The following is a 54416-nucleotide window of genomic DNA, read 5'->3' on the forward strand; positions in this document are numbered from 1 at the left end:
GGTGCGAAATGTCGAGGATGGCACCCAGCACTTCGGGCGACAGGATGCCGCCGTGCACGGCCAGTGCGGCAGTGAAGAACGTGCCCGTCATGTTCGCGGCGAAGACGATGCCCCAGAGGCGACCGATGTCGAACAGACCCTCCCGCGTGGGTTTGGCCAAAAACGGCAGGATCACCGTGATCGTGTTTTCGGTGAACAGCTGCAGACGGCACAGGATCACCAGAACGAAGCCGAAGGTATATCCCAAGGCCTGCCAAAGCCCGAGGTAGGGATGTTCCGGCCCAAGGGCGGCGCGGATCACACCGACCATCAGCACGGAGGTGCAGATGCCGAGACCAGCGGCCACACCCGACCACCACAGCGAGGTCTTGGGGCGGTGCATCTCCTCCTCGCCTTCGCGCAGGATGATGGAATAGACCGCAAGCGCCGACAGCTTGCTATGGTCGATCACCACCGCGCGCTCGCCTTCGGTCAGGGCGCGTTCGGTCGTGGTCAGCTCGCGCTCGCGGGCCTCGCGTTCTTCGACCTTCGCTTCCACTGCGGCGGCCGCAATCTTTTCTTCTTCCGTGTCGTCTGCCATGCGGCTGTCCCCTTTTCGCTGCGGTATAGTTGGGGCAAGCCCCGTCCGGGTCCAGTCCGCGTCAGGGCCGACGCGCGACCATGTCGATCTCCACCAGGGCACCGACGGCCAGTCCGGTCACCCCGACGCAGGTCCGCGCGGGCAGTTTGCCGGCCGCGAAGAAGCCTTGATACGTCTCATTCATCGCCGCGTAGTCCCGGTCGAATTCCGTCAGATAGACGCGGGCTTGCGCGACGTTCTCCAGTGTCAGATCCATGCCTGCCAGGACCAGTTGCAGATTCTCCATCACCCGAACCGTCTGCGCCGCGACCCCCTCGGGCAGCGCGCGCTCCGGCTCTCCGGGCCAGGTCGGCATCTGGCCGGTCAGAAACACCCAACCGTCGATTTCCGAGCAATGGGAGAAGGTCGCGACCGGCTGCGGGGCCGTGTCGATCATGTGGAAGGTGGGCAGGGGCATGGGGGCTTTCGCTTTCGATCTTTTTGAAATGAAACCTGTCCCGACACCGGGTCAGCAACGCGGATTTACCACAGGAGGTGCTTTCAGACGCATCTTTGGAGTTTCAGTCTGTCTGAAAATCCTGTTCCGAGCGCGCTCGACCTTCCTTGCCTCATTATCGAAAGTCGCCGCTTACTGTTTGGCGTCGAAGCGAAGATTAACCCGTACCGCCACGCGGCGACGCATGCCGGCCAGAGGGCCGGCATGTCTCACGCCTCGCGCTTCAGCCGCGCTTCCAGCACGTCGAAGGGCACGCCCGGCTCGTCCTTGGCGCCCCGGATCACCAGGGAGGTCTTCACGCTGGCCACGTTTTCCGCGGCCGTCAGCGATCCGGTCAGGAACGACTGGAAGGTCGACAGGTCGGGGGCGACGCATTTGAGGATGAAATCCGTCTCGCCGTTGAGCATGTGACACTCGCGGACCAGCGGCCAATCGCGGCACAGATCCTCGAACGCGGTCAGGTCGGATTCCGCCTGCCGGGCCAACGACACCATGGCGAAGACCTGCACTTCGAACCCCAGTTGCCGGGCGTCGACGTCGGCGTGATACCCTTGGATCAGCCCTGCCTCCTCCAGCGCGCGCACGCGGCGCAGGCACGGCGGCGCGCTGATCCCGACGCGGCGCGCAAGCTCCACGTTCGTCATCCGGCCGTCCGCCTGCAACTCCGACAGGATCTGGCGGTCGATGGGATCGAGACGACTGGTGGGCATAATGGGTGATCCTGCATGTTATTTTCGCGTTCGTGTCCCACAAGGGGGCGATGTGCGCAACAATATTTCGAGTTTGCGCAAGAAACGATCGTCCGTGCCCGTGGGGCGGGCGTGATGGAAGGGGTCTTACGCCGTCGCGCCCTGGCCCTTATATCGAATGTTCAGACAAGAGGGGATCCGATCCAATGGCAGATTCGCAACCGGCCTCGCGCCATTCCAAGGTTCTCATCATCGGCTCCGGCCCGGCGGGATATACGGCGGCCGTCTATGCCAGCCGCGCGATGCTGAATCCCGTTCTGGTTCAGGGCATCCAGCCCGGCGGCCAATTGACGATCACCACAGAGGTCGAGAATTGGCCCGGCGACGTCGAAGTCACCGGCCCCGCCCTGATGGAGCGGATGCAGGAGCAGGCAGCCAAGCTGGGAACGGAAATTATCGGCGACCACATCGCCGCGCTGGATCTGTCGAAGCGCCCCTTCACCGCCACCTCCGACTCGGGTGCTGTCTATACTTGCGACGCATTGATCCTTGCGACCGGCGCGCAGGCGAAATGGCTGGGCCTGCCCTCCGAGGAGCATTTCAAGGGTTTCGGCGTTTCTGCCTGCGCGACCTGCGACGGGTTTTTCTATCGCGGCAAGGAGATCGCGGTCGTCGGCGGCGGCAACACGGCTGTGGAGGAGGCGCTGTTCCTCACCAACTTCGCCTCCAAGGTCACGCTCATCCATCGCCGCGACAGTCTGCGCGCCGAGAAGATCCTTCAGGACCGTCTGTTCAAACATCCGAAGGTGGAGATCATCTGGGATCATGAGGTGGACGAGGTTCTGGGCTCCCAAATGCCGCGATCGGTCGAAGGGCTGCGGCTGAAACACCGCGAAACCGGCGAAACGCGCGAAATCGCCGTCCACGGCTTCTTCGTCGCCATCGGCCACGCGCCTGCATCCGAACTGGTGAAGGACACGCTGGAGATGCACAAAGGCGGCTACGTCAAGACCGCCCCCGACAGCACGGCCACGTCCATTCCGGGGGTGTTCGCTGCCGGGGATCTGACCGATCACATCTACCGTCAAGCCGTGACGTCCGCCGGCATGGGCTGCATGGCCGCGCTGGAGGCGGAGAAATTCTTGGCCGAACATGGCCTAGACAGTGAAATCGAGCAAGATCAGACCATGCCCATGGGGTATGGAGCCCCCGCGTCGGCGGCGGCGGAATGATCCGCCTGGCCGTCGCATTGTCAGCGGTGCTGGCGGTTTCGGCCTGCGGCGGAGGCGCGCCGTCAAGCGGAACAAGCCCGTCGACCCTGCGCGCCGTGTCGGGCGGGGCAACCTGCCCGTCGCCGGACCCGGCGCGCGATGGCCCGCTTGTCGACGCGATCCGCACCGGCGATGCGGCGCCGATTTCCGCCGCGCTGGCCCGCGACCCATCGGACGAGCGCGCGACCGCGGCACAGGCGATCGTGTCGGGCCGAGGCACCGCAGACCCCAATCAGGCAGCCTGTTTCGCCCCATATCTGGCCTAACGCGGGCCTCGTCGGACATCTGATTGTTGACCACAGTGCAGGGCGGTGTTGCGCCGAGCGCAGGTTGAAATTCGGCCCGCTATGGGTCTAGACGCGCGGGATTGTCTCATTTGGCCCGAGTCAGGGCGCCACAAGGAAGTTTTATCGATGTCCGTTACCTCGCCCAACCTCGCGCCTATTCCCGAACTCTACGTCAACCACGACAGCGCACAGAAACTGAAGGTCGAAGCCGCCGATCTGCCCAGCTGGGATCTGACGCCTCGCCAGATGTGCGATCTGGAGCTGCTGATGAACGGCGGCTTCAACCCGCTGAAGGGGTTCCTGGGCAAGGCCGACTACGAAGGTGTGGTCGAGGACATGCGCCTGGCCGACGGCACGCTCTGGCCGATGCCGATCACGCTGGACGTGTCCGAGAAGTTCGCAGGCACCCTGGAGGAGGGAAAGGATATTGCCCTGCGTGACGCCGAGGGCGTGATCCTGGCGATTCTGTCGGTTTCCGACATCTATCGCCCCGACAAGAAGAAGGAGGCCGAGAAGGTCTTCGGTGCCGACGACCTGGCGCATCCGGCGGTCAACTACCTGCACAACACCGCGGGTGACATCTATGTCGGTGGCGCGATCACCGGCATCCAGGCCCCGATGCACTATGATTTCCGCGCCCGCCGCGACACGCCCAACGAATTGCGTGCCTATTTCCGCAAACTGGGCTGGCGCCGCATCGTCGCGTTCCAGACGCGCAACCCGCTGCACCGCGCCCACCAGGAACTGACCTTCCGCGCCGCGCGCGAAGCGCAGGCCAACCTGCTGATCCACCCGATCGTGGGCATGACGAAGCCCGGTGATGTCGATCACTTTACCCGCGTGCGCTGTTACGAGGCCGTTCTGGACCAGTATCAGGCCTCGACCACCACGATGTCGCTGCTCAACCTGGCGATGCGCATGGCCGGCCCACGCGAAGCCGTCTGGCACGGCCTGATCCGCCGCAACCACGGCTGCACGCACTTCATCGTCGGTCGCGACCATGCCGGCCCCGGTAGCAATTCGGCGGGCGAGGATTTCTACGGCCCCTACGATGCGCAGGACCTGTTCCGGGAGCATCAGGACGAGATCGGCGTCGAAATGGTCGACTTCAAGCACATGGTCTATGTCGCCGAACGTGCCCAGTACGAGCCCAACGACGAGATCGCGGATCGCGACAACGTCACCATCCTGAACATTTCGGGCACGGAACTTCGCCGCCGTCTGCGCGAAGGTCTGGAAATTCCCGAGTGGTTCTCCTTCCCGCAAGTGGTGGAGGAGCTGCGCCGCACGTCCCCCCCGCGCGACAAACAGGGCTTCACCGTCTTCTTCACCGGCCTGTCCGGGTCGGGCAAGTCGACCATCGCCAATGCGATCATGGTCAAGCTGATGGAAATGGGCGGGCGCCCGGTCACGCTTCTGGATGGCGACGTCGTGCGCAAGCACCTGTCGTCGGAGCTGACGTTCTCCAAGGAACACCGCGACATCAACATCAAGCGCATCGGATATGTCGCGTCCGAGATCACCAAGAACGGCGGCATCGCCATCTGCGCGCCCATCGCGCCCTATACCGCCACGCGTCGGTCGGTGCGCGAAACGATCGAAGCCTATGGTGCCTTTGTCGAGGTCCATGTTGCCACCTCCCTTGAGGAATGCGAGCGACGCGACCGCAAAGGCCTCTATAAGCTGGCGCGCGAGGGCAAGATCCCCGAGTTCACCGGCATTTCCGACCCCTATGAAGCACCCACGCAGGCCGAATTGGTGGTGGATACCGAAGGGTTCGAAGTCGACAACTGCGCGCAACAGGTTCTGCTCAAGCTCGAATCCATGGGTCTGATCTCGGGAGGCTGATCGCGCCTTACATCTCGATCACAGACCCCCGCGTCACATCTGGCGCGGGGGTCTTTTCGTCTGCGGAAGAGTGTCTTGAGACATGGGCCTCTTAAGGATGTGTTCACCTTTGTTGCAGATGCGCAAAGTCTACAATTTGTCATATCGAAGCCGGAACCGAGTTCCAGTCTCGGTGTTGACCCCCTGAAAGCTCCGCGACGGATCATGTCGTATGACACTCAAGGGACCGACCGAATGCTCGACGATTTCATAATTCTGCTGGTGGAGGACGAGGCAATGCTCGCCCTCGATCTCAGCATGAGTCTGGAAGACGAGGGCGCGCAGGTCACCGGACCCTTTGCAAGCGTCGACACCGCCCTGCCGGCCTGTGCCGCCCGGCTCGACGCGGCGATCCTTGATGTCGATCTGTGTGGCGGCAAAAGCTTTCCCATCGCGGACCGTCTTTCGGCCGATGGCGTGCCTTTCGTCTTCCACACCGGCCGCTCAGACCTCGATGTGCTGCGCGACCGTTACGGCGATAACGTCCCGATCCTGGTGAAGCCGGCCCGCGCGGCCGAAGTGATCCACGCGCTGGAGACCATTCTTCCGGCCGCGTGATCGACCAATCCGGATCGCCCGAGCTAAAAAGCCGCTCCAATCAGGGCGGCTTTGGCTTGTCGGACGACGGTGACGATTTTCAGTGTACGCTGACCGGCGTCAGATCGTTTTCGCGCGCCAGGTTGAACGCCAACATGCGATCCCCGACCAGTGCAACCTGTTCGCCGTCGGCCCGGTGCAGCGCATAGAGCTGATCCAGCCCGCCTTCGCGCGCCTCGTCCTGAACGGCACGGGGCAGATCGTCCACCTCGACGCGGCGCACATAGACCAGCGATCCGCCAAGGGCCTCGATATTCGTCATCTGTTCATTCGTGTTCGCGGTCATTTCGGTCGCTCCTTTTCCCTGATCCCGGCGCGTCAACTGATCGCCTTGGTGGGGGTTCCGGCGGTGCCGGATGTGATGCGTATCGTTCTAACAACGTTCTCGGGCGCGGTTCGTTGCACTTCGATGTGCAAAAGACCGTTTTCCAAGTTGGCGCCCGACACCTCCATTCCGTCCGCCAGCACGAAGGCGCGCTGGAACTGACGCGATGCGATGCCGCGGTGCAGAAACGTCCGGGCGTCACTTTCAGGCTGCGATCGGCCCCGGATCACCAACTGACGATCCTCCAGCGTGATCGACAGATCCTCTTCCGCGAAGCCGGCGACGGCCAGCGTGATGCGCACGCCCGTCTCGGACGTTTGTTCGATGTTGTATGGCGGGTATCCTTCGTTGCCAGTGCGCGCCGTGCGCTCCACCAGCCGCTCCAGCTCATCGAAGCCAAGCAGGAAAGGATGCGTGCCGAAGGTCGGCTTGGTCATGGTTCGGGCCCTTTCACGAAGCGATCCGATAACGTCGACCCGGCCCTGATGCGGCACCGGATATCGATTAATGTGGGGGCGAACCGGCGATCGTGCAAGATGGAGGGCCGTGTCGGGACGGACCGGCGCGAAACATTGGACGAACCCCGCCCCGCGCGGTAACACCCGCTGAAACGAAAGGTCGAGACGTGAACCACGCCCCCGAGGAACTGACGCATGAGGATGTGCTGCGGATGCGGCTGGAAGTCTTGCGCCAGGATCACAGCGACCTCGACGCCGCCATACGCGCGCTGGAAGACAGCACCGCGACCGACCTTCTGGTCGTAAAACGCCTGAAAAAGCAAAAGCTGAACCTCAAGGACCGCATCGCGCGGATCGAGGATGAGCTGACCCCCGACATAATCGCCTGAGGCCGACATGACATCTTCCCCGACCGTGGGCATCATCATGGGCTCCACGTCCGACTGGCCGACGATGAAGCTGGCCGCCGACATCCTGGAGGAGCTTGGCGTGTCCTATGAGGCCCGCATCGTCTCGGCCCATCGCACGCCCGACCGGCTTTGGGAGTATGGGACGACGGCCGTCGACCGCGGCCTGAAGGTCATCATCGCCGGGGCGGGCGGGGCCGCGCATCTGCCCGGCATGATGGCGTCCAAGACCCGCGTTCCCGTGGTGGGCGTCCCGGTGCAGACCAAGGCGTTGTCAGGCGTCGATTCGCTTTATTCCATCGTTCAGATGCCGCGCGGCTTTCCCGTGGCGACCATGGCCATCGGGGCGGCGGGGGCTGCGAATGCGGGGCTCATGGCGGCCGGCATCCTCGCCGTCTCCGACCCGGATCTCGCCGCGCGCCTCGACACCTGGCGCGCCGATCTGGCCGCCTCCATCCCCGAGGTGCCGGAATGACTGACGCCCCGCTGGCCCCCGGTGCCACCATCGGCATCCTCGGCGGTGGTCAGCTGGGTCGGATGCTTTCGGTTGCCGCCAGCCGCCTGGGCTATCGCACCCACATCTATGAGCCTGGGGCCGCGCCGGCGGAACAGGTCGCCATGACCCGCACGCGCGCCAGCTACGAAGACATGGGCGCGCTCAAGGCCTTTGCGGAATCGGTCGACGTCATCACCTACGAATTCGAGAATGTGCCGGCGACGGCCCTCGACCTGCTGGACGCCCTGCGGCCCATTCGCCCCGGCATTCGCGCCCTTGCCGTCAGTCAGGACCGCTTGACCGAGAAAACCTTCCTCGAAGGTCTGGGCCTGCGCGTCGCCCCGTTCCGCGACATCCCCGATGCCGCCAGCCTGACCCGCGCGCTGACTAATCTGGGCACGCCCGCGATCCTCAAGACCCGGCGCATGGGGTATGACGGCAAGGGTCAGATCCGCATCGACGCGGTGGAGGAGGCCCCGACCGCCTATGCGCAGATGCAGGGGGCCGACGCCATTCTGGAGGGGTTCGTCGATTTCCGACGCGAGGTTTCGGTGATCGCCGCGCGCGGCACCACCGGCGAGACGGTGTGCTTCGACCCCGGCGAAAACGTGCACGACGGCGGCATTCTTCGGACGACCACCGTGCCCGCCACGCTTTCGGCGTCGCAGCGTACCGATGCCGCGCTGCTGGCCGGGCAAATCCTCAACGCGCTCGACTACGTCGGTGTTCTGGGGGTGGAGCTTTTCGTGACCGCGGACGGCCTGGTCGTCAACGAAATCGCGCCCCGCGTCCACAACTCCGGCCATTGGACGCAAGGCGGCTGCGCCGTCGACCAGTTCGAGCAGCATATCCGCGCCATCGCCGGCCTGCCGCTGGGCGATGGGCGACGTCATTGCGATGTCGTGATGGAGAATCTGATCGGCGACGACATGACCCGTCTGCCGGACCTGCTGCGCCAGCCCGACACCCAGATCCATCTTTATGGCAAGGACGAGGTGCGCGCCGGTCGCAAGATGGCGCATGTGAACCACATCAAACGCGCCTGACGGAATGCTCACCGCTTATTGGTTTCAGATCGAAGTGACGGATCGACCGTCTAAGTCCAATTGGGGCTTTGGTGTCACCGCATTCGACAGGACTGATGCCGAAGCAATTTTAAGGACCCATGTGTTTGAAGGGGATGTGCCAGCCATAACGCATGTGACCGAGAATATCCGCTTCGAGGACCTCGAACGGGACCATGTCCGACGGAACATGGGGGTGATGGTCGAGCGGGGTGTCTGGTTTCCAAAGGGATACAATCCCGATGGGATAATAAGGTAGGAGTCGTCGTAATCCACGCCCATCGCCGTTGCTAGAAACCTCAAGTCCGATTGCAAAAACTATGACCGAACGACCCCACCGCAACTTCTATGGCCGCACCAAGGGCAAGACGCTCAAGGCGTCGCAACAGGGCTATCTCGACAAGGATCTTCTGGCCCTGTCGCCCGGTGCCGTCGACTGGGATGCGAATCCCGAGCGAACGCCGCTGGATCTTGCGACGCTTTTCGATGGCAAGGATGTCTGGCTGGAAATCGGTTTCGGCGGCGGGGAACATATGGTTCATCAGGCCGCCAGCAACCCGGGCGTCGGCATCATCGGGGCGGAGCCGTACATCAACGGCGTCGCGATGCTGCTGGGTAAGATCCGGCGCGCGGGGGTCGAGAACGTCGCGATCCATCCCGGCGACGCACGCGACCTGTTCGACGTTATCCCGCCCGCCTCCATCTCCAAGGCGTTCCTGCTCTATCCCGATCCCTGGCCCAAGGCGCGCCACCACCGCCGCCGCTTCGTGACCGAGGAGCATCTGGTCCCGCTGGCCCGCTGCCTGAAGCCGGGGGCGGAGTTCCGGGTCGCGACCGACATCCCCGACTACGTCCGTCAAACGATGGAGGAGGTGCCGAAATACGGTTTTACCTGGACCGCCGAAGGCCCGTCGGACTGGCGCGACCCTTGGCAGGACTGGATCCGCACCCGGTACGAGGCCAAGGCAATCCGGGAGGATCGGGCCCCGCATTACATGACGTTCCGGCGGGACTAGGCCGGCACGTCCCACGCCGTTCCCGGTGCAACCGCACGGAAAGTTTCGTCCGAAATACCGCTTTCCGCCAGCGCCTTGCGCAGTTTCGCGGGCGGCTCGTCCCGCGCTTCGTCGGTCAGGCGGAACGTCCCCCAATGCATCGCCAGCGCGTGGCGTGCGCCAAGGGTGCGGAAGCCCGCGACGGCTTCTTCGGGGTTCTGATGCTGGCCTTTCATGAACCAGCGCGGCGCATAGGCCCCGATCGGCAGGATCGCCAGGCGGTAAGGGCCATGCGCGGCCCCCGCATCATAGGGGCGGCCCGCGTCATAGCCCGTGTCCCCGCTGGCATAGATGCGGCCGGCACCCGTTTCCACCGCGAACGAACACCACAGCGCGTGGCGGCGATCGCGCGTGCCGCGCGCGCTCCAATGATGGGCTGGCAAAAGGCGCACGGACAGGTCCGCCACCTTTATCACATCGCCCCAGTCGCCGGCCCGCGCGTCGATGCCCGGCACTTCGTCGCGCAGGATCGTGTCGTTGCCCAGCGGGGTGATGACCGGCATGGCAAAGCGGTCGTGCAGGCGTCGCAGGGTGGCGATGTCCATATGGTCGTAGTGATTGTGCGACAGCAGGACGACGTCGATCGGCGGCAGGTTCGCAAAGGCGATGCCCGGTGCCGTCACGCGGGCGGGCCCGGCAAAGCTGAGCGGGCTGACCCGCTTGGACCAGACCGGATCGATCAGGACATTAACGCCGCCCGCCTGCAACAGGACGGTCGCATGTCCGACCAGCGTCACGCGCAGGTCGGCCACCCGCATGTCCGGGACGACCTGCGTGACCGCGACACCGTCGGGCCAATCGGCCCGGTCCCCGCGCAACTGCCACTTCAACACATCGCCGAAGCCCTTTGGGGGGGTCCCGCCGGGGTTGAAGAACGTCTCCCCGTCGAAATGGTCGCTGACCGGCCCTTGGTAGTATCGGTTGCCCATCGTGACCTCGCGCGTGGCACAAGCCCCGATACCGAGCGTGGCACCGAGGCCCAGAAGAGTTCTGCGTTTCATGCCCGGCAAGATAGGGGCGGGAGGTCACGTTGACAGGGCAGACGGGGATTTGAGGCAACAAGATGCTGCATGGACGCGCCCGGACGGGACGTCTATTCCGCGTGCGAGCCAAGGAGAACGACATGAGCCACGGACCCGCCACGCCCCTGACCGCCCACGCTTCGGGTCCGTTGACCGGGGAGGCGCATGTGCCTGGCGACAAGTCCATCAGTCACCGCAGTCTGATCCTGGGTGCGATGGCCGTGGGCGAGACGCGGGTAACGGGTTTGCTGGAAGGTCAGGACGTTCTGGACACCGGCAAGGCGATGCAGGCGTTCGGCGCGACGATCCGGCAGGACGGCGACACCTGGGTGATCAACGGCGTCGGCGTCGGCGGCCTGATGGAGCCGGAGGATGTGATCGACTGCGGCAACTCGGGCACCGGCGTCCGCCTGTTGATGGGGGCCGCGGCCACCCATGGGTTCGCGGTGACGTACACGGGCGACGCGTCCTTGCGCAAACGCCCCATGGCGCGCGTGACCGATCCGCTGGCGCTGTTCGGGGCGGTGGCGCACGGCCGCTCCAAGGGGCGGTTGCCGATGACCATCGTGGGCGCGGCTGATCCCGTGCCCGCCCGCTATGCAACGCCGGTCGCCAGCGCCCAGATCAAGTCCGCCGTCCTGCTGGCGGGGTTGAACGCGCCGGGCGAGACGGTCGTCATCGAACGCGAGGCGACGCGCGATCATTCGGAGCGGATGCTGCGCGGTTTCGGCGCGGAAATCGAAACGCGGGACACGTCGGAGGGACGCGAGATCACCTTGGTCGGGCACCCCGAACTGAAGCCGCAGGTCATCGCCGTGCCGCGCGACCCATCCTCGGCCGCCTTCCCGGTTTGCGCCGCGCTGATCACGCCGGGATCGGACGTGCTGGTGCCCAACATCGGCCTGAACCCCACCCGCGCCGGCCTGTTCGAAACGCTGCGCGACATGGGGGCCGACCTGACCTATGAAAACGCGCGCGAGGAAGGTGGGGAGCCTGTCGCCGACCTGCGCGCCCGTTTTTCCCCTGACATGCGCGGGATCGAGGTGCCGCCCGCCCGTGCCGCGTCCATGATCGACGAATATCCCGTCCTGTCGGTCGTCGCCGCGAACGCGACAGGCACCACCATCATGCGCGGCGTGGCCGAATTGCGGGTGAAGGAATGCGACCGCATCGACGCGATGGCGACGGGTCTGCGTGCCTGCGGCGTCACCGTGCGCGACGGGGACGACTGGTGGGAAGTGGACGGCCGCGGGCCCGGCGGTATCGAGGGCGGCGCGACGGTCGCGGTGCATCTGGACCACCGGATCGCGATGTCGTTCCTCTGCGCCGGTTTCGCGGCGAAACGTGCGATCACCGTTGACGACGCCGGACCGATCGCCACGTCCTTTCCGATCTTTCGACCCTTGATGGAAGACCTTGGGGCCGAGTTTCGCGCCGAAGACGCATAGGCGGGGTATTCGCGACCTACGCTCACGCAGTCGTTGCTTGTCTTCGAAGCCCGCAGCGTCACGTTTGAGATTGACCGAACGCAAACCGAACCGAGGATCGCATGAAGTTTCAGATCGCCCTTGTCGCAAGTCTTCTGCCCGCTGCGGTCTTCGCCGCCGGAACCGGCACGCCCACGCAGACCCAGACATCGCAGGATTGCACCGGAAGCCAGATCTACGACGCCGAAACCAAGACCTGCGTCGACAGTCGCGACAGCCGTCTGGACGATGCCGACCGGATCGAAGGCGCGCGCGAACTTGCCAGTTTCGGGCGTGCCGAAGATGCGCTGCGCGTTCTTGCCACGCTGAACGACGCCACTACGGCGGACGCCTTGACCACGCGCGGATACGCGACGCGCAAGGCTGGCGATTTCGATGCCGGTGTCGCGCTCTATCACGCCGCGCTGGCCCTCGACCCCGACCATTGGCAGGCGCGCAGCTATCTGGGCCAGGGCCTTCTGGAGCGGGGCGACCGCGCCGCGGCGCAGGCGCAGCTGACACTGATCCGCGCGGGCGGCGCGCGGGGCACTTGGCCCGAGGTATCGTTGGTGCGGGCGCTGGGCGGCAACGCGACCTACTGATCTTAGCGGTGCGAAATGCCAAGGTTGCCCCGCTGGGCGGCCCGACGCAGGGCTGCCAGATAGGATGACACATCGGACGGGCGGCGCAGGTGATGCGTCGCCTTTTCGCCTCCTGCGCTTGCAAACAACCGGGCGCAACGCGCCCGCGCCGTCGCCCGTGTCCGCCAGATGAAGCCGAAGAATTCGGCGCTGAACCGTTCGGGGCAATCCTCGGGCACGTCGGGCCGCACCCGACCCCATGACATGGCCGTCCGCCGCGTCACCCGCCACAGGCGCAGAGCGACCGGCAGGTCTAGCCAGATCAGCGTATCCGCCCGCGCCAGCCGGTCTTCCCATGTCGCGGTATGCCCGCCCTCGAACACCCAGGCAGGCCTGCGGTGCACCGCGTTGCACATCCGGGTCTTCTCGGCCCGGTCGCGTTCGACCCAGCCGGGCATCCAGTGGATCATGTCAATATGCACCACCGGCAGATGCGCGATTTCGCCGACCGCCCGTGCCAGGGTCGATTTGCCTGATCCGGGCTGGCCGATGATCATCACGCGTCGCATGATAGCAGCCTGACATATCCCGAACGGACAATCGACCGGAGGTTCCATGACCGACATTCCCCAGCGCGGCAGCTGTTTGTGCGGTGCGATCCGCTTCACGGTCGACGGCCCGATGCGCCCCGTCATCGCCTGTCACTGCGTCCAGTGCCGCAAGGTTACCGGCAATTTCGTGGCCGCGACATCGGCCCCGCGCGGTGCCGTGGCGATCACGGGCGACGTGACGTGGTTCGCGTCCTCCGATATCGCTCGGCGTGGCTTCTGCGGTACTTGCGGGTCGCAGATGTTCTGGGACGGGCCGGGGGCCAACCTGTCGATCATGGCCGGCGCGCTGGACGGGCCCACTGGACTGTCGCTCAAGGGGCATATCTATTGCGCGGACAAGCCGGATTGGTACCAGATCGCCGACGGCACACCACAGGCGGCCAAGGCCGATCCACAGATGACGACGCAGGTGCCCACATGATATTCACGGTCGCGATCGACGGTCCCGCAGCAGCGGGCAAGGGCACCATCAGCAAGGCGGTCGCGGCGCGGTTCGGGCTGCGTCACCTGGACACCGGGCTGTTGTACCGCGCGGTCGGGGCCAAGACGCTGGACGGGGTCGATCCGGTGGCGGCGGCGCTGGCGCTGACGCCCAAGGATCTGGATGGCGACGCGCTGCGCACGTCCGACATCGCACAGGCGGCCAGCCGCGTTGCCGTCTTGCCCGACGTGCGCGCGGCGCTGACGCAGTTTCAGAAGGGGTTCGCGCGGGCCACCGGCGGCGCGGTGCTGGACGGGCGCGACATCTGCACCGTCATCTGCCCGGAGGCCGAGGTGAAGCTCTACGTCACCGCCTCGGCCGAGGTGCGGGCGGACCGGCGCTTCAAGGAATTGTCTGCCAAGGGCGAAGCGGTCACCTACGACAGCGTTCTGGCGGACGTGCGGGCCCGCGATGCCCGCGACATGGGCCGGGCGGAGGCGCCGCTGGTCGCCGCCGACGACGCCACGGTGATCGACACGTCGCGCATGGATATCGACGCCGCCGTCGCCACCGCCATCGCCGTCGTTCAGGCTGCGATGGACGCCCGCGCCGCCGGCTGACCCCACACTTCACCGAAAGGTGCATGGCACGGCATCGGTTCCGGTTCTATCCTTCGGACGGACCCTTCAGGAGACGCGCCATGCCCCACCGCCCCGATCCCCGCCTCGACTGGATCCGTCTGCCCGCAATGGCTGTGGCGACGGCTATCCTCGTCTTCGCCTTGTCCAATCACGCCCAGGGACAGGAGGCAGAGGCCCCTGCCATTGTCGACATGGACATCGACCGGATGGAGGCGATCGTAAGAGCGCTGGACGCGGGGGCGGAGCGGGCGGATGCGGCCTTTCGGCTGACGGTGGAGGACGTGCCCGTCCTGATCGTGACCGACCCGCGGGCCGACCGGATGCGCGTCATGGTGCCCATCCGCGCCGCCGACGGTCTGACGCCCGAAGACCTGCAGCGCATGATGCAGGCCAATTTCGACAGCGCCCTCGATGCGCGCTATGCCATCGCCGAGGGCCGCGTCTGGGCCGTGTTCATCCATCCGCTGCGCAGCTTGCGCCGCGATCAGCTGATTTCCGGCATCGGGCAGACGGTGAACGCGGCCACGACCTACGGCACGCTGTTTTCGTCCGGGGCCGGCCAGTTCGGGCGCGGCGACAGTCGCGGGGAGCAGCAGAAGCTTTTGGAGCGGTTGCAGGATCGCGGGCAAGACATCTGACGCGCGCAAACCGCTTGAAGGCGCGCGCCGCGCAAGGCAACGTATCCGCATGAGCGATCCCCAAATCACCTGCCCCGATTGCGGCGGCGATATCAAACTGACCGAATCGCTGGCCGGTCCGTTGCTGGAACAGACCCGACGCGACATGGCGGCGGCGCAGGCCGACGCGCTGGCCAAACAAAAAACCCAGATCGAGGCGCAGGCGGCCGAAGCCGCCCGTGCCGCACAGGCCGACAAGCTGAAGCAGATCGAGGAGGAGGCCGCAGCACGCGACGTCGAAGTCGTGGCCCTTCGTGCGAACGACAAGGCACGAGAGGCCAAGCTGGCCGAAGCGCAGGCCGCGCAGGCCCGCGCCGTAAAGCTGCAAGCGGACCTGGCCGAAAAGACCCGCGAGATGGAGCTGACGATCCAGACCAAGGTCGCCGTCGCCACCGAAGCCGCCCGCGCGAAACTGGCGGTGGAAGCCGAAGCGCTGGCCGCCGAACGCGTGCGGACCGCGCAGGAGGCGCAGGCGCTGAAGCTGGCCGAGAAGGACACGCAGATGGAGGCGCTGCGCCGTCAGATCGACATCCTCAACAAGAAGATCGAACAGGGCAGCCAGCAGCGGCAGGGCGAGGCGGCGGAACTCGTGCTGGAGGAACAACTGACGCGCGCCTTCCCGGCCGACCGGGTGGAACCTGTGGCCAAGGGGATCCGGGGTGCCGATTGCCTACTGCGCGTCGATGGCGCGGGGACCGTCATTTGGGAGTCCAAACGCGCCGCCAATTGGTCGCGCGACTGGCTGCCGAAGCTACGCGACGACATGCGCACCGCCGGGGCCGACGTCGCCGTCCTGGTGTCCGAAGTGCGTCCCGAAACTTGCGAAACCTTTGCGATGATCGACGGCGTCTGGGTCGTGGCCCCGCGCTATGCCGTGCCCCTGGCCCATGCGCTGCGCGACGGAATGCTGCGCGTGGCCGAGGCGCGGGGCGCGCGCGACGGTCAGGCGACGAAATCCGAAATGCTCTATGATTATTTGACCGGACCGCAGTTTCGCGGGCGCATCGAAGCCGTGGTGGAGCCGTTCGAGGCGATGCAGGCCGCGCTCGCCAAGGAAAAGAAGCACATGACCGCGCAATGGGCCACGCGCGACAAGCAGTTGGAAAAGGCGATCGGCGCGATGATGGGCATGTACGGCGACGTACGCGGCATCGCCGGTGCCGCCATCGCCGAGATCGACGCGTTCGAGCCTGACCTGTTGGAGAATGACTGATGGGCGCACCCTACGAATACGCCTGCGACGGGCAACGCCTCGTCGGCTACCGCGCGGATCCTGATGCGCCAAACGGTGCCGGCCTTCTGATCGCGCCCGCCTTTTTCGGGCTGCGCGACTTCGAGATGGCGCAGGCGGATCTTTGGGCTGCGCGGGGCTATGCGGTTCTGGCGGTCGACTACTACGGCGACGGCTGGCGCAGCGACGATTCCGCCGCCGCGGCGGTCAGAATGGCGGACGTCGAAGCCGACCGCGCCACCTTTCTCGCTCGGATGCAGGCCGCACTGGACGAGGTGAAGGGCTGGGGCGCGGCCCGTGTCGGGGCCGTCGGATATTGCCTGGGCGGAAAGGCGGTTCTGGACTTGGGACGGTCGGGGCAGGGGGATGCCATCGTCGGAATGCACGCCGTCTTCGACGCGCCGCCGACCCCCACCACCGACATGCCGCCCGTTCTTTTGTGCCATGGCTGGGCCGATCCGCTGGCCACACCCGCACAATTCGGGGTCATGGTGGCGGAGTTGGAGGCGCATTGCGCCGATTGGCACGCGCTGTGTCTGGGGCGCACCGAACACGCGTTCACCAACCCCGGTCGTCCCGCCGGCTATGTCGAACGCTCCGCCCGCCGAAGTTTCGTGGCAGCGGAGGCGTTTCTGGCGGAAAAGCTGCTGTGACGCGTTAGGCCGCGGGCACTTTGTAGTCGGGCAGATCGAAGTTGTTGGGATCCGCCTTATCCGCGCTGTCGAACAGGGACGCGAAGGCCTGCACCGGGGAGGAGGCGGCGAATTTTGCGCCGCTGTTGATCAGCTTCACCTTGAAGCGCGACTGGGCGTAGGCGACGTCGGGCACGCCCGGCGGCAATTTCTGACTGCGCGTGGCGAAGGCCTTGAACTTGCGCTCGTAGGCAAGAAACGCCTCTTCGGGCGCGTCGTTGGTCCCCAGTTCGTTGGCCAGGACATAGGCCCCGATGATGGCGAGCGTCGTGCCCATGCCGGTATAGGGCGTCGGGCAATGCGCCGCGTCGCCCACCAACGCGCAGCGTCCGCGCCACCACGTCGCGGATTTGATCTGATGCAGCGGACTTAGGAAGATGTCGTCGACCCGGTCCAGCGCCTCGGCGATCCGGTCGCTTTCCCATCCCGCTCCGTCCAGACGCGCGCGCAGGCGTTTGCGCTTGTCGTTCGTCGACATGTGTTCGGGATTGCTGTCGGCGCTCAGAAAATTGACCGAAGCGCGCATGGTGCCCTGATTGTCGGGCCGCAGGAACGCGATCACGCCCGTCGGACTGGTGTACCAGCGCCACCAATCGTTGTCGTGGGCCTGACGTGGGATCGTGAAATACGATGACCAGCAACCGAGGTACCTTTCATAATCGTGCTTACCGATCACCATCGGGCGGGTGGCCGAATTCATACCATCGGCGGCAAGGACGACGTCGAAAGTCTCCTTCATGCCGTCGTCGAAGGTAACGTGGACGGCATCCGCAAGGCTTTCGAGGCCCCGGATCGTGGTGCCGTAGCGATAGGTGACCGTTTCGGGTGTCGCCTTGACCAGAATATCGACCAGCTCTCCACGCAGGATCTCGATCTCGCGCGTGATGGCACCTTTCTTTTCGACTGGAAACTTGGCAATCGCGACGTTGTCGGTGTCGACGAACTGCAGGCCTTTCTCGCCCGTGTGGCGGGATTTGATCTCCTCCTCCAGGCCCATCAGGCGGACGATGTCGCGCGCGGCGTCGGTGATGTCTATGGCCTGCCCACCAAGGCGCAGGCTGTCCGCCCGCTCCACGATCGTGACGTCCCACCCGTGCCGGGCCAGCCAGTAAGCCGTCATCGGACCGGCGACGCTGGCCCCCGAAATCAGTGCCTTTTTCGCCATGGTGGGTCTCCGTGGTTTGATCGTTGTCGAACAAACGGCCCCCTCGACGGGCAGGTTCCGTCCGCGACACCGTCGATGCGGCTTTGCAGGGTGGGGCGGGGCGCGACGTGCCGGTGAGCGGTTTCGGTCGTCCCCTTGCCCTTTGGCCGCAATTCGCCTAGACCCCCGCGCGTCACCCGACAGTGCGACGGACAAGCGGCTCAAGCCGCACCCGGCGCGCTTTCCGACCAAACCAAGACCGGCGGAGACAACCGCACGGCCAGTCAAATGCAACCGTTAGGAACTACACGCCATATGGCTACCAATGCATCCATGGAGGAGTTCGAGGCCCTCTTGAACGAAAGCCTCGAAATCGACACGCCGACCGAAGGGTCGGTGGTCAAGGGCAAAGTGCTGGCGATCGAAGCCGGCCAGGCCATCATCGACGTCGGCTACAAGATGGAAGGCCGCGTCGATCTCAAGGAATTCGCGAATCCCGGCGAACAGGCGGAGATCGAGGTCGGCGACGAAGTCGAAGTCTTCCTGCGCAACGTCGAGAACTCCAAGGGCGAAGCCGTCATCTCCCACGAGATGGCCCGCCGCGAAGCCGCCTGGGACCGTCTGGAAGAAGCCTACGGCAAGGAAGAGCGTGTCGAAGGCGCCATCTTCGGTCGCGTCAAGGGTGGCTTCACGGTCGACCTTGGCGGTGCCGTGGCCTTCCTGCCCGGCAGCCAGGTCGACGTGCGCCCCGTGCGCGACGCCGGCCCGCTCATGGGTCTCAAGCAGCCGTTCCAGATCCTCAAGATGGATCGCCGTCGCGGCAACATCGTGGTCTCGCGTCGTGCGATCCTCGAAGAGAGTCGTGCCGAGCAGCGCGCCGAAGTCATCGGCAACCTGGCCGAAGGCCAGACCGTCGACGGCGTCGTCAAGAACATCACCGAATACGGCGCATTCGTCGATCTGGGTGGCGTCGATGGCCTGCTGCACGTCACCGACATGGCCTGGCGCCGCGTCAACGACCCGCGCGAGATCCTGTCGATCGGCGAGACCGTCAAGGTCCAGGTCATCAAGATCAACAAGGAAACCCACCGTATCAGCCTCGGTATGAAGCAGCTGCAGGACGATCCGTGGGATACCGTGATCGCCAAGTACCCGCTCGACAGCAACCACACCGGTCGCGTCACGAACATCACTGACTACGGTGCATTCGTCGAGTTGGAGCCGGGCGTCGAAGGTCTGGTTCACGTCTCGGAAATGTCCTGGACCAAGAAGAACGTGCACCCCGGCAAGATCGTCTCCACCTCGCAGGAAGTGGAAGTCATGGTGCTGGAGATCGACACGGCCAAGCGTCGCGTCTCGCTCGGTCTTAAGCAGACCATGCGCAATCCGTGGGAAGTGTTCGCTGAAACACACCCCGAAGGGACGCAGGTCGAGGGCGAGGTCAAGAACATCACCGAGTTCGGTCTGTTCGTGGGTCTGCCCGGCGATATCGACGGTATGGTCCACCTGTCGGACCTGACCTGGGAAGGCCGGGGCGAAGACGTCATCGGCGACTACCGCAAGGGCGATATCGTCAATGCGGTCGTGTCCGAGGTCGACACCGACAAGGAGCGTATCTCGCTTTCGATCAAGGCGGCCGGCGGCGACCCCCACGCGGAGGTCATCGACGGCGTGAAGCGTGGTTCGATCATCACCGTCGAAGTCACCAAGATCGAAGAGGGTGGTATCGAAGTGGAATACGAGGGCATGAAGTCCTTCATCCGCCGCTCCGACCTGGCCCGCGACCGTGCCGATCAGCGCCCCGAGCGTTTCGGCACCGGCGACAAGATCGACGTCCGCGTGACCAACGTGGACGCCAAGAACCGTCGTCTGGGTCTGTCCATCAAAGCGCGCGAGATCGCCGAAGAGAAAGAGGCCGTCGAACAGTTCGGGTCCTCCGATTCGGGTGCGTCCTTGGGCGATATCCTGGGTGCTGCGCTTAAGGGCGACGACGAATAAGTTCGACGCCTCGCGAGCAATCTGGAACGGCCCCGCCTTGTTGGCGGGGCCGTTTCGCGTTTTATTGCCGATCTCGGACCCATTTCGGCCCATTTTCCCCGCCGCGCGCCGCAATTTTAGGTGCAAAAGCGCCACAGAATTGGCGCGCCAATTGTGCAATTCAAGCGGTCTCCGGTCTGTGGATTGGGAATAGTCGCCAATAAGGTGAGTGGCATAGCTCAGGTGAATTCGCGTTGCAGTTGCGACGGGCTTCCTCGGGGTAACAGTGTGGACACCTGAAAAAGTGCCGGAAGGCCCTATGATCGGCGGTCCTGCCCCCTTTTTCTGTCCTACGGATAAGGCTATACCACCGCCACCTGCACGGACCAAATCTGCTTCAATGGACGAAGGAAGGGGAAGACATGATACGTTCCGAGCTGATTCAGAAGGTCGCAGACGACAATCCGCATCTCTACCAGCGCGATGTGGAAAAGATCGTGAACACGATCTTCGAGGAAATCATAGACGCGCTGGCCGTCGGCAACCGGGTGGAGCTGCGCGGCTTCGGTGCTTTTTCGGTCAAGCAGCGTGACGCGCGAACCGGCCGCAACCCGCGCACGGGCGAACCCGTTCAGGTCGACGAAAAGCATGTGCCGTTCTTCAAGGCCGGCAAGCTTCTGCGCGACCGTCTCAACGACAAAGCCTGACCTCGAAACGCGCGCCCGCTGGACAGCGTCAGTTCGCGCGGCTAGGTCAGGGTCATGACTTTCCTTCGCTATCTCTTCCTCGGCATCCTTGCCCTGTGCCTCGTGGTCCTGGCGCTTGCCAACCGCTCCCTCGTCTCGCTGCGCATCCTTCCCGAAGACATGGGCACGATGCTGGGGCTGGATCTGTCGGTCACCATGCCACTGTTCCTCGTCATCTTCCTAGCGATGGGGATTGGTCTGCTGGTCGGCTTCGTCTGGGAATGGCTGCGCGAACACAAGCACCGGGCCGAGGCGCGGTCCGAACGTGCCGAAAAGGAAAAGCTCCAAAAGCAGCTTGCCCGGACCCAGGCCAAGTCCGACAAGGATGACGTCCTGGCCCTGCTGGGCGATGCCTGACAATTTGACGGAATCGTTGGCGTGATGCGCGTGACACAGCCGGGTCGCGCTGTCCGAAGCAAGATCTGTGGCCTGACGATGCTGGCGGATGTCGATGCCGCAGCACAGGCCGGGGCCGCCTATATCGGCCTCGTCTTTTTCCCCAAATCCCCGCGAAATGTCGAAATCGCACAGGCGCGTGACCTTGCCGTGGCTGCGCCCGTCGGTTTGGCAAAGGTCGCGCTTTTGGTAAACCCAGACGATGCGATGCTGGCCGCCGTGGTCGATGCGGTGCCACTCGACATGATCCAATTGCACGGATCGGAATCGCCCGAGCGTGTTCTCGATGTGCGCAGACGGACGGGGCTGCCGGTGATGAAGGCGGTGGGCCTGCGCACGGCCGACGACCTGCCCACGCTCGACGCCTATGCCGCCGTTGCCGATCAGCTTCTTGTGGATGCCAAGCCGCCCGAAGGGACCGATCTGCCGGGGGGCAACGGCGTCGGGTTCGACTGGACCCTGATTGCGGGGCGCGACTGGACGACGCCCTGGATGCTGGCCGGGGGTCTGACCCCGGACAATGTGGGCGAGGCGATCCGCCTGACCGGCGCGCGACAGGTCGATGTATCGTCTGGCGTGGAAACCGCACCGGGGATGAAGGATGCCGCCCGGATCGCCGCCTTCGTCGCCGCTGCGTCCGCCTGACGCAAGGTGGGGGCCGTTGCAGGCCGGGCCCGCGCGGACTAGACCGAAGCCGACACAAGGGAGCGTATCCATGCCCGACGATCTTCTGAATTCCTTCATGACCGGCCCGGACGAGAACGGTCGCTTCGGCGACTTTGGCGGGCGCTTCGTGTCCGAAACGCTGATGCCCCTGATCCTAGAGCTGGAAGCGCAGTACGAGCACGCCAAGACCGACGATAGTTTCTGGGCCGAAATGCACGACTTGTGGACGCATTACGTCGGTCGCCCGTCCCCGATGTATTTCGCGGAACGGCTGACCGAGAAATTCGGTGGCGCAAAGATCTATCTCAAGCGAGACGAGCTCAACCACACCGGCGCGCATAAGATCAACAACGTGCTGGGCCAGATCATCCTGGCCCGCCGCATGGGCAAGACCCGCATCATTGCCGAAACCGGTGCGGGCCAGCACGGCGTCGCCACGGCCACTGTCTGCGCCAAGTTCGGCCTGAAATGCATTGTATACATGGGTGCGCATGACGTCGAACGTCAGTCGCCCAACGTTTTCCGCATGAAGCTGCTGGGGGCCGAAGTCGTGCCCGTCACGTCGGGGCGCGGGACGCTCAAGGACGCGATGAACGACGCGCTGCGCGACTGGGTGACGAACGTCGACGACACGTTTTATTGCATCGGCACGGTCGCGGGGCCGCACCCGTATCCGGCGATGGTCCGCGATTTTCAGGCCATCATCGGCAAGGAAGCCAAGGAACAGATGCAGGCAGCCGAGGGCCGTCTTCCCGACACGATCATCGCCGCCATCGGGGGCGGGTCCAACGCGATGGGTCTGTTCTTTCCGTTCCTTGACGACAAGGACGTGAACATCATCGGGGTGGAGGCGGGCGGCAAGGGCGTCAACGACCGGATGGAGCATTGTGCGTCCCTGACCGGTGGGCGCCCCGGCGTGCTGCATGGTAACCGCACGTATCTTTTGCAGGACGACGATGGCCAAATCCTGGAGGGGTTCTCGATTTCCGCGGGCCTCGATTACCCTGGTATCGGGCCGGAACATTCCTGGCTGCACGAGATCGGCCGCGCGAAATACGTCTCGATCACTGACGTGGAGGCGCTGGAGGCGTTCCAGCTCTGCTGCGAACTTGAAGGCATCATTCCCGCGCTGGAACCGTCCCATGCCCTGGCGCACGTCATGAAGATCGCGGGAGATCTGCCTGCAGACCACATTATCGTGATGAATATGTGCGGTCGTGGCGATAAGGATATCTTCACCGTCGCGCGCGCCTTGGGGTGGGAAATGGGCGACGTGCTCTGACCGCTGCCGGTCAGCGCCAGGAGAGGCCGTTTTTCGGCCCCGGTTTCGGCACATATCTCGGACACAAGCGTGGGGTCAGAATTTAAGGAGGCTCCACATGGCCAGCATTGCACCCCTTTGCCGCGTCTTTCTCGCCTGCGGCTTCGCCGTCGCCGCCGGCCTGCCCGCCGCGGCCCAGACCGCCACCGACGACGTCACGGCAGAAGTCGTCGATGCCGCGGGCGATCAGGGTTACGAGCAGGTGTCTGTTCGCGACCGGATCAACACGACCGAATACGAGTTGAAGAAGGGCACGCAGACGCTCGTCCTGGTCTACGACAAGCTTGCGGCCCGGATGGAAACCGAGGACGGCGTACCGGTCGAGGAGGGGGACGTGCATTCCGGCCTGAAGGGGCTGGAGACCGCGCTGGAAGCGCATCTGCGCAATGCCGAACGCGCGGCCCTGCGCGGCGAGACCCGGGCGCCCCGCACCGCCGAGCGTGATGCCCGCCGGGCCGAGCGGTCCGCGAATCGTGGCGGAGGCAGCGCGGATCGCGGTGGCAACGGCGGTGGCAATGGGAACGGTGGTGGAAACGGGAACGGCGGCGGAAACGGCAAGGGCCGAAACTGACGCCTGGGGCCCCACCTATCGCAGGATCGGGTGGTGCGCGCCCGCCGTCTCGGCCAACGTGCCGTCGAGACGGGGGTCGTCCATAATCTCGACCTCCCGCCGCACCGCCACGAACCCTGACCTCAGATAGAACGGCAGCGCCACGGGGCTGTCCAGGGTGCAGGTGTGCAGATGCAGACGCGCGATCGGCCGGGCGAAGGCCCGTGTTATCGCCAGGGTCAACATCGCCCGGCCTGCCCCGATCCCCTGCGCCGCGGGTGTCAGCCCGAAAAAAGCCAGTTCGCAGGTTTCGCCATCACGGAAGTCGAGCTCCAGAAGGCCCTCCGCACGGCCGGCGAACGTCACGGCGAACACCTCGACGTCCGTGTGCGCGATAATCGCTCGCAGGTCCGCATCCGACATCCGCAGACGCGATGACCAGAGCCAGTCCGGCCCGCCGATCCGGGTGAAGAGGTCGCGGTACCAGTCGGTCGCGGGGGCTTCGAAGCGGCTCAGCACGGTGCCGTCGGGAAGAGTTGCGGGACGCAACTCCGGGACCGCCGTCATCTCCAGATGGGTGACGATCGCCGCGACCTTGCCGATTGGAACCGGATGAAGCCCGTCTTTCAGCATCTCAATCGGCGGCATATTTCTGCAGGATCTCCATCGGCACGGTATCGAGCGTTCGCTGATGCGTCGCGGCCAGGCTCACCTTCGGCGCGCAATCCTCATGGTGCGCCTGCAGGAACCGCGCGGCGCACAGACACCAGCGGTCGCCGGGCTTCAGGCCGGCAAAGCTGTATTCGGGCCGGGGCGTCGACAGGTCGTTGCCAAGATATTTGGAATGAGCCAGGAATTCTTCGGTCACGATGGCGCAGACGGTATGGACGCCGCCGTCCATCGGCCCGGTGTTGCAGCATCCGTCGCGGAAAAATCCGGTCACAGGATCAGTGCCGCAAACCTGTAGCGATTTGCCGAACACGTTGAGCGCGGCCAGTTGTCCGGGGGGTGTCTGGGTCATGTCCGCTCCTATCGTTCACTGTTTTACAGATAGGGCATGCGGCGCAGAAGGCTATTGCGCGGCGGCGATGGCGCGGAACATGGCGATGTTCGCCTCCGCCACGCCCGGATCGCGAAAATTGCGATCTGCGGCGTTCATCGCGATCACCACGTCGCGCGCGCGGTCGATGTAGACGAACTGACCATAGACACCCTGCGCCATCACCTCGCCCGGGCGCGCGTCGGACGGCATCCACCATTGATAACCATAGCGCATGTCGCCATCGGCCGTCCGCGCGGACGGAACGGTGGATAGGTTGACCCACGCCTCTGGCACGATCTGCACGCCGTCCAGCCGCCCGCCCTGCGCCACCATCAGCCCCATGCGGGCATAATCGCGCGTCGTCATGTTCAGGCCACCCAGGACGAATGCCGTACCCTCCCCGTCGGTCAGGAAATACGCGTCGGCGATGCCCATCGGTCCCGTCAGCCGCTCCGCCATCAATTCGGGAATGGGCGTGCCGGTCGCGCCGCGCAGCACCATGCCCAGAACATGCGTGTCCATGGACACGTACTTCATCTGCGCCCCCGGCGTTCGGTCGCGAACGTCCAGGTCGGCGGTGAATTCGTCCAGCGCGCCGCCCAGGGCGATGACCCGGCCCATCCGGTTTATGTCGCTGTCGGGATCGAAGTAATCCTCGTTGAAGGCGACGCCCGATTCCATTTGCAGCACGTCCTGCACCGTCGCCCCCGCATAGGCGGACGTGGCCAGCAGGGGGGCGTATTTCTCGACCGTGTCGGACAGAACGATGCGGCCCTCGCTTACCAGGATGCCCGTCAACAGCGACAGAAAGGATTTGGCGACCGACCAGCTGATCCGCTGATCTGCGGGGCCGGTGTCCAAGTGGTAGCTTTCGTGCGCGACCCGACCGTTGCGAAGCACGACCAGCCCGGTGATCTGGCGGTCCGCGATCCATGCGTCGGCCCCCGGCGGCAGGGGCGTGGGGGTGCCGTTCGGGATCGGCGCGCCCGCCTGACCCGCCAGGGGAACCCAGAGAAACGCCCCCCGCATGTTGGAAAAATTGGCGATAATCTTGCCCGGCGCGAACAGGGTGTTGACTGCGAACAGGCGGCTGATTTCTTCGCGTTTCACCATGGCGAATCCACCGCCTGCCAGAAGCAGCGCAAAAAGCGACAGCCCGATCCGTTTGATCCATAGCGCCATTGGCAGCCCTCCGATGGCTAGATCATCATGGGGTCGTAGCCCCGGCAAGGTAAGCGATACATTACTTGAACTTCGCGGCGAGTCTTTGCAGCGGTGAGAGGGTTTCCGCCGGTTTCGGTGCCGGATCGGCCGCTTTGCCGGGTGTGGCCTGCGGCTTGGGCCGGACCTTGTCCCCCCCGGACGACCGCGGCGGTGCGACGCGAAGCGCGACGGCATTGGTGAACCCCGCGCCGTCGCCCGCCGCCAGTTTCGCGGCCCCATCGCAGATGCCGCGCAGCAGATCGTCCAGCATCTGACCTTCGGCCTTGGCGAAATCGGACAGGACGTAGCCCGCGACGCGGTCTTTGTGGCCCGGATGCCCGATGCCCAGGCGCACGCGGGCGTAATCCGGTCCCAGATGCTGATGGATGGAGCGTAATCCGTTGTGCCCCGCATGCCCGCCGCCCTGTTTCAGACGCAGCTTGCCGGGGGCCAGATCCAGCTCGTCGTGGAACACGGTCACGTCGCCCGGCTCCAGCTTGTGAAACCGCATCGCCTCGCCCACCGATTGCCCAGACAGGTTCATGAAGGTCGCGGGTTTGAGCAGCCAGACCTTCTCGGACCCGAAGCGCACCTCCGCGATCTCGCCCTGGAACTTCGCGCGCCACGGGCCGCCATTCCGGTCCTCCAGAATACGGTCCAGGGCCATGAAGCCGATGTTGTGCCGATTGCCAGCGTATTTCGCGCCCGGATTGCCCAGACCGACCCAGAGTTGCATCGCAATCCCTCCGAATTTTGCGCCCCACCGCTAAGGCATACCGTCGCGGGGGACCAGAGGGGGGAACCGGTCGCGCAGGCCGTGGTTGACCTTGCGACTTCGCAAAGGGATCAAACATGCATATTCTCGTCTACGGGGCCGATGGGGCCACTGGCTCACGGTTGATCGATCAGGCGCTGGCACGGGGCCACCGGGTCCGCGCGTCCGCGCATTCGCTGTCCGGGAACGAACGACAGGCCGAGGGTCTGGAATGGGTCGCCACCGATCTGATGGACCGCGACGGACCGCAGGGCGACATGGACGGAATCGACGCCGTGCTCAACGCCGTGGGCATCGACGCAGGGCCCGACACGGTCGTGAACCCGCCCGATCTGCATACGACGGGCACGCGCAACGTCCTTGCCGCGATGCGCGCCGCCGAAGTCGATCGCCTGATCACCATTTCGGCCACCTTCGTGGAGACGATGGCGCGCGGCCCGATCTGGTTCGAGGCGGCGGCGCGGCTGGGCCTCGCGTCGATCTTCGAGCAGATGGGCGAGATGGAAAAAATCCTGCAGGCGACACCCTGGCTACGCTGGACGGCAGTGCGTCCCGGCTGGCTGCTGGACGAAGCGGCATCGGGCGATTTTCAGGTGTTCGACGATGTGATCCCGGAAGACTTGATCCGCACCCGTACGGGCGACCTGGCGGCGTTCATGCTCGACTGCGCGGAGGGCGATCTTCACGTGCGCGAAACCCCGGCCATCTCTCGGCCCGAACCGGCGGAGAAGTCGGGGCCCGACGCGGTGCTCAAGGAGATGATGGGGTAACGCGGGATCCGCTGTGCGGACGAACCTGCCGGTCGAGTTTACTCGGTAATGGCATTATGTGAATTTTAGTCTGTTTCAGATCAGCCGCCGTCACCCGGCGGGGGCTGATCGCCGCGGCCACCGATGAAGTCGCTTGAAACCGTGCCTTTGAAACAGCGCGGGAAGAACGGGTAGGTATCGGTCGCGAAATAGACGTATTGCCCGTCGAGCAGTGCCCCATTGCACTCATCCAAAGTGCCGGACTGCGCAACATATTCATAATCTTGCTCATAGGTGCCGTCATGTACGCCACCTGGACCTGAGTCGCGCTCCCCACTTTTCAATTGCCAGGACGACTGCGCCTGGTCGCCCATGTAGTGAATTTCGAACCCGTCCGCAGCATAGCCGAAGAGCGTGCTTTCAAGCTGGCTCGTCACCGCAGAGGGAATGCCGTGATAATGGTACATACCCTGACCGTCCACATGCGCGTTCTGGGCATCCATGATCAGCCCGCCCATACCTTCGACATTCCATCCCGAGGATGGATCGCGCGAATACCCGCGCTCCGACGTTGCATCGTAGTATTCCGCAGTGCCCGGACGCAGTGGAATTCCGGTCAGCGTAATGCCAGACACACGGGCGCCGCGGGTGATGGTATCTGTGAGTCCGGGCGTGGCATCCATGCAGAACCTATGATCCTGCTCTTCCACCGTGGCGCCGGCCCGCCATGGTCCGGTTTCGTGATCGGGCACTCCGTTAGATGCGATACAGCGCTGATCCCCATCTACCGTGATGGTCACATGCGCTTGAACCGCACCGCCGGTCAAAAGCGTTAGAGCGAGCGTGGTGCCGAGTGTCTTCATGAGGTCCTCCGAAAGCTTGTGTCCAACTCTCACGGGCCCGAACGGAATTTCCGTCGTATTTTTGGATCGGCGGATATGGATGCGCCGAAAGCCGCTCACCATGGCCTCTGCCGCATTCATTAATCCGGCCTCCAGTCGGACCTTTGCCGTGCCTCGGTGTCACCTTCCGAGAGGCAAGCATCCACTGGGGGCAGGCACCAAGCGGCTTAGCCCTCCAGCGCCTCCAACTCGTCGATGAAGCCTTCGATCATCGACAGACCCTTGTCCCAGAATGCCGGGTCGCTTGCGTCCAGGCCGAACGGGGCAAGAAGTTCCTTGTGGTGCTTCGACCCGCCCGCCTTGAGCATGTCGAAGTACTTTTCCTGGAATCCCTCGGGCGCATCTTCGTAGGCGGCGTAAAGCGCGTTCACCAACCCGTCGCCGAACGCATAGGCATAGACGTAGAACGGCGAGTGCACAAAGTGCGGGATATAGGCCCAGAAGTGTTCGTAGCCTTCCATGTACTCGAACACCGGGCCAAGGCTTTCCGCCTGCACCGACATCCACAGCGCGTCGATGTCTTCGGGCGTCAACTCCCCTTCGCGGCGGGCGGCGTGCAGCTTGCACTCGAAGTCGTAGAAGGCGATCTGGCGGACGACGGTGTTGATCATGTCCTCCACCTTACCGGCGAGCATGACCTTGCGCTGCGCATCGTCCTTGGCCCCGTCGAGCATGGCCCGGAAGGTCAGCATCTCGCCGAACACCGACGCCGTTTCGGCCAATGTCAGGGGCGTCGACGACAGCATCTCGCCTTGCCCTGCGGCCAGCACCTGATGGACGCCGTGCCCCAACTCATGCGCCAGCGTCATCACGTCGCGCGGTTTGCCCAGGTAGTTCAGCATCACGTAAGGGTGCACGGTCGTCACGGTCGGGTGGGCAAAAGCGCCCGGGGCCTTGCCCGGTTTCACGCCCGCATCGATCCAGCCGTCGGTGAAGAACGGCTCGGCCAGCTTGGCCATTTCCGGATCGAACCCGGCGTAGGCGTCCATGACGGTCTTGCGGGCTTCCTCCCAGCCGACCAGGCGCGTTTCCTCCATCGGCAGGGGGGCGTTGCGGTCCCAGACTTGCAGGGTGTCGAGGCCGAGCCATTTTGCCTTCAGCTTGTAGTAGCGGTGCGACAGGCGCGGATAGGCCGCGACCACGGCGTCGCGCAGCGCCTCCACGACCTCAGGCTCCACGTGGTTGGCCAGATGGCGGCCCGATTGCGGCGTCGGAAGCCCGCGCCAGCGGTCCCCGATCTCTTTCTCTTTGGCCAGCGTGTTATGGACACGGGCGAAGGTACGGACATTCTTGCCGAAAACCTCGGCCAGCGCGCGGGCACCGGCCTCGCGTTTGGACCGGTCCTGATCGGTCAGGAAGTTGAGCGTGGCCTCGATACCCAGCTCCTCGCCCATGACGTCGAAGGTCAGTCCCGCGATCGTCTCGTCGAACAGTTTGTTCCACGCCGACGCCCCGACGACCGACGCATCGTGCAGGAATTTCTCCAATTCGTCGGACAGCTGATAGGGCTTCATCGCCCGCAATCGGTCCAATGCAGGGCGGTAGCGTGCCAGATCGGCATTGGCCGCCATCATCGCCTCATAGGTGGAATCCTCGATGCGGTTGAACTCCAGCGAGAAGAACACCAGCGGCGTGGTGTATTCCGTCAGCTTGCCTTCACAGTCGGACATGAACTTGGCGCGGTCGCCGTCGGTCGTGACCTGGTAGTAGCGCAGGCCCGCGAACGACATGATGCGGCCCGCGATCTCGTCGATTTTCTCGTTGCGCTGAATGCAGCGCAACATCTCATCCGCGGACAGGTCGGCCAGCTTGCCTTCGTAATCGGCGGCGAAGGCGGCGCATTCCGTCTCCAGCCATGCCATATCGCGGGTCAGCTCCGGCGCGTCTTCCCCGGCATAAAGATCCGTCAGGTCCCATTCCGGCAGATCGCCCAGCGGCTCCCCTCCGGCGGGGGTCGCGTTGGCATCGCGGGGCAGAGGAGTGTTCAGGGTCGTCAGGCTGGCGGGAAAAGGGGTCATCGGGGCCTCGGGTGTGATTTCACGACATAGGTATGGCCGCCGCCCCGGCACGGCAACCGGGTGGGATCAATCCAAGGCAAGCGGTCCGGCGTCCGTCTCCATCCCGTCGGCCCGATCGAAGCGCAGATACGCCAGCGCGCGGTCGCCCGACACGGTATGGACGGTGCCGGCATCACGTCCGGCGTTGGTGATGCCGGCCCCCGGCACGACGGCACCGCGCACCCGGACCAACCCTTTGCGCAGCTCGGTCTTGTGTTTCATTCGCGCGACGATCTCTTGCCCCACGAAGCAGCCCTTGCGGAAATCGACGCCGCCCAGACGCTCGAACCCCATTTCCAGGATGTAACTTTCGCCCGGAATCAGCTCGATCCCGCTCTCGGGCACGATGTTCGCCACGCGCACCGCATCCCAGTCGACACCATCCCCCCCGGTTGCGCCATAGTGCCGCCAGCCCATACCGGGGCGGGGGTCGGCCATCGCTCCATCGGGCATGTCATCCAGTCCCCGCGCAACGGTCAGCCCCGCATCTTCGACCGCGACCTTGGAGCGCAGGCGGTACATCGTCAGCCGCTGCGCCAGACCGGCGGCGAAATCGGTGGCAACATCCAGATAGAGCGCATCGGCGTCGCGGAACGTCAGGAAATCCGCCAGATACTTGCCCTGCGGCGTCAGCAGCGCGGCATAGCCCAGCCCCGTCTCGGGCACGTCCCGTGTCAGCAGGCCGTGGAGGAATTTTTCCCGGTCGTCGCCGGACACTCGGAGGAGGGTGCGTTTCATGGGACACAGATGGGGCAACCGGACGACCGCGCCAACCCCCCGCCCGCACACATTGACCCCGCACCGTGCCGGGCGTAGCGATTTGCGAACTCAGAACAGGAGCTTCCATGTCGCTGTCCCACGGTCCCCAGACGCTGGCCATTCCCGGTCCCTCGATCATCCCGGACCGGGTGCTGCGCGCGATGCACCGCCCGTCGCCGAACATCTACGTCGGGCCACTGGTGGATCTGACCCATTCGCTGATCCCGGACCTGAAGACGGTGGCGCAGACCGATCACAACGCGACGATCTACATCGGCAACGGCCACGCCGCGTGGGAGGCGTCGCTGGCCAACACGCATGCCAAAGGGGATCTGGTGCTGGTGCCGCGGACAGGCACCTTTGCCGACGGCTGGGCCGAGGTGGCGCGTTGCATGGGCATCCGCACGGAAATGCTCGATTTCGGCAACCGCGACGCAATGGACCCGGCGGCCATCGGTCAACGGCTGCGCGAGGATACGGGCCACGAGATCAAGTCGGTGCTTTGCGTCCACGTCGACACCTCGTCGTCGATCAAGGCCGACCTGAAAGCCATCCGGGCTGAAATCGACGCGGCCGGCCACCCCGCACTGCTGCACGCGGACTGCATGGCCAGCCTGGGCTGCGACGAGATGCGGATGGACGATTGGGGCGTCGATGTCGCCTTCGCCGGCTGCCAGAAGGGTCTGATGACGCCCGCTGGTATGGCCTTCGTCTTTTACAACGACCGGGCGGCGAAGGCGCGCGAACGCTCGGACCTTGCGACGTTCTACTGGGATTGGACGCCGCGCACCGACCCGGAGATCTATTTCCGTTATTTTCAGGGCACCGGCCCGACCCATCATCTCTACGGCCTGCGCGAATCTCTCGACATGATCGTCCACGAGGAGGGGATCGAGAACGTCTGGACGCGTCACGCGACCCTCGCCGCGGCCCTGCATGCGGCGTTCGATCGTTGGGAAGATCATGGTACCAATGGTGCGGGTCTGGAGTTGAACGTCCGCGACCCTGCCATCCGGTCGAATGCGGTCACCTCCGTCCGCTTGCCGGAACATGGGACCGATCTGCGCATGTGGTGCGAGGATCATATGGGCCTGACCCTCGGCATCGGTCTGGGCATGGCCCCGAATGGCGACCGGATGACGAACGGCTTCTTCCGGGTTGGGCACATGGGCCATGTCTCGGGACATTCGATGCTGGGCACGCTGGCGTCCATCGATGCGGGCCTCAAGGCGCTGAACGTGCCCCACGGGACCGGCGCGTTGGAGGCCGCAAGCGCCGTAATCGCTGGAAAAGACAGGTGATCCGACATCGTTCATCATTTGGAAAGACAAGTTAACGCCGCGTTAACATCTTGGGAATGCCCGATTCCTGCCCGTTTCCTCTGTTTGATCTGATCTTCGAGAGCACTCCTCCGCGATGGCGGGGTCGCAGCGGAGGGTCGAAGGCAGGATGAAAGCGGACATAACAGCGAAACACCCAAACAGGTTCGTGCAGATGATCCTCGCGGTCATGCCGTCCAAATCCCTGGTCGCCGCCTGTTTCTTGGGCCTGATGTGGGGGCCCATCCTCGTGTCCGTGCTCGATGCGATGAACCTCGTTTCCCGGTCGGACGCCGCCCGGATCGAAGCTGGCACAGATGATCCGGCCCTGTCGCGAACGGTCCAGCCTGAGACGGATGTTCCTGCAGCCCAACCGTTCGAAGCGACGCATCTTGTCCCTGCATCTCTTGGTCCATCGGTCGAAATCGCCGGGGGCCGCTCCCTGACGCAACCTCGTGAATTACTCGATCCCTTAATGACGGGTGATCCGCAGGGCTGACCTACCCGTTGTTGCGACGCCGGGCCAAAACGTCCCGGACGCGCGCATCCCAAGCGGCTTCGGCCGCGGCGCGGCGCAGACTCCAGCGTCTGATCCCCAAGTGCAGGATCGCCCCGATCGCAAGCGCCATCGGATAACCCCAGACCCCCCAGATCAGGATCAAGGTCGTCAGCAGAATCAGGTAGAACGTGCCCAGAAAGGCATTGGTGTAATCCTGAACCCGCTCCAGTCGTCCGTCGTCGCGCATCGCCCGCCTCCTGTCGGGTCAGAGTGTAACGCAGTCACGCCGTCAGGAAAGTCACGATCTCGCCCGATCCAGCGCCCGTGGCAACGCTTCGCGCAACGCATCCATGTCAGCGGCGGTGCCGCATCCGATCCGAATGCAACGGTCCAGCGGCGCGACGCCCGGCATCCGCACGAAGATGCCCGCGTCGATCAGCGCCGCAAGGACGCGGCGCGCGAAATCCCCGTCCCGCCCGCACTCCACCGTCACGAAATTGGTGGCCGATGGCAGCGGCGTCAGGCCGTGCTGCGCCGCAATTGCGGCGATGGCGTCGCGCGACTGCGCCACGCGGGCCTGCACCTCCGCCAGCCAGTCGGCGTCGGCCAGGGCCGCCAGCGCGCCTGCCTGCGCCACACGCCCCAGGCCGAAATGGTTGCGCACCTTGTCGAAAGCCTGAATCAGATCGGCATGTCCCAGAGCATATCCGACGCGCAGGCCCGCAAGTCCGTGTGCCTTGGAGAACGTCCGCATCCGGATCACCCGCGGGTCCGAGACATCCAGCGGCGGAACGGTACCCGGCGGGGCCAGGTCGGCATATGCCTCGTCAAGACACAGGACGCAGCCCTCGGGCACCCGCGCGATCATGTCCCGGATCACGTCCGCTCCGTGCCAACTGCCCATGGGATTGTCGGGGTTGGACAGATAGATCAGCTTTGCGTCCACCTTCGCCGCGCGCGCCAGCAGGGCTTCGGGGTCTTCGTGATCACCTTTGAACGGCACGGTGTGCAGTGTCCCGCCGTATCCCGCGACGTGATAGTTGAACGTCGGATAGGCCCCGGCGGAGGTGACGACTGCATCGCCCGGCCCGACCAGCAAACGGACGAGATAGCCCAGAAGCCCGTCGATCCCTTCGCCCGGCACCACGTTCGCGACCGGAATGCCGTGGTGGGTGGCAAGGGCGGCGCGCAAATCATGCGCCTCGGGGTCGCCGTACATCCAGGCGTCGCGCGCGGCGTCCGCCATCGCCGCGACCGCCTGCGGGGACGGGCCGAAGACGCTTTCGTTGGCCCCAAGCCGCGCTGCAAAGGCCGCGCCCCGCGCCCTCTCCTGCGCTTCCGGGCCGACGAAAGGGACGGAGGCGGGCAGGCCCTGGGCAAGTGGGGTCAGTCTCATGGCATCCTCCGGCTCGGGTCGCGCAGGTCTTACGCCAGCGCCGCGCTTCGGTCCACGAGGTGAAGAAGCGGATCTCCGACCTCCCCTCGCCGGATGTTTTCGGCCACCACCCGCGCCGCCGAAGCAGGCCGCGTGGCCGAGGCGATATGCGGAGTCACCGTCACCTTCGGGTGGACCCAATAAGGATCGTCCTGCGGCAGCGGTTCGACCCGGAACGTGTCGAGCGTGGCATGACCCAACCGCGGCAATTCGGCCAGCAGGGCCGCATCGTCGATCAGCGCACCGCGCCCCGGATTGATCAGGGCCGCGCCGTCGCGCATCCAGCCTAGCGTTTCGGTGTTCATCAGGTTCTCGGTCGCCGCCGTGTGCGGCGTCAGCAGCACGACGATCTGCGCACCCGACAGCGCGTCGCGCAATCCATCGCGCCCCGTCACCGACCGGACGCCCGCTACGGCCTTGGGGCTGCGCGACCAGCCCGTGACCGGAAAGCCGAGGGTTGCCAATGCCCGAGCGCAAGCCGCGCCCAGCACGCCCATGCCAAGCATCGCGACGGGCCGGTCGGCCGCCAGTGGCGGGGCCACCGGGGCCCATGCCGCGCCATCGATATGCGCATCCATCCCGAGGTGATGGCGCAAGACATGCCCCGTCACCCATTCCACCATGCCCTGCGTCAGCCCATCGTCCACCATGCGCATCAGCGGGGCGGTCAGGGTCCGGTTGCCTTCCACCTGCTCCACCCCCGCCCAGAGCGTCTGGACACCCTTGAGCGTCGCGTAAGGCGTGAAGTCCTGCAGCTCCGAGTTCGGAGCATAGACGATCCAATCGATCGTCGCGGGATCGTGCGGGTCGGTGAGCTGTACGATTTCCGCCGCGAGACCATGATCCGCGAACGCGGTCGGCAGAACGTCGCGATAGGATTGCCAAACCTCCGGTTTCGCAGCGAAAAGCACGCGGATCATGTCGCGAACGCCCCTGAAAGGTCGCGCATACCTTTGAATTCCAGGGGGTTTCCGAACGGATCCAGCAGGAACATCGTCGCCTGTTCGCCCGGCTCCCCTTCGAACCTCAAGACGGGGTCGATGACGAAGTCGACGTCCGCCGCTTTCAGGCGGTCGGCCAGGACGCGCCAGGCGTCCATCTGCAGCAGCACGCCGAAATGCGGCATCGGGACCATGTGATCGCCGACCTTGCCGGTCGGTCGATGGGCGAACGGCTCGCCGAGGTGAAGGGAAATCTGGTGGCCGAAGAAATCGAAATCGACCCAGGTGTCGGTCGACCGCCCCTCGGTGCAGCCCAGCAGGTCGCCGTAGAAGGCGCGCGCGGTGTCGAGGTCGCCGATGTTGAAGGCGAGATGGAAGATGCTCATGAATGTCCCCTCATCGATTTGCGGGTGGCGCGGCTGTGCCCCGCATTGTCACGACGGGTCGCGCCAGCGATTCACGATCGGATACCGGCGGTCCAGCCAGAAGGCGCGCTGCGACAGGCGGGCACCGGGCGCGGATTGAAAGCGTTTGTATTCCGACAGATAGATCAGCCGTTCAACGTGTTTCACGGTATCCCGGTCGTGCCCGGCGGCCACGACGTCGGCCACCGATTGTTCCTCGTCGATAAGGCGTTTCAGGATGTCGTCCAGCACCGGATAGGGCGGCAGGCTATCCTCGTCCTTCTGATCGTTGCGCAATTCGGCTGTGGGCGGCTTGTCGATGACCCGGACCGGCATGACTTCCCCGTCGGGGCCCTTGAACCATGGGACGGTGTTGGCATTGCGCCAGCGGCAGACGTCGAACAGGTCGGTCTTGTAGAGGTCCTTGACCGGATTGTACCCGCCCGACATGTCGCCGTAGATCGTGGCATAGCCCACGGCGACCTCCGACTTGTTGCCCGTCGTCAGAAGCATCGCCCCGAACTTGTTGGACATCGCCATCAGCAGCAGGCCGCGCAGGCGCGACTGGATGTTTTCTTCGGTCAGGTCCGGGGCCGTGCCGTCGAACAATGGGGCCAGGGCGTCGGTCACGGCGGCGCGCGGCCCGGAAATTGGCAACGTGTCCAATTTGCAGCCCAGCCGCCCGGCCACGCCGCGCGCATCCTCCAGGCTGTGCTCGGAGGTATATTCGGACGGCAGCATGATGCAGTGGACGTTTTCCGGGCCCAATGCATCGGTTGCGATGGCGGCCACGATGGCCGAATCCACGCCGCCCGACAGGCCCAGGATCGCGCGGTCGAAACCGGCCTTTGCCATATAGTCGCGCAGCGCGACGACCATCGCTTCGTAGTCGGCGCCGGGGCCGTGGGGTTGCACGGCCTTTTCGCCCTCGTCCGCGATCCAGCCGTCTGCGGTGCGGGTAAACGCGACATGGCGCAAATCCTCCACGAAGGACGGAAGCTGCTGGGCAAGCGTCCCGTGGGGGTTGAGCACGAAGCTGGCCCCGTCGAACACCTGATCGTCCTGCCCCCCGACAAGGTTCAGGTAAACCAGCGGCAGCCCCGTCTCGACCGTGCGTGCGACCATGTGACCGTAGCGGACATCCTGCTTGCCCCGGAAATAGGGCGAGCCGTTGGGCACCAGCAGGATCTCGGCCCCCGTTTCGGCCAACGTCTCGGTCACGTCGTCGAACCAGGCATCTTCGCAGATGGGCGTGCCGATCCGAACGGGCCCGACGGTATAGGGCCCCGAGATGTCGCCGGAGGTGAAGTACCGCTTTTCGTCGAACACCTTGTAGTTGGGCAGATGATGCTTGTGCACTTCGGCCACGATCTTGCCGCCCTGGGCCACGACCCAGGAATTGAAGGGCTTCTCCTCCCCTTCGGGCCAATGGGCCAGCCCCAGCCCCAGGGCGGGACCATTGGCGCAATCGGCCACCAGCCGGTTCAGGACGGCGCGGGCGTCGGCGACGAAGGCCGGTTTGCGCACCAGGTCCTGCGGCTGGTATCCGGTCAGGAACATTTCGGGCAGGGCGACCATGTCCGATCCGGCGTCCCGCGCCGCGCGCCAGGCCGCCCGCGCGCGGTCGGCATTGCCCTCCAGATCGCCCATCGTGGAGTTCAGTTGGGCCAGCGTCAGGCGGAACGTGTCGGTCATTCGGGGCCCTCCTCGGCCGTATTCTGCCGGACCTAGCGCGCCCACCAAGTGGGGGGAAGCGCCGAGAGATGTCTAAGTGCCGCATCCCCCGTTGCCCCAGCCGCGCAGTTTGCCTAGCGTGCGGGGCACGAACGGGGCGAGGGGACGCAGGATGATGAAGCTGATCGGGGCGGTGATGGCGGGCATGATTGCGCAGGGTGCTGCCGCGCAGGAAGTCATCACCAAGCAATACGACGGCGGCGGCGTCTATGAGGGCACGTTCGTGGACGGCAAGCAGGACGGCACCGGGACCTATACCCTGCCGTCGGGTTATACCTATACCGGCGAGTGGTCGGACGGTGAAATCGTGGGTCAGGGCCGGGCGCAGTTTCCCGACGGCTCCATCTATGAAGGCCAGTTCGCCAAGGGGGAACCCAATGGCGAGGGCACGATCACCTTTGCCGATGGTGCCACCTATACCGGCGAATGGGTCAACGGGCGCATCGAAGGCGCGGGCATGGCCGATTACGCCAACGGCACGCGGTATACCGGGGATTTCACCAACGCGATCCACGACGGTCAGGGCGTGATGGAGGCGCCCAACGGTTACCGCTACGAAGGCGGCTGGGTCGCGGGTCAGAAGGAAGGGCAGGGGCGCATCACCTATCCCGACGGATCGACCTACGAAGGACAGATGGCCGGCAACGTGCGTGCGGGGCAGGGCACGCTGCGGACGCCCGACGGTCTGGTCTATGAGGGCGAATGGCAGGACGGGCAGATCAACGGGACAGGCACCCTGCGACAGGCGAACGGCGATGTCTACGAAGGCACGCTGGTCGCGGGCAAGCGCGAGGGGCAGGGCGTCGTCACGTATGCCAATGGCGACATCTACGAGGGCGCGTTCCTGGATGACCGCCGCCACGGGCAGGGGACGTTCCGGGGCACCGACGGATACCGCTATACCGGTGGATGGGTCGACGGACGGATCGAGGGGACTGGAGAGGTCACCTACCCCGACGGATCGATCTATGTCGGCGGCTTCGCCAATGACCTGGCGCATGGCACCGGCAAGATCACCTATATCGACGGCGCCACCTATGAGGGCGACTGGGTGGATGGCGTGATCGAAGGGGAGGGCCGCGCGGTCTATCCCAACGGTCTGGTGTACGAAGGCAGCTTCAAGGCCGCGCAGAACCACGGCACCGGCGTGATGACCTTTACCGATGGCTACCGCTACGAGGGTGAATGGGCCGAAGGGCTGCGCGACGGTCAGGGCCGCGCGACCTATGCGGACGGCACGATCTACGAAGGCGGCTTCGTCGACGGCCAGCGCGCGGGCGAAGGGACGATCACCATGTCCGACGGCTTCAGCTATACCGGCGGCTGGAAGGACGGAGAGATCGACGGTGAAGGTGTCGCGACCTATGCCAACGGCGACGTCTATACCGGATCGTTCGTGGCCGGCCGCCGTGAAGGCCCCGGCACGATGCGTTATGCAACTGGACAGGTCGAGACCGGGCAATGGGACGACGGCGATTTGGAACAAAGGGACGCGCCGGTGCCGGCGGTCACATCCGACGCGCCGGCGGTCGGCGGGGCCGAAGCGCCGGCCGGGCCTGCGGCCGCCGGCAACGACGGCTAGGCGGTCCGATCCGGTCGGATCAGGCCTTGGGCAGCGTTTCGGATATGGCCTGCCACAGCGTGGCGAGCGACGGGCGCACCGGAATGTCGACGATGGGAATATCTGCGTCCAGCAGCGCGTCGATCAGCAGCAGGTGCCGGGATGGGTTGGGCGTGTTTTCGCGGATGATGGCCGCGATCGGCTGACCCGTTTCGTCCACGATCAGCATGTCTGCGGCCAAGCCGTTCAACGGGTCGAACCCGTCGTGTGCCGTGGCAGCCGTCAGAAACGAATGGAGCGCCACGCCGACGTGCAGCGTGCAGCAGGGGGCCTCGGCCTCCAACCGGTCGAGGATCCAGTTGTGCAGTTTCACGTCCCGCGTCGACATCAACGGTCGCGCGGTGATCGTGCCTTCGGGAATGGGGTCAGCGGACATGGCCCCTTTGTCTGTGCGCGCCTTGGCGGGTTTGGCGATGGCCTTGGCCCGCGCTATTGCCGATCTGGCCCCGGCCCATTCGTTGGCCCAGCTGCCCGATCCGCGCAGGTCGCCCTTGACCGCCTTGGCGGGAGCGTTCCCTTCGGCGGGCGACGGGGCGCGCAGTCCGGCGATGCCGGTTCGGGCGATGCGGGTCATGGTTTTTACCATCAGGCGGTCGAGCTGCATGTTGGAACCTCGGAGAACGTTACTGTCCCCGTTTGTGAACCAATCCCGCGGCACAATTGGGGCGCATGTCGGGTATAACGGCGGTGATGTCGTGCCTCAGATGCGGTTGCCCGCATCCAGTTCCGACAAGATCGCGGCGGCATCCGCCAGCACTGTTCCGCGCCGGTCCTCGTCCATTCGGTCCCACGTTCGGTACATCTGCGCCATCCGCGGATTGCCTTGAAATCGTTCACGATGCCGGTTCAGGAAATCCCAGTAGAGCAGGTTGAACGGACAGGCCCCGTCGCCCGTCTTGGTGGTGACGGAATAGGCGCAGGTCTTGCAGTAATCGGACATCTTGTTGATGTAATTGCCGCCCGAGACATAGGGTTTGGACGCGACCACGCCGCCATCGGCGAATTGCGACATGCCGATCACGTTCGGCGCCTCTACCCATTCGTAGGCATCGGCATAGACCACCAGGTACCAGTCGCTCACGTCCTGCGGGTTGAGGCCTGCCAGAATGGCGAAGTTGCCCGTCACCATCAGCCGCTGGATGTGATGGGCGTAGGCCTCCTGCATGGTGGTGGTGATGGCCTGGGACATGCAGTGCATATCGGTGTCGCCTGTCCAGTAGAATTCGGGCAGGGGCCGGTCGGCCTTGAGCACGTTGCGGGAGGTGTAATCGGGGCCTTCGCGGAAATAGATGCCGCGAATGTACTCGCGCCAGCCGATGATCTGACGGATGAAACCTTCCGCGGCGTTGATCGGCACATCGCCCGATTTCCACGCGGCCTCGGCGGCGTCGCAGACTTCGCGCCAGCCCAGCAGCCCCGCGTTGATGTAGGGCGACAGCAGCGCATGGAACATGAACGGCTGCCCGGTGACCATCGCGTCCTGATAGTCGCCGAAGGTCGGCAGCGAGACGTCGATGAAATGCGCCAAGCTGGCCAGCGCCCCGTCGCGGTCGGTGGCGAACCAGAAGTCGTCGAGCGATCCGTAGCGGTTGCCAAAGCGCGCGCGGACCAATTCGATCACATCTTCGGTCACCTTGTCGGGCGCGTGGCGCAGGGGACCGGGCGGGGTCAAGCCCTTGGGCGCCTTCTTGCGATTGTCGTGGTCGTAGTTCCACTTGCCGCCCGCCGGCTTGTCACCGTCCATCATCAGGTCGGTCTTGCGCCGCATTTCGCGGTAGAACCACTCCATCCGCAATTCCTTGCGGCCTTCGGCCCAATCCTCGAATTCGCGGTGTGAACACAGGAACCGGTCGTCGGGAAACAGGTGGACGGGGATCGGCGCATCCTCCAGAGCGGCGATCAGGCGGAATTCGCCCGGTTTGGTCCCGATCGCCTCTTCTGCGCCGGTGGCCTGCGCCGCGCGCAGAAGCTCTCCGGGAATGGAGTGGGTGTTCTCCGCATCGTCCAGGCAGGTGTAACGCACGGTCCAGCCGTCGGCCTTGAGACGCGCGGCGTGCTTGCGCATGGCCGCGAACAGGAAGGCGATCTTGCGGGGGTGGTGGGGGACGTAATCCGTCTCGGCCTGCACCTCGGCCATGACGACCACGTCGCGGTCCTTGTCGCCTTCGCGCAAGGCGGACAGGTCATCGGACAGTTGATCGCCCAGCACCAGGATCAGGCGCGTCACCATTCGATCCGCTTTCCGGCGTAGTCGAAGAACCCACCCGTGTCTTCGGGTGTCAGCGTGGTCAGCACGTCGATCAGGTTCGCCGCACTGGTCGCGGCATCGACCTTCGGCGCGGTGTAGCCTTCGGTGAAGGCCGTCTCGACGGTGCCCGGATGCAGGGCCACGACGACCGTCTGCTTGCGACGACGTCCGATCTCGATCGCGGCACCATGGGTGATCTGGTTGGCCGCTGCCTTGGCTGCGCGGTAGGAATACCAACCGCCCATCCGGTTGTCCCCGATGGAGCCGACGCGCGCCGTCAGCACGCCCACGCGCCCGGTGTCGGTCAGGTTCGGCGACAGGTGCTTAAGGGCCAGCGCCGGGCCGATGGCGTTGACGGCAAAGGTCCGCGCCATATTGGCCGCCGTCACCGCGTCGAGCGATTTTTCCGGGCGTTCCCCGTCGGGCATCAGGATGCCGGTGGCGACGAAGGCGATGTCGACGGGGGCGATGTCGGCGAGGGCCGCCTGGACCGACGCTTCGTCCGTCACGTCGAGACCCGTTTCCGAACGGGAGAGGCGGGTCACGTCGTGGTTGGCGGCAAGGTGGTCGGCCAGCGCCGCCCCGATGCCACCGGATGTGCCGATTATCAGTGCATGTTTCATGGAAGGCGACCTAGGAGGGTCGCGGGCGTGGTCCAGTCGGGCGATGTCGATTGACCGGTGATCCGCAGACACGCATCATTCGGGGCATACGGAGGATGCCGATGCCCGCCCGAACGCTTTGCCTGATCGCGGCCTGTCTGGCCCCGCCCGCCGCCGCGCTGGAGTTGGTGGAGACCGGGCGGTATTCGCTGAACCGCCCCGCCAGCCTGGATTACGACCCAACGTTCTGCGGCCTTTGGATCGCGAACGAAGGACCGGAAGCCGTTCTGCAGACGTTGGACGGGGACGAGTTGCGCCGGATCGGCAGCGATATGATCCGCATCAAGGCGATCGCGGTCGAGGGCGATCACCTGATCCTAGGCGACGGAGCCGGGATGTTGCAGCGCGTGACAAAAGACGGTGAGCCGTTGGGGGAGCCGTTTGGCCTACAGGACGGATGGGCCGACACCGAAGGCATCGCCGTGGCCGCCGACGGGCGTCTGGTGACGGTGGAGGACGACCCCGAGCGGCTGTCGTGGTTCACGCCTGACGGCCGGTTGACACAGCGGATCGACACCATGGAAATGGACCCTCCGCTGAGCGAGGCGCAGGGCATCGCCATCGACCCGCGCACCGGTCACATGCTGATCGTGGACGACCGCGAAGGATCGAACAGCCTGTACGAATTCGACGCGGACGGCAGGTTCCTCAACCGCGCATCCCTGCTTGAATTCGGCGACGACCCCGAAGGCGTGGCGATCCGGCCGGGGTCGGGTCAGCTGTTCGTCGCCTTCGACGGCGGCGCGGAGATCGTGACCTTCGACTATGTGCCCACCCTGCCCGAAGGGTCGGCCCCGCTGCCGCCGGGCGCCGATTGCATGATGTTCTAAATTCGGGGCTTCACATCCGATCCGCTTCGCGTATCCTTAGGTCCATGACGAAGAGCCGATTGATCCTGGACCTGCTTCTTACCCGCTCCTGAGCGTGCCTTTCGGCGCGACCGCTCAGGAGGGATGCAGCGCCGGACCGGATCAATCAACTTCAGGACTTCGCCATGACCACTTTCCCCGACAACCGTGTCGTCATCTTCGACACCACCCTGCGCGACGGCGAGCAATCGCCCGGCGCGACCATGACCCACGCCGAAAAGCTGGAGATCGCCGCGATGCTCGACGACATGGGCGTCGACGTGATCGAGGCGGGGTTTCCCATCGCGTCGGACGGTGACTTCGCCGCCGTCTCGGAAATCGCCAAAAATGCACAAACCGCCACGATCTGCGGCCTGGCGCGCGCCAACTTCAAGGATATCGACCGCTGCTGGGAGGCGGTGAAACACGCGAAATCACCGCGCATCCACACCTTCATCGGCACGTCGCCCCTGCACCGCGCGATTCCGAACCTGACCCGCGACGAGATGGCGGACAAGATCCACGAGACGGTCACCCATGCCCGCAACCTGTGCGACAACGTGCAGTGGTCCCCCATGGATGCGACGCGGACGGAATGGGATTATCTGGCGCGCACGGTCGAAATCGCGATCCGCGCCGGGGCAACCACGATCAATATCCCCGACACGGTCGGATATACCGCGCCCAACGAATCCGCCGAATTGATCCGTCGTCTGATCGCGGAGGTGCCGGGGGCCGAAGATGTCATCTTCGCAACCCACTGCCACAATGACCTTGGCATGGCGACGGCGAACTCCCTGGCCGCGGTCGAAGGCGGGGCGCGCCAGATCGAATGCACGATCAACGGATTGGGCGAACGGGCGGGCAACACCGCGCTGGAAGAGGTCGTGATGGCCCTGAAAGTGCGCCACGACATCATGCCGTTCACCACCGGCGTCGACAGCCGCAAGCTGATGGCGATTTCGCGGCGGGTGGCATCGGTGTCGGGGTTCGCGGTGCAGTTCAACAAGGCCATCGTCGGCAAGAACGCTTTCGCCCACGAGAGCGGCATCCATCAGGACGGGATGCTCAAGAACGCCGAGACGTTCGAGATCATGCGCCCCGAGGATGTCGGCCTGACCGAGACGTCGCTGGTCATGGGCAAGCATTCGGGACGCGCCGCGCTCAAGTCGAAGCTGGCCGAACTGGGTTATGAGGTGGAGGCCAATCAGCTGGCCGACGTGTTCGTGCGGTTCAAGACACTGGCCGACCAGAAGAAAGAGATCTTCGACGACGATCTGATCGCCCTGATGCAGGACGAGGAACGTTCGGGCGAGGATCGGATCAAGGTCGAGCGCCTGCGCGTCGTCTGCGGCACCGACGGCCCACAAGAGGCGGAGCTTACGCTGACCATCGACGGGGAGGCCAAATCCTCGACCGCCACCGGCGACGGCCCGGTCGACGCGGCTTTCAATGCGGTCAAGGCTTTGGTGCCCCACGACGTCGTCCTGCAACTCTATCAGGTGTCGGCCGTCACCGAAGGCACCGACGCGCAGGCGACCGTGTCGGTGCGGATGGAGGAGGATGGACGCATCGTGTCTGGCGCATCGGCCGATACCGACACCGTGGTGGCCAGCGTACGGGCCTATGTAAACGCGCTCAATCGGTTGCTGGTACGCCGTGAGAAGGCCGGCACGGATACGCGGGAGATTTCATACAAGGATGTGGGGTGAGATGGTACGGATTGAAGTGACGCAACAACTTCATGACGCTGCACCACCTTATGCCTTGATCGAGGCGGTGTTCACGGATCCCAATTTTGCTGGATACGACGTCGGGTGGCGGGTCGGACCCGATCCGGACTGGATCGACGTCGGTCAACTCATGGTACTGCACAACGAAGTGATGAACGGCGGCTTTTCCCAGTACGCCGGAAACTACCGACAGTCAGACCTTCTCGCACGAGTGGATTCGGCGACGCGCGGTGCGGCGATTGTTGGACTCGATGAACACGTGGCGACCGTCACAGAGTTCCGCGCTTGGATTGTGTCGAATCCACAAGAACTGCTCATGCAGGACGGGTTCGATGAAAGAGCGGATGATCTGGAGTTGCTCGACGACCGATTGGCACACGGCCTCTGGAATGCAAGCGAGACGGAGAAATTTCTTGTTTCTCTGGACCCAAAGAAAGCTGGCTTGATGCGCGTCAAGCTCGAAGCGGATCTGGCAGAAGCGCGCGCGACAATGGAAGTTTATCGTGAGACGTCGCCCGAAATTTATGCTCAGTTCGCGGCTGACGAATGGTGGGCAAGAGGCTTGAACGATGCCGGTCCGAGCGGTCTGGCATATGACATTCGGGTATGCTCTTGGTTGCTCTTCCGCCCAGAATTCAAACTGATCGAACGCTGACAGCCGACAGCCTTGAGACGGTCCCATCGCTGAACTAATCGACGGGAGCATGTCAACGCACGACTGCGCGACCCTCCGCCCACGCCCTCGAACCGAACCCTTCCCCCCGCCGCTCACCTCCGTTAAACCGCACCAAACCTCCCCGTGCCTGTCGCTCCGGGGGGCGGTACGGTTTGGGGAACGCTAGATGAATATCTTCGGAAGCCTGTTCAGCTCGGACATGGCCATCGATTTGGGCACGGCGAACACGCTGGTCTACGTCAAGGGCAAGGGCATCGTCCTGAACGAACCGTCGGTCGTCGCTTACCACACGAAAAATGGTCGCAAGGAAGTGCTCGCCGTGGGCGAGGATGCCAAGCTGATGCTGGGCCGCACGCCCGGCTCGATCGAGGCGATCCGGCCCATGCGTGAAGGCGTCATCGCCGATTTCGACACCGCCGAAGAGATGATCAAGCACTTCATCCGCAAGGTGCACAAGCGCTCGACCTTCACCAAACCCAAGATCATCGTCTGCGTGCCCCACGGGGCCACCCCGGTCGAAAAGCGCGCTATCCGCCAGTCCGTCCTGGGGGCGGGCGCGCGTAAGGCAGGCCTGATCGCAGAGCCGATCGCGGCGGCCATCGGGGCCGGCATGCCGATCACCGATCCGACCGGCTCCATGGTTGTCGATATTGGCGGCGGCACCACCGAAGTCGCCGTGCTGTCGCTGGCCGATATCGTCTATGCCCGGTCCGTGCGTGTCGGCGGCGACCGCATGGACGAAGCGCTGATTTCCTATCTGCGGCGGCATCAGAACCTGCTTGTGGGCGAGGCCACGGCCGAGCGCATCAAAAAGGAGATCGGCACCGCGCGCATGCCCGAAAATGGGCGCGGCGAGGTGATGCGGATCCGCGGGCGCGACCTGCTGAACGGTGTTCCCAAGGAAACCGAAATCAGTCAGGCGCAGGTCGCCGAAGCGCTGGCCGAGCCGGTTCAGCAGATCTGCGAAGCGGTCATGACGGCGCTGGAATCGACGCCGCCCGATCTGGCCGCGGATATTGTGGACCGGGGCGTGATGCTGACGGGCGGCGGCGCGTTGCTGGGCGAGCTGGATCTCGCCCTGCGCGAACAGACCGGCCTGAATATCTCGGTCGCCGACGAAAGCCTGAACTGCGTGGCGCTGGGCACCGGCAAGGCGTTGGAATACGAGCGTCAGTTGAGCCACGTCATCGACTACGACAGCTGAGGCGCTCATGGCGCGAAACCGGCCCGGCGACGACATCTACGCCCGCCCGCTCCGGCGGTTGTTCATCGCGATCATCTGCGTGGTCCTTGTCGCCCTGATTTTGCTGTGGCGCATCGACAACCCGCGCGCCGAACGCATTCGCGCGGCGCTGGTCGACCGGGTCGTGCCCAACGTCGAATGGGCCCTGGCTCCGGTGACCTGGGCGGGCCGCCTGATCCAGGATTTCGAAGGCTATGCCCGCGTTTACGATCAGAACCAGGAATTGCGCCGGGAGTTGCAGCAGATGAAGGCCTGGCGGGAGGCGGCCATTCAGCTGGAGCAGGAAAACGCGCGCCTTCTGGACCTCAACTCGGTGCGGTTATCGCCGGAGCTGACCTATGTGACCGGTGTGGTGTTGACGGATTCCGGGTCGCCGTTCCGCCGCTCGGTCCTTCTGAACATCGGTGGCGACGATGGGATCAGGGATGGCTGGGCCGCGATGGACGGGCTGGGGCTTGTCGGCCGGATCTCGGGCGTGGGGGCTCGCACCGCCCGCGTTCTGCTGCTGACCGACGGGAACAGCCGGGTGCCGGTCACGATCCAGCCGTCGGGCAAGCGGGCGATCCTGGCGGGCGATACGACGGCCGTGCCGGCGCTCGACTTCGTGGAAAACCCCGAGGATGTGCGCGCCGGCGACCGTATCGTGACCAGCGGGGACGGTGGGGTGTTCCCCCCCGACCTGGCCGTCGGACAGGTCGTGCGCGGCGCAGACGGGCGCCTGCGCGTGCGCCTGTCGGCCGACACCAGCCGGCTGGAATTTCTGCGCGTCCTGCGCACGCGGCAGGCAGCGGACATCGGCACCACGGGTCAGCTTCTGCCCCCCGCTCCGGGCCCGCAACAGGGGCCACCTGCCCCCGCAGACGCGCCGGACACCGGGTCCGCCGTGAACGGGGGCTGACGGATGGCGACGCGCGCGGTCTGGCGCTACCGCGCGATCTTCGCGATGCTTTGCGCGGCGATCGTGTTCTTCGCCTTGCTTCCTTTCGGTGCGGGGGAGGGCGGGGTTCCGGGACCGGACCTGATCGTCTGCCTGATGGCCGCGTGGATCTTGCGCCGTCCCGATTATGTGCCGGTCTGGTTGTTGCTGATCGTGCTGATCCTGGCCGATGTGCTGCTGATGCGTCCGCTGGGCCTATGGACCCTTATTCTCATCCTGATGAGCGAATATCTCCGCCGCCGCGTCGATCATACCGAAGCGCTGCCGTTCTGGTCCGAGGCGGGCCTGGTCGCGGCCTGTATCACGGCTGCCTATCTGGTCGATCACCTTGCGCTTGTGCTGCTTCTTGCCGAGACGCCGCCCGTTCTGGGCCAAGGATTGCATGCACTGGCGACGATTGTCTTTTACCCGGCGACTGCCGTATTCTCGCAGGTGATTGGGGTGAGACGGCTCGCCCCCGGCGAGCTCGACTCTCTGGGGACCCGCGCCTGACGCCGACCCGCCGTCTACGATCGACGCTCACGCACCGAGGCCAGACATGAAGCGCAACGCACAGGACATATCCTTGTCGACCCGCCGTATTTCCCGGCGCGCCCTTCTTCTGGGGGGCGCACAGATGGGGTTCGGTGCGCTTCTGCTGGGCCGGATGCGTCATCTTCAGGTCGATCAGGCGGACGAATTCCTGCTGCTGGCCGAGGAGAACCGGATCAAGGTGCGGCTGATCGCGCCGGGCCGGGGCATCATCTACGACCGCAACGGCGTGGAGCTGGCAGACAACGAACAGATCTATCGCGTTTCCATGATCCGGGAAGATGCGGACGACGTGGACGCCGTCATCACCCGGCTGCGCGGCCTCGTGAAGCTGGACGAAGAAGTGCTGCAACGTGCCTTGCGCGAAATGGACCGCCGTCCGCATCAGGCCGTGACGCTCGCCGACCGTCTGTCGTGGGAAGAATTGTCGACGATCGCCGTCAACGTGCCGGCCATGCAGGGGATCACGCCCGAGGTGGGGCTAAGCCGGGTCTATCCACTGGGGGCCGACTACGCGCATGTCGTCGGCTATGTGGGTCGCGTGTCCGAGCGTGACATCGCGGACGCAGAGGAACCCGATCCCCTGCTTCAAACGCCGCAGTTCCAGATCGGCAAACTGGGGGTGGAGCGTCAGTTGGAAGGTACGCTGCGCGGCAAGGCCGGCGCGCGCCGGGTGGAACAGAACGCCGCCGGACGCATCATGCGAGAATTGGGCCGCACCGAAAGCACGTCGGGCGGCGATGTGCAGCTGACCATCGACGCGGGCCTGCAGAATTTCACCCAGGCCCGTCTGGGCAACGAATCCGCCAGCGCCGTCGTAATGGACGTGCGCAACGGCGATGTCCTCGCCGCCGTGTCGTCGCCCAGTTATGACCCCAACAAGTTCGTTACCGGCATCAGCGTGCCCGACTACGCCGAATTGCGCGACAACAATCACCGCCCCCTTCACAACAAGATCGTGCAGGGGCTTTATCCGCCGGGTTCGACCTTCAAGATGGTCACGCTGCTGGCGGGGTTGGAATCAGGGGTCATTACCCCGAACGACACGTTCTATTGCCCTGGCCACACCACCGTTTCGAACCGTCGGTTCCACTGCTGGAAACGGGCGGGTCACGGCTGGGTCGATGCGGCGAAATCGCTGCGCGAAAGCTGCGACGTCTATTACTACGAATTGGCCCAGAAGGCCGGGATCGACAACATCTCCAAGATGGCCCGCAAGCTGGGCCTTGGCACGCAGTTCGACCTCGAAATGACATCGGTGAGCCAAGGGCTGATCCCAGACCGCGACTGGAAGCGTCGGATCAAGGGTGAGGAATGGGTGGTCGGCGACAGTCTGAACGTGTCGATCGGACAGGGCTTCGTGCTTGCGTCACCGCTGCAACTGGCCGTGATGACGGCCCGGATCGCCAGCGGGCTGGAAGTATCTCCGCGCCTCGTGCGCACGATCGACGGTGTCGCGCAGGCGTCGGGCGTCAAGGGTCCGCTGGATCTGCCGCGCAGCTGGCTCGACCGGGCGCGCGACGGGATGTACCAGGTGGTCAACGCCCGCGGCGGCACGGCCGGACGCTCGAAGTTCGACATGGGCGGCTTGAAATGGGCGGGCAAGACCGGCACCAGCCAGGTCCGCAACATCACCGCCGCCGAACGCGCCCGTGGCGTCAGCCGCAACGAGGATTTGCCGTGGGAGCGGCGCGACCACGCGCTGTTCGTCGGCTATGCACCTTATGACGATCCGAAATATTCCGTGTCGGTCGTTATCGAACACGGCGGTGGCGGGTCGACTGCGGCGGCCCCGGTCGCGCGCGACGTGATGCTTTATGCACTCAGCGGCGGCGTTCCGCCCCTCGACGCCTATCCCAGCGATCAGCGCGGCGCGGCCGAGGAACGGCTTTCGGCCTTGTCCCTCAACCCGGCCGTCGTGCGGCAGGCCGGGACGTCGGAAGCCTGAGATGAGCTATCTCGAATACAACGTCGCACGCGTACCTAGCGGGTTGGGCAAAGTTCTGGCGCTCAACTGGGGTCTGGTCCTTCTGGTGACGGCGGTGGCGTCCATCGGGTTCCTCGTCCTCTATTCGGTGGCGGGCGGCGACTGGCGTTGGGCGGAGCCGCAGATGCAGCGCTTCGTGTTGGGTCTGGGCGTAATGATGATCGTCGCGATGATCCCGATCTGGTTCTGGCGCAACATTTCGGCGGCGATGTACGGGCTGACGGTTCTGTTGCTGCTGGCGGTGGAATTCGTCGGTGTGTCGGGCGGTGGTGCGCAGCGGTGGATCGACCTTGGCTTCATGCGCTTGCAGCCGTCGGAGTTGATGAAGGTGACGCTGGTTCTGATGCTGGCGGCTTACTATGACTGGCTGCCGGCGACGAAGGTCAGCCGGCCGATCTGGGTGATCGTTCCCATCGTCATCATCTGCCTTCCGACGGCGCTCGTCCTGCAACAGCCCGACCTGGGTACATCGATCCTGTTGCTGGCGGGCGGCGGGGCGGTGATGTTTCTGGCGGGCGTCCACTGGGCCTATTTCGTCACCGTGATCGCGGCCGGCGTGGGCCTGGTGACGGCGGTCCTGCAATCGCGCGGTACGACGTGGCAGCTGATTAAGGATTATCAGTATCGGCGCATCGACACGTTCCTCGACCCGGAATCCGATCCGCTGGGCGCGGGCTATCACATCACGCAATCGAAGATCGCGCTCGGGTCGGGCGGTTGGACGGGCAAGGGATTCATGCAGGGCACGCAGGCGCGCCTGAATTTCCTGCCCGAAAAACACACCGACTTTATCTTCACCACCCTGGCCGAGGAGTTCGGCCTGATCGGCGGGGTCAGTCTGCTGGCGCTCTATATGCTGATCATCGCGTTCTGCGTGGTGTCGGCACTGCGCATGAAGGATCGGTTCGCATCCCTGGCCACATTGGGCATCGCGGTGGCGTTCTTCCTGTTCTTTGCGGTCAACATGTCGATGGTCATGGGCATGGCCCCGGTCGTGGGCGTTCCCCTTCCGCTGGTCAGCTATGGCGGGTCGGCGATGCTGGTCTTGATGCTGGCCTTCGGCATCGTGCAGTCGGCCCATGTGCACCGCCCGCGGGCGCAGGGTGAAGGACGTTTGTTCAAGCGCTAGCCTTCGGACCAGACGGCCATGGCGGTGCCACCGGGCTCCGTGAATTCGAAACGGCGACCTCCTGGGAAATCGAAGATCTCCTTCGTGATGGTCGCGCCGGCGTTGCGCACCTTCGCCAGATCGCTCTCCAGCTCATTCGAGCGCAGAACGATCAACGGCGGCCGCAGATCGCCCCGCTCGATCCCGCCGCCGATGCCGGCATCCTTGATGTCGCGATAGTCGTGCCCGTAGTCGACGAAGGACCAGTCGAACACCTTGGCAAAGAAGCCCTGAGTCTCTTCCAGCGCGGGAGAGGTGAACTCGACGTAGTCGATCTTCATGGCATGCTCCTTGGACGGGGTCGTGTCAGGATGAACCCTTCGATCCGTTCCTCCAAACGAAAAAGGGCCGCCCCAAAGGACGGCCCGATTACGGTCATGTCATCTGCTTTATTCGCGGTTGCCCATGAACTGCAGCAGGAACATGAACATGTTGATGAAGTCGAGGTAGAGGCTCAGCGCGCCCATGATGGCAGCCTTGCCCAGCCATTCGCTGTCGGCGTGAACGGCGTGCTGCAGGTACTCGGTCTTGATCTTCTGCGTATCGTAGGCCGTCAGACCAGCGAAGATCAGGACGCCGAGCGCCGAGATCGCCATGCCCAGCGGACCGGACTGGATGAACAGGTTGACGATCATCGCGACGATCAGGCCAATCACACCCATGATCAGGAAGGTGCCCATGGCGGACAGGTCCTTCTTGGTCGTGTAGCCATAGAGCGACAGACCCGCGAAGGCGATCGACGTCACGAGGAACGTCTGCGCGATCGATGTGCCGGTGAACACCAGGAAGATCGAGCTGATCGAGATGCCCATGACGGCGGCAAAGGCGTAGAACACGACCTGCGCTGTCGCGGCGGACATCTTGTTGATCATCGCGGAAAAACCGAAGACGAAGGCCAGCGGCGCGAACATCACGACCCACTTCAGGGGCGACGCGTAAAGCGCATAGCCCAGATCGGTCAGATATTTGTCGGCCGAAAGCTGTGCCACGCCGACACCGGCGTCGGTCGTCACGGCCAAACCGGACAGGGCCCAGGCGGCGGCGAAGGTAATCAGCATGCCCACGGACATCGTGCCGTAGACTTTGTTCATATGGGCGCGCAGACCCTGGTCGATCTCTGCGGCGCGGGCGCCGGAAATCGCACCTGTCTGCAGGGCGTCGAATTGTGCCATTTGGCTCCTCCAGGAGATCATATGTTCGGATGGGACGCGGAATGCCTCCCTTGGGTTGGAATATCGGGGGTGTCGCCGTCTATTTCAAGTTGTCATTGTGATGCTTTGAAGGCTTTTCGATTGATATTCGCTATCGAAAGCACCGTCTTCCTCTATGATCCCATCGCTTTTCGTGAACTCCGCCATCAAAGCATTCAATTTCCGCAGGGAAGCTGGGGCTGCTAGACTGACGGGGAAGGGACATCCCATGGCCAGAAATATCGACACGACCGCCCTGCGCGCCTTTGCCACCGTCGCCGCGACCGGCGGCGTGACACGGGCCGCCGCCTTGTTGCACCTGACGCAATCGGCGGTGTCGATGCAGGTCAAACGGTTGGAGGAGGCTTTGGATGCGCGGCTTCTGGACCGGACGGGCCGGGGCGTGACACTGACCGCCGAAGGGGAGCAGGTGCTGGCCTACGCGCGCCGGATGCTGACGCTGAATGACGAACTGCTGGACCGGATGCGCGACAGCGGGCCGGCGGGCGAAATCCGGCTGGGCGTGCCCCATGACATCGTGCCGCGCTGCATCCCCGCGATCCTGCGGGCCTTTGCCGCCGATTATCCCCGCGTCCGTCTGACCCTGATTTCAAGTGTGACGTCCAAGTTGAAGGCGGAATTCGCGCAAGGCGGCTGCGATGTCATCCTGACGACGGAAACGGTTCCGGGTCCGGGCGGCGAGGAAGTGGTCCGCCTGCCGCTGATCTGGGTCGGGGCCGAAGGCGGGACGATGTGGCAACAGCGGCCCCTGCGCCTGGCCTTCAACGAAGATTGCGTGTTCCGCACCATGGCGCAGGACGCGTTGAATGCCGCCGACATTCCCTGGGACATGGCGATGACCGCCGACAGCAGCCGCGCCGTCGACGCCACCGTCAGCGCCGATCTGGCCTGTCACGTCGTCATCGACGGTTTTGACACCCTGGAAATGGCGCCCATTGCGCACGGGGGCACCTTGCCGGACGTCGGAGAGCAGGGGATCGCCATGTACGTGTTGCCCGGACCTGCGGATGCGGCCCGCGACCGCCTTTTGGAGATCATCCGCGACACCTACGGCGCGCTTGCGGCACGACCGTCGCGGCCGGTCCTGGTCAGCGGATAGCCGGCCGGTCGGGCACCTGGGCCTAGGGTGTGATGACGACCTTGCCGGTCGATTTGCGACTGCGCAGAAGCTCCAGTCCTTCCTCGACGCGGGCAAGCGGCAGGACGTGGCTGATGTGCGGCGCGATCTCTCCGGCTTCGTACATCGCGAAAAGGGCTGCGATGCTGTCGGTGACGGGCCTGGGGTCGAAATCCATATAACCCCCCCAGTAGAAGCCGATCAGGTCGACGTTTTTGACCAGCAGGTGATTGGCTGCAAAGGCGGGAACGTCGCCGCTGGCGAACCCGATGACCAGGTATCGACCGCCGGGATTTGTCGCGCGGAAGGCGGCCTTTGCAGCCGCCCCTCCGACGGCGTCATAAACCACGTCCGCCCCGCCCAATGCCTTGAGGCGATCGCGCAGGTCGGGGGCTTCGGCGTCGACGGTGTGATGTGCCCCGTGGTCGCGCGCCACGGCCAACTTGTCCGCCCCACGCGCGACGGCGACCACCTCCGCCCCCATCCGCGCGCCCAGTTCGACCGCCGTCAGACCCACGCCGCCCGCAGCCCCCAGCACGACCAGGCGTTCACCGGGACGCAGCCGGGCGCGGTGCGTCAGCGCCAGATGACTTGTCGACCAGGCGACGATGAATCCGGCGGCGATATCCGACGGCATGGTATCCGGCACGGGCACAAGGCGGTTCGCGGGAAACACGCCGTGATCGGCCAGACCGCCCTGTCCGCCGAACACCGCGACGCGGGTTCCGATGGCAGGCGCGTCGGTATCGGGACCGTGGGCTGTGATGCGGCCGCAAACCTCCAGCCCCGGAACGAAGGGCGTCGGCGGCGTGGCCTGATAGGTTCCTTTGACCATAAGCAGATCGGCGAAGTTCAATCCGG

At 64.8% G+C, this 54416-nt stretch carries 60 protein-coding genes (2 of these 60 running past the window's edge); 34 read left to right on the forward strand and 26 right to left on the reverse strand.

What is annotated here, in order from left to right; all coding sequences use genetic code 11:
- The 3 genes from JDO7802_RS03210 to JDO7802_RS03220 form a co-directional block, all read right to left on the reverse strand.
- Positions 1–580, reverse strand: partial view of a formate/nitrite transporter family protein gene (locus JDO7802_RS03210; RefSeq protein WP_055082506.1) — the 5' portion only. Its footprint begins 323 nt before the window's first position; the window shows 580 of its 903 coding nt (coding positions 1–580); its start codon is at positions 578–580; the stop codon falls past the left edge of the window.
- Between the two features lie 61 nt (positions 581–641).
- Positions 642–1037 carry a RidA family protein gene (locus JDO7802_RS03215; RefSeq protein ID WP_055082508.1) on the reverse strand — a complete coding sequence of 132 codons (396 nt, stop codon included), beginning with the start codon at positions 1035–1037 and terminating at the stop codon, positions 642–644.
- Positions 1038–1285: 248 nt separating this feature from the next.
- On the reverse strand, positions 1286–1786 hold the full coding sequence (locus tag JDO7802_RS03220; RefSeq protein WP_055082510.1) for an Lrp/AsnC family transcriptional regulator: 501 nt from the start codon (positions 1784–1786) through the stop codon (positions 1286–1288).
- Between the two features lie 185 nt (positions 1787–1971).
- Between JDO7802_RS03220 and trxB the strand changes: the two genes are divergently transcribed.
- From trxB to JDO7802_RS03240, 4 genes are all read left to right on the forward strand, one after another.
- The gene (gene trxB, locus JDO7802_RS03225) at positions 1972–2997 is read left to right on the forward strand and encodes a thioredoxin-disulfide reductase (protein WP_055082512.1); all 1026 of its coding nucleotides are present in this window, start codon (positions 1972–1974) and stop codon (positions 2995–2997) included.
- A complete protein-coding gene (locus JDO7802_RS03230) occupies positions 2994–3302 on the forward strand; it encodes a hypothetical protein (protein WP_055082514.1) in 309 nt (102 codons plus the stop codon). Before trxB ends, JDO7802_RS03230 begins: the two co-directional genes overlap by 4 nt.
- Positions 3303–3449: 147 nt before the next feature.
- Positions 3450–5171: a bifunctional sulfate adenylyltransferase/adenylylsulfate kinase gene (locus JDO7802_RS03235; RefSeq protein WP_055082517.1), complete on the forward strand. Its 1722-nt coding sequence runs from the start codon at positions 3450–3452 to the stop codon at positions 5169–5171.
- Between the two features lie 204 nt (positions 5172–5375).
- Entirely contained in the window at positions 5376–5768 is a 393-nt protein-coding gene (locus JDO7802_RS03240) for a response regulator (protein WP_144430492.1), read from the forward strand.
- A 79-nt stretch (positions 5769–5847) separates the two neighbouring features.
- On the opposite strand, the gene JDO7802_RS03245 is transcribed toward JDO7802_RS03240, so the two are convergent.
- Positions 5848–6093: a DUF1150 family protein gene (locus JDO7802_RS03245; protein WP_245624094.1), complete on the reverse strand. Its 246-nt coding sequence runs from the start codon at positions 6091–6093 to the stop codon at positions 5848–5850.
- A gap of 32 nt (positions 6094–6125) precedes the next feature.
- Positions 6126–6569, reverse strand: a complete 444-nt coding sequence (locus JDO7802_RS03250) for an Hsp20 family protein (protein ID WP_055082520.1) — start codon at positions 6567–6569, stop codon at positions 6126–6128.
- Between the two features lie 233 nt (positions 6570–6802).
- Here JDO7802_RS03250 and JDO7802_RS03255 point away from each other — a divergent pair, with 233 nt between their 5' ends.
- The 4 genes from JDO7802_RS03255 (at position 6803) to trmB (ending at position 9573) form a co-directional block, all read left to right on the forward strand.
- A complete protein-coding gene (locus tag JDO7802_RS03255; protein ID WP_083481021.1) occupies positions 6803–6979 on the forward strand; it encodes a YdcH family protein in 177 nt (58 codons plus the stop codon).
- Between the two features lie 7 nt (positions 6980–6986).
- Positions 6987–7472, forward strand: a complete 486-nt coding sequence (purE, locus tag JDO7802_RS03260; RefSeq protein ID WP_055082524.1) for a 5-(carboxyamino)imidazole ribonucleotide mutase — start codon at positions 6987–6989, stop codon at positions 7470–7472.
- Positions 7469–8539: a 5-(carboxyamino)imidazole ribonucleotide synthase gene (locus tag JDO7802_RS03265; protein WP_055082526.1), complete on the forward strand. Its 1071-nt coding sequence runs from the start codon at positions 7469–7471 to the stop codon at positions 8537–8539. The genes purE and JDO7802_RS03265 overlap by 4 nt, the downstream gene beginning before the upstream one ends.
- 338 nt (positions 8540–8877) lie before the next feature.
- Positions 8878–9573 carry a tRNA (guanine(46)-N(7))-methyltransferase TrmB gene (gene trmB / locus JDO7802_RS03275; protein ID WP_083480987.1) on the forward strand — a complete coding sequence of 232 codons (696 nt, stop codon included), beginning with the start codon at positions 8878–8880 and terminating at the stop codon, positions 9571–9573.
- On the opposite strand, the gene JDO7802_RS03280 is transcribed toward trmB, so the two are convergent.
- A complete protein-coding gene (locus tag JDO7802_RS03280) occupies positions 9570–10613 on the reverse strand; it encodes an MBL fold metallo-hydrolase (protein WP_083480988.1) in 1044 nt (347 codons plus the stop codon). The genes trmB and JDO7802_RS03280 overlap by 4 nt on opposite strands.
- Positions 10614–10735: 122 nt before the next feature.
- Here JDO7802_RS03280 and aroA point away from each other — a divergent pair, with 122 nt between their 5' ends.
- Together aroA and JDO7802_RS03290 are read left to right on the forward strand one after the other, a co-directional pair.
- Positions 10736–12082, forward strand: a complete 1347-nt coding sequence (gene aroA / locus JDO7802_RS03285) for a 3-phosphoshikimate 1-carboxyvinyltransferase (RefSeq protein ID WP_055082534.1) — start codon at positions 10736–10738, stop codon at positions 12080–12082.
- A 101-nt stretch (positions 12083–12183) separates the two neighbouring features.
- The gene (locus tag JDO7802_RS03290; protein ID WP_055082536.1) at positions 12184–12702 is read left to right on the forward strand and encodes a tetratricopeptide repeat protein; all 519 of its coding nucleotides are present in this window, start codon (positions 12184–12186) and stop codon (positions 12700–12702) included.
- A 2-nt stretch (positions 12703–12704) separates the two neighbouring features.
- On the opposite strand, the gene JDO7802_RS03295 is transcribed toward JDO7802_RS03290, so the two are convergent.
- Positions 12705–13250, reverse strand: coding sequence for an AAA family ATPase (locus tag JDO7802_RS03295; protein ID WP_055082538.1), 546 nt, complete (start codon positions 13248–13250; stop codon positions 12705–12707).
- Between the two features lie 46 nt (positions 13251–13296).
- Between JDO7802_RS03295 and JDO7802_RS03300 the strand changes: the two genes are divergently transcribed.
- From JDO7802_RS03300 to JDO7802_RS03320, 5 genes are all read left to right on the forward strand, one after another.
- The gene (locus tag JDO7802_RS03300; RefSeq protein ID WP_055082540.1) at positions 13297–13713 is read left to right on the forward strand and encodes a GFA family protein; all 417 of its coding nucleotides are present in this window, start codon (positions 13297–13299) and stop codon (positions 13711–13713) included.
- Positions 13710–14333: a (d)CMP kinase gene (locus tag JDO7802_RS03305; protein WP_055082542.1), complete on the forward strand. Its 624-nt coding sequence runs from the start codon at positions 13710–13712 to the stop codon at positions 14331–14333. The genes JDO7802_RS03300 and JDO7802_RS03305 overlap by 4 nt, the downstream gene beginning before the upstream one ends.
- 80 nt (positions 14334–14413) lie before the next feature.
- Entirely contained in the window at positions 14414–14992 is a 579-nt protein-coding gene (locus tag JDO7802_RS03310; protein WP_245624095.1) for a hypothetical protein, read from the forward strand.
- A 49-nt stretch (positions 14993–15041) separates the two neighbouring features.
- The gene (locus JDO7802_RS03315; protein ID WP_055082544.1) at positions 15042–16244 is read left to right on the forward strand and encodes a DUF2130 domain-containing protein; all 1203 of its coding nucleotides are present in this window, start codon (positions 15042–15044) and stop codon (positions 16242–16244) included.
- Positions 16244–16915, forward strand: a complete 672-nt coding sequence (locus tag JDO7802_RS03320; RefSeq protein WP_055082546.1) for a dienelactone hydrolase family protein — start codon at positions 16244–16246, stop codon at positions 16913–16915. Before JDO7802_RS03315 ends, JDO7802_RS03320 begins: the two co-directional genes overlap by 1 nt.
- Before the next feature lie 4 nt (positions 16916–16919).
- Here JDO7802_RS03320 and JDO7802_RS03325 read toward each other — a convergent pair whose 3' ends face one another.
- Complete coding sequence (locus tag JDO7802_RS03325; protein WP_055082548.1) at positions 16920–18119, reverse strand: FAD-dependent monooxygenase; 1200 nt, start codon at positions 18117–18119, stop codon at positions 16920–16922.
- Positions 18120–18413: 294 nt separating this feature from the next.
- Here JDO7802_RS03325 and rpsA point away from each other — a divergent pair, with 294 nt between their 5' ends.
- From rpsA to JDO7802_RS03355, 6 genes are all read left to right on the forward strand, one after another.
- Positions 18414–20096: a 30S ribosomal protein S1 gene (gene rpsA / locus JDO7802_RS03330; RefSeq protein WP_083480989.1), complete on the forward strand. Its 1683-nt coding sequence runs from the start codon at positions 18414–18416 to the stop codon at positions 20094–20096.
- Positions 20097–20497: 401 nt separating this feature from the next.
- Positions 20498–20782 (forward strand): integration host factor subunit beta, encoded by a 285-nt coding sequence (ihfB, locus tag JDO7802_RS03335; protein WP_055082552.1) that lies wholly within the window; start codon positions 20498–20500, stop codon positions 20780–20782.
- 54 nt (positions 20783–20836) lie between these two features.
- Entirely contained in the window at positions 20837–21178 is a 342-nt protein-coding gene (locus tag JDO7802_RS03340; protein ID WP_055082554.1) for a LapA family protein, read from the forward strand.
- A gap of 24 nt (positions 21179–21202) precedes the next feature.
- Positions 21203–21862, forward strand: a complete 660-nt coding sequence (locus tag JDO7802_RS03345) for a phosphoribosylanthranilate isomerase (protein WP_144430493.1) — start codon at positions 21203–21205, stop codon at positions 21860–21862.
- Between the two features lie 70 nt (positions 21863–21932).
- Entirely contained in the window at positions 21933–23165 is a 1233-nt protein-coding gene (gene trpB / locus JDO7802_RS03350; RefSeq protein ID WP_055082556.1) for a tryptophan synthase subunit beta, read from the forward strand.
- 97 nt (positions 23166–23262) lie between these two features.
- Positions 23263–23775 carry a hypothetical protein gene (locus JDO7802_RS03355; protein ID WP_055082558.1) on the forward strand — a complete coding sequence of 171 codons (513 nt, stop codon included), beginning with the start codon at positions 23263–23265 and terminating at the stop codon, positions 23773–23775.
- A 15-nt stretch (positions 23776–23790) separates the two neighbouring features.
- Here JDO7802_RS03355 and JDO7802_RS03360 read toward each other — a convergent pair whose 3' ends face one another.
- The 4 genes from JDO7802_RS03360 to pth form a co-directional block, all read right to left on the reverse strand.
- On the reverse strand, positions 23791–24402 hold the full coding sequence (locus JDO7802_RS03360; protein ID WP_245624096.1) for a GNAT family N-acetyltransferase: 612 nt from the start codon (positions 24400–24402) through the stop codon (positions 23791–23793).
- Positions 24389–24775, reverse strand: a complete 387-nt coding sequence (locus tag JDO7802_RS03365) for a DUF2237 family protein (protein ID WP_055082562.1) — start codon at positions 24773–24775, stop codon at positions 24389–24391. The genes JDO7802_RS03360 and JDO7802_RS03365 overlap by 14 nt, the downstream gene beginning before the upstream one ends.
- Before the next feature lie 51 nt (positions 24776–24826).
- Positions 24827–25978, reverse strand: a complete 1152-nt coding sequence (locus JDO7802_RS03370) for a serine hydrolase domain-containing protein (protein WP_055082564.1) — start codon at positions 25976–25978, stop codon at positions 24827–24829.
- Positions 25979–26039: 61 nt separating this feature from the next.
- A complete protein-coding gene (pth, locus tag JDO7802_RS03375) occupies positions 26040–26735 on the reverse strand; it encodes an aminoacyl-tRNA hydrolase (protein ID WP_055082566.1) in 696 nt (231 codons plus the stop codon).
- Positions 26736–26851: 116 nt separating this feature from the next.
- On the opposite strand from pth, the gene JDO7802_RS03380 reads away from it, so the two are divergent.
- Positions 26852–27544, forward strand: a complete 693-nt coding sequence (locus tag JDO7802_RS03380; RefSeq protein ID WP_055082568.1) for an NAD(P)-dependent oxidoreductase — start codon at positions 26852–26854, stop codon at positions 27542–27544.
- Positions 27545–27624: 80 nt separating this feature from the next.
- Here the strand turns inward: JDO7802_RS03380 and JDO7802_RS03385 are convergent, their stop codons facing one another.
- The 3 genes from JDO7802_RS03385 to ygfZ form a co-directional block, all read right to left on the reverse strand.
- Entirely contained in the window at positions 27625–28386 is a 762-nt protein-coding gene (locus JDO7802_RS03385) for a YHYH protein (protein ID WP_055083020.1), read from the reverse strand.
- 206 nt (positions 28387–28592) lie between these two features.
- On the reverse strand, positions 28593–30443 hold the full coding sequence (locus tag JDO7802_RS03390) for a M3 family oligoendopeptidase (protein ID WP_055082570.1): 1851 nt from the start codon (positions 30441–30443) through the stop codon (positions 28593–28595).
- Positions 30444–30509: 66 nt separating this feature from the next.
- A complete protein-coding gene (ygfZ, locus tag JDO7802_RS03395) occupies positions 30510–31220 on the reverse strand; it encodes a CAF17-like 4Fe-4S cluster assembly/insertion protein YgfZ (protein WP_055082572.1) in 711 nt (236 codons plus the stop codon).
- A gap of 107 nt (positions 31221–31327) precedes the next feature.
- Here ygfZ and JDO7802_RS03400 point away from each other — a divergent pair, with 107 nt between their 5' ends.
- A complete protein-coding gene (locus JDO7802_RS03400; protein ID WP_055082574.1) occupies positions 31328–32542 on the forward strand; it encodes a pyridoxal-phosphate-dependent aminotransferase family protein in 1215 nt (404 codons plus the stop codon).
- Positions 32543–32735: 193 nt separating this feature from the next.
- The gene (locus JDO7802_RS03405) at positions 32736–33059 is read left to right on the forward strand and encodes a hypothetical protein (RefSeq protein ID WP_144430494.1); all 324 of its coding nucleotides are present in this window, start codon (positions 32736–32738) and stop codon (positions 33057–33059) included.
- A 1-nt stretch (position 33060) separates the two neighbouring features.
- Here JDO7802_RS03405 and JDO7802_RS03410 read toward each other — a convergent pair whose 3' ends face one another.
- From JDO7802_RS03410 to JDO7802_RS03430, 5 genes are read right to left on the reverse strand one after another with little or no spacing between them, the layout of a single operon-like run.
- Positions 33061–33306, reverse strand: a complete 246-nt coding sequence (locus JDO7802_RS03410) for a hypothetical protein (RefSeq protein ID WP_055082578.1) — start codon at positions 33304–33306, stop codon at positions 33061–33063.
- Between the two features lie 51 nt (positions 33307–33357).
- Positions 33358–34455 carry a pyridoxal phosphate-dependent aminotransferase gene (locus JDO7802_RS03415; protein ID WP_055082579.1) on the reverse strand — a complete coding sequence of 366 codons (1098 nt, stop codon included), beginning with the start codon at positions 34453–34455 and terminating at the stop codon, positions 33358–33360.
- A 29-nt stretch (positions 34456–34484) separates the two neighbouring features.
- Positions 34485–35414, reverse strand: coding sequence for a 2-hydroxyacid dehydrogenase (locus JDO7802_RS03420; protein ID WP_055082581.1), 930 nt, complete (start codon positions 35412–35414; stop codon positions 34485–34487).
- Positions 35411–35821 (reverse strand): VOC family protein, encoded by a 411-nt coding sequence (locus JDO7802_RS03425; protein WP_055082582.1) that lies wholly within the window; start codon positions 35819–35821, stop codon positions 35411–35413. Before JDO7802_RS03425 ends, JDO7802_RS03420 begins: the two co-directional genes overlap by 4 nt.
- Before the next feature lie 48 nt (positions 35822–35869).
- Positions 35870–37534, reverse strand: a complete 1665-nt coding sequence (locus JDO7802_RS03430) for an NAD+ synthase (RefSeq protein ID WP_055082584.1) — start codon at positions 37532–37534, stop codon at positions 35870–35872.
- A gap of 151 nt (positions 37535–37685) precedes the next feature.
- Between JDO7802_RS03430 and JDO7802_RS03435 the strand changes: the two genes are divergently transcribed.
- A complete protein-coding gene (locus tag JDO7802_RS03435) occupies positions 37686–39155 on the forward strand; it encodes an MORN repeat-containing protein (protein ID WP_083480990.1) in 1470 nt (489 codons plus the stop codon).
- Positions 39156–39174: 19 nt separating this feature from the next.
- On the opposite strand, the gene JDO7802_RS03440 is transcribed toward JDO7802_RS03435, so the two are convergent.
- The 3 genes from JDO7802_RS03440 to JDO7802_RS03450 form a co-directional block, all read right to left on the reverse strand.
- Positions 39175–39768 (reverse strand): hypothetical protein, encoded by a 594-nt coding sequence (locus tag JDO7802_RS03440; protein WP_187298086.1) that lies wholly within the window; start codon positions 39766–39768, stop codon positions 39175–39177.
- 126 nt (positions 39769–39894) lie between these two features.
- Entirely contained in the window at positions 39895–41424 is a 1530-nt protein-coding gene (locus JDO7802_RS03445) for a cryptochrome/photolyase family protein (protein WP_055082588.1), read from the reverse strand.
- On the reverse strand, positions 41418–42065 hold the full coding sequence (locus JDO7802_RS03450) for an SDR family NAD(P)-dependent oxidoreductase (RefSeq protein WP_055082590.1): 648 nt from the start codon (positions 42063–42065) through the stop codon (positions 41418–41420). Before JDO7802_RS03450 ends, JDO7802_RS03445 begins: the two co-directional genes overlap by 7 nt.
- Positions 42066–42166: 101 nt before the next feature.
- On the opposite strand from JDO7802_RS03450, the gene JDO7802_RS03455 reads away from it, so the two are divergent.
- From JDO7802_RS03455 to rodA, 8 genes are all read left to right on the forward strand, one after another.
- Positions 42167–42934: an SdiA-regulated/phytase-like domain-containing protein gene (locus tag JDO7802_RS03455; protein ID WP_055082592.1), complete on the forward strand. Its 768-nt coding sequence runs from the start codon at positions 42167–42169 to the stop codon at positions 42932–42934.
- A gap of 164 nt (positions 42935–43098) precedes the next feature.
- On the forward strand, positions 43099–44664 hold the full coding sequence (locus JDO7802_RS03460) for a 2-isopropylmalate synthase (protein WP_055082594.1): 1566 nt from the start codon (positions 43099–43101) through the stop codon (positions 44662–44664).
- Complete coding sequence (locus JDO7802_RS03465; protein WP_144430495.1) at positions 44654–45340, forward strand: DMP19 family protein; 687 nt, start codon at positions 44654–44656, stop codon at positions 45338–45340. Before JDO7802_RS03460 ends, JDO7802_RS03465 begins: the two co-directional genes overlap by 11 nt.
- Before the next feature lie 187 nt (positions 45341–45527).
- Complete coding sequence (locus tag JDO7802_RS03470; protein ID WP_055082598.1) at positions 45528–46565, forward strand: rod shape-determining protein; 1038 nt, start codon at positions 45528–45530, stop codon at positions 46563–46565.
- A gap of 7 nt (positions 46566–46572) precedes the next feature.
- The gene (gene mreC, locus JDO7802_RS03475; protein ID WP_055082600.1) at positions 46573–47502 is read left to right on the forward strand and encodes a rod shape-determining protein MreC; all 930 of its coding nucleotides are present in this window, start codon (positions 46573–46575) and stop codon (positions 47500–47502) included.
- A 3-nt stretch (positions 47503–47505) separates the two neighbouring features.
- On the forward strand, positions 47506–48033 hold the full coding sequence (locus JDO7802_RS03480; RefSeq protein WP_055082602.1) for a hypothetical protein: 528 nt from the start codon (positions 47506–47508) through the stop codon (positions 48031–48033).
- Between the two features lie 46 nt (positions 48034–48079).
- Positions 48080–50020: a penicillin-binding protein 2 gene (mrdA, locus tag JDO7802_RS03485; protein ID WP_055082604.1), complete on the forward strand. Its 1941-nt coding sequence runs from the start codon at positions 48080–48082 to the stop codon at positions 50018–50020.
- A gap of 1 nt (position 50021) precedes the next feature.
- A complete protein-coding gene (rodA, locus tag JDO7802_RS03490; RefSeq protein ID WP_055082606.1) occupies positions 50022–51188 on the forward strand; it encodes a rod shape-determining protein RodA in 1167 nt (388 codons plus the stop codon).
- Here rodA and JDO7802_RS03495 read toward each other — a convergent pair.
- A complete protein-coding gene (locus JDO7802_RS03495) occupies positions 51185–51508 on the reverse strand; it encodes a VOC family protein (RefSeq protein WP_055082608.1) in 324 nt (107 codons plus the stop codon). The two genes, rodA and JDO7802_RS03495, sit on opposite strands and share 4 nt — an antisense overlap.
- A gap of 108 nt (positions 51509–51616) precedes the next feature.
- The gene (locus JDO7802_RS03500) at positions 51617–52399 is read right to left on the reverse strand and encodes a Bax inhibitor-1/YccA family protein (RefSeq protein ID WP_055082610.1); all 783 of its coding nucleotides are present in this window, start codon (positions 52397–52399) and stop codon (positions 51617–51619) included.
- A 247-nt stretch (positions 52400–52646) separates the two neighbouring features.
- Here JDO7802_RS03500 and JDO7802_RS03505 point away from each other — a divergent pair, with 247 nt between their 5' ends.
- Positions 52647–53537, forward strand: coding sequence for a LysR family transcriptional regulator (locus tag JDO7802_RS03505; RefSeq protein ID WP_055082611.1), 891 nt, complete (start codon positions 52647–52649; stop codon positions 53535–53537).
- 22 nt (positions 53538–53559) lie between these two features.
- On the opposite strand, the gene JDO7802_RS03510 is transcribed toward JDO7802_RS03505, so the two are convergent.
- On the reverse strand, positions 53560–54416 hold the 3' portion of the coding sequence (locus tag JDO7802_RS03510; RefSeq protein ID WP_055082613.1) for an NADPH:quinone oxidoreductase family protein. The gene runs 103 nt beyond the window's last position; only the last 857 of its 960 coding nucleotides appear in the window; its start codon lies off the right edge, out of view; it ends in the stop codon at positions 53560–53562.

This window comes from Jannaschia donghaensis (assembly GCF_001403795.1).
GTDB lineage: Bacteria > Pseudomonadota > Alphaproteobacteria > Rhodobacterales > Rhodobacteraceae > Jannaschia > Jannaschia donghaensis.

Bases quoted from the DNA above. Each gene is read 5' to 3' on its own strand.
- JDO7802_RS03455 (WP_055082592.1), top strand. From the start codon at position 42,167: ATGCCCGCCCGAACGCTTTGCCTGATCGCGGCCTGTCTGGCCCCGCCC.
- rodA (WP_055082606.1), top strand. From the start codon at position 50,022: ATGAGCTATCTCGAATACAACGTCGCACGCGTACCTAGCGGGTTGGGC.
- JDO7802_RS03425 (WP_055082582.1), bottom strand. From the start codon at position 35,821: ATGAGCATCTTCCATCTCGCCTTCAACATCGGCGACCTCGACACCGCG.
- JDO7802_RS03295 (WP_055082538.1), bottom strand. From the start codon at position 13,250: ATGCGACGCGTGATGATCATCGGCCAGCCCGGATCAGGCAAATCGACC.
- JDO7802_RS03505 (WP_055082611.1), top strand. From the start codon at position 52,647: ATGGCCAGAAATATCGACACGACCGCCCTGCGCGCCTTTGCCACCGTC.
- JDO7802_RS03495 (WP_055082608.1), bottom strand. From the start codon at position 51,508: ATGAAGATCGACTACGTCGAGTTCACCTCTCCCGCGCTGGAAGAGACT.
- ihfB (WP_055082552.1), top strand. From the start codon at position 20,498: ATGATACGTTCCGAGCTGATTCAGAAGGTCGCAGACGACAATCCGCAT.
- JDO7802_RS03420 (WP_055082581.1), bottom strand. From the start codon at position 35,414: ATGATCCGCGTGCTTTTCGCTGCGAAACCGGAGGTTTGGCAATCCTAT.
- JDO7802_RS03280 (WP_083480988.1), bottom strand. From the start codon at position 10,613: ATGAAACGCAGAACTCTTCTGGGCCTCGGTGCCACGCTCGGTATCGGG.
- JDO7802_RS03360 (WP_245624096.1), bottom strand. From the start codon at position 24,402: ATGCCGCCGATTGAGATGCTGAAAGACGGGCTTCATCCGGTTCCAATC.
- pth (WP_055082566.1), bottom strand. From the start codon at position 26,735: ATGCAACTCTGGGTCGGTCTGGGCAATCCGGGCGCGAAATACGCTGGC.
- JDO7802_RS03320 (WP_055082546.1), top strand. From the start codon at position 16,244: ATGGGCGCACCCTACGAATACGCCTGCGACGGGCAACGCCTCGTCGGC.
- ygfZ (WP_055082572.1), bottom strand. From the start codon at position 31,220: ATGAAACGCACCCTCCTCCGAGTGTCCGGCGACGACCGGGAAAAATTC.
- JDO7802_RS03365 (WP_055082562.1), bottom strand. From the start codon at position 24,775: ATGACCCAGACACCCCCCGGACAACTGGCCGCGCTCAACGTGTTCGGC.
- JDO7802_RS03445 (WP_055082588.1), bottom strand. From the start codon at position 41,424: ATGGTGACGCGCCTGATCCTGGTGCTGGGCGATCAACTGTCCGATGAC.
- JDO7802_RS03480 (WP_055082602.1), top strand. From the start codon at position 47,506: ATGGCGACGCGCGCGGTCTGGCGCTACCGCGCGATCTTCGCGATGCTT.
- JDO7802_RS03250 (WP_055082520.1), bottom strand. From the start codon at position 6,569: ATGACCAAGCCGACCTTCGGCACGCATCCTTTCCTGCTTGGCTTCGAT.
- JDO7802_RS03340 (WP_055082554.1), top strand. From the start codon at position 20,837: ATGACTTTCCTTCGCTATCTCTTCCTCGGCATCCTTGCCCTGTGCCTC.
- JDO7802_RS03390 (WP_055082570.1), bottom strand. From the start codon at position 30,443: ATGACCCCTTTTCCCGCCAGCCTGACGACCCTGAACACTCCTCTGCCC.
- trxB (WP_055082512.1), top strand. From the start codon at position 1,972: ATGGCAGATTCGCAACCGGCCTCGCGCCATTCCAAGGTTCTCATCATC.
- JDO7802_RS03305 (WP_055082542.1), top strand. From the start codon at position 13,710: ATGATATTCACGGTCGCGATCGACGGTCCCGCAGCAGCGGGCAAGGGC.
- rpsA (WP_083480989.1), top strand. From the start codon at position 18,414: ATGGCTACCAATGCATCCATGGAGGAGTTCGAGGCCCTCTTGAACGAA.
- JDO7802_RS03465 (WP_144430495.1), top strand. From the start codon at position 44,654: ATGTGGGGTGAGATGGTACGGATTGAAGTGACGCAACAACTTCATGAC.
- JDO7802_RS03315 (WP_055082544.1), top strand. From the start codon at position 15,042: ATGAGCGATCCCCAAATCACCTGCCCCGATTGCGGCGGCGATATCAAA.
- mreC (WP_055082600.1), top strand. From the start codon at position 46,573: ATGGCGCGAAACCGGCCCGGCGACGACATCTACGCCCGCCCGCTCCGG.
- JDO7802_RS03470 (WP_055082598.1), top strand. From the start codon at position 45,528: ATGAATATCTTCGGAAGCCTGTTCAGCTCGGACATGGCCATCGATTTG.
- JDO7802_RS03405 (WP_144430494.1), top strand. From the start codon at position 32,736: ATGATCCTCGCGGTCATGCCGTCCAAATCCCTGGTCGCCGCCTGTTTC.
- JDO7802_RS03325 (WP_055082548.1), bottom strand. From the start codon at position 18,119: ATGGCGAAAAAGGCACTGATTTCGGGGGCCAGCGTCGCCGGTCCGATG.
- JDO7802_RS03500 (WP_055082610.1), bottom strand. From the start codon at position 52,399: ATGGCACAATTCGACGCCCTGCAGACAGGTGCGATTTCCGGCGCCCGC.
- JDO7802_RS03300 (WP_055082540.1), top strand. From the start codon at position 13,297: ATGACCGACATTCCCCAGCGCGGCAGCTGTTTGTGCGGTGCGATCCGC.
- JDO7802_RS03290 (WP_055082536.1), top strand. From the start codon at position 12,184: ATGAAGTTTCAGATCGCCCTTGTCGCAAGTCTTCTGCCCGCTGCGGTC.
- JDO7802_RS03265 (WP_055082526.1), top strand. From the start codon at position 7,469: ATGACTGACGCCCCGCTGGCCCCCGGTGCCACCATCGGCATCCTCGGC.
- purE (WP_055082524.1), top strand. From the start codon at position 6,987: ATGACATCTTCCCCGACCGTGGGCATCATCATGGGCTCCACGTCCGAC.
- JDO7802_RS03440 (WP_187298086.1), bottom strand. From the start codon at position 39,768: ATGACCCGCATCGCCCGAACCGGCATCGCCGGACTGCGCGCCCCGTCG.
- trpB (WP_055082556.1), top strand. From the start codon at position 21,933: ATGCCCGACGATCTTCTGAATTCCTTCATGACCGGCCCGGACGAGAAC.
- JDO7802_RS03430 (WP_055082584.1), bottom strand. From the start codon at position 37,534: ATGACCGACACGTTCCGCCTGACGCTGGCCCAACTGAACTCCACGATG.
- JDO7802_RS03255 (WP_083481021.1), top strand. From the start codon at position 6,803: ATGCGGCTGGAAGTCTTGCGCCAGGATCACAGCGACCTCGACGCCGCC.
- JDO7802_RS03220 (WP_055082510.1), bottom strand. From the start codon at position 1,786: ATGCCCACCAGTCGTCTCGATCCCATCGACCGCCAGATCCTGTCGGAG.
- JDO7802_RS03460 (WP_055082594.1), top strand. From the start codon at position 43,099: ATGACCACTTTCCCCGACAACCGTGTCGTCATCTTCGACACCACCCTG.
- trmB (WP_083480987.1), top strand. From the start codon at position 8,878: ATGACCGAACGACCCCACCGCAACTTCTATGGCCGCACCAAGGGCAAG.
- JDO7802_RS03240 (WP_144430492.1), top strand. From the start codon at position 5,376: ATGTCGTATGACACTCAAGGGACCGACCGAATGCTCGACGATTTCATA.
- JDO7802_RS03410 (WP_055082578.1), bottom strand. From the start codon at position 33,306: ATGCGCGACGACGGACGACTGGAGCGGGTTCAGGATTACACCAATGCC.
- JDO7802_RS03415 (WP_055082579.1), bottom strand. From the start codon at position 34,455: ATGAGACTGACCCCACTTGCCCAGGGCCTGCCCGCCTCCGTCCCTTTC.
- JDO7802_RS03370 (WP_055082564.1), bottom strand. From the start codon at position 25,978: ATGGCGCTATGGATCAAACGGATCGGGCTGTCGCTTTTTGCGCTGCTT.
- JDO7802_RS03400 (WP_055082574.1), top strand. From the start codon at position 31,328: ATGTCGCTGTCCCACGGTCCCCAGACGCTGGCCATTCCCGGTCCCTCG.
- JDO7802_RS03385 (WP_055083020.1), bottom strand. From the start codon at position 28,386: ATGAAGACACTCGGCACCACGCTCGCTCTAACGCTTTTGACCGGCGGT.
- aroA (WP_055082534.1), top strand. From the start codon at position 10,736: ATGAGCCACGGACCCGCCACGCCCCTGACCGCCCACGCTTCGGGTCCG.
- JDO7802_RS03355 (WP_055082558.1), top strand. From the start codon at position 23,263: ATGGCCAGCATTGCACCCCTTTGCCGCGTCTTTCTCGCCTGCGGCTTC.
- JDO7802_RS03380 (WP_055082568.1), top strand. From the start codon at position 26,852: ATGCATATTCTCGTCTACGGGGCCGATGGGGCCACTGGCTCACGGTTG.
- JDO7802_RS03245 (WP_245624094.1), bottom strand. From the start codon at position 6,093: ATGACCGCGAACACGAATGAACAGATGACGAATATCGAGGCCCTTGGC.
- JDO7802_RS03235 (WP_055082517.1), top strand. From the start codon at position 3,450: ATGTCCGTTACCTCGCCCAACCTCGCGCCTATTCCCGAACTCTACGTC.
- JDO7802_RS03435 (WP_083480990.1), top strand. From the start codon at position 37,686: ATGATGAAGCTGATCGGGGCGGTGATGGCGGGCATGATTGCGCAGGGT.
- JDO7802_RS03450 (WP_055082590.1), bottom strand. From the start codon at position 42,065: ATGAAACATGCACTGATAATCGGCACATCCGGTGGCATCGGGGCGGCG.
- JDO7802_RS03345 (WP_144430493.1), top strand. From the start codon at position 21,203: ATGCGCGTGACACAGCCGGGTCGCGCTGTCCGAAGCAAGATCTGTGGC.
- JDO7802_RS03215 (WP_055082508.1), bottom strand. From the start codon at position 1,037: ATGCCCCTGCCCACCTTCCACATGATCGACACGGCCCCGCAGCCGGTC.
- JDO7802_RS03230 (WP_055082514.1), top strand. From the start codon at position 2,994: ATGATCCGCCTGGCCGTCGCATTGTCAGCGGTGCTGGCGGTTTCGGCC.
- mrdA (WP_055082604.1), top strand. From the start codon at position 48,080: ATGAAGCGCAACGCACAGGACATATCCTTGTCGACCCGCCGTATTTCC.
- JDO7802_RS03310 (WP_245624095.1), top strand. From the start codon at position 14,414: ATGCCCCACCGCCCCGATCCCCGCCTCGACTGGATCCGTCTGCCCGCA.